We start from the raw sequence: 56,197 nt of genomic DNA, 5'->3' as shown, positions 1-56,197 counted from the left end.
CCACGACGGCGTCCGCACCATGATCACGCGCCTGGAGGCGCAGCTCGATCCCGACGGCGTCGCCCCTCGTGAAGACGAGTTGCGCGCCAGGGCCTCGCTGTCGATGTTCGAGCGCGACGGGATGCTCCACATCAACGCGACTCTCGACCCCGCGCGGGGCGCCCCGGTCAAGGCCGCGATCCAGGGCTTCGTCTCGGCCGAGTTCGCCGCCAAGCGGGACAGGCGCGACCCATCCGCTCCCGAGGCGGACCGGCGCTCCGTGACCGCCATCCAGGCCGACGCGCTCGTGCACCTCGCCGAGCACACGCTGACCTGCGAGAGCACCGCGTCCCTCAACGGCGCGAGCGTCGTCGTGCGCATCGGGCTCGACGACCTCAGGAACGGCACCGGTCACGGCCTCATCGACGGCATCGAGCAGCCGGTCAGTGCTACGACAGTACGGAGGATGGCCGCGGGCGGTGGCGTCATCCCGTGGGTGTGCGGCGGGAAGGGCGAGGTCCTCGACTGGGGACGGAAGCAGCGCTTCTTCACCTCGGCGCAACGACTCGCGCTCGCCGAACGCGACGGCGGATGCGCGTTCTGCGGATTGCCGCCCGGGATGACGAAAGCCCACCACATCGAGTGGTGGGCCCGAGATCATGGCGGCACCGATCTGGACAACGGGGTGCTGCTCTGCGAGACCTGTCATCACCTCATCCACGACAACGGGTGGGACATCCGCATCGACGGCATCGGAGTGAGGGCGAAGGTCTGGTTCCTGCCGCCTCCGTCGACGGATCCGCTCCGCACGCCCCGGCTCGGCGGAAGAGCCCGCACCGAAGTGCTCGTCTGACGCACGACCGGCACGAGGATGGCGGGCGCCCGTGGGGAGCGCCCGCCATCCTCGTGCGTGCAGGGATCGGCCCTTCGTCTCGCTGCGCTCGCTCAGGCACCGACCCATCGTCTGCGCTCGCTCAGGGACCGACCCGTCGTCCGCGCTCGCTCAGGGAGCGGATCCGGATCAGCCGTCGGATCCGGCCGGGGTCGTCGTCACCTTGGTGCCGGCGTCCTTGTTGGCCTTCTGCGCGTAGTCGTTCGTGAAGGTCTTGGAAAGGTCGACCTTCGAGGTGTCCAGGCCCAGCTGCTTCTCCATGTCGAGCACGGTCTTGGGCCCGCCGGCGGGCATGATGCCGTCGGGCAGGAACTGGCCCTTGTCCGTGGTGAGACCGGCGATGTACTGGTCCTTCGTGATCGTGGAGTTGTTCACGTACTCGGCAGGCAGCTTGTTCGCGATGTCGGCGGCGGAGTGCTCGTCGATCCAGTGCATGGTCGCGACCAGCGCGTTCACGACGCGCTGCGTGGCGTCCTTGTGCTTACTGACGTACGAGGCGTTGCCGATCAGGCCGGCCGCCGGCCATGCCCCGCCGAGCGCCTTCTGCGCGCCCTCGGTGGTGGCGAGGTCGACGACGGTGTCAGCGACCTTCTGCGAGGTGAGCGCGGTCACGGTCGGCTGCGTCGTCATGGCGCAGTCCGCGGAGCCCTGCTTGAGCGCGGCGATCGCGGTCGCGCCGGCGTGCACGGCGACGGTCTGGTAGTCGCTCGTGGACAGCCCGCCCTTGTGCGCGATGAACTGGGTGAGCTTGTCGGTGCCGGAACCCAGGTCGGTGACGCCCATGTTCTTGCCCTTGATGTCGGACGGGCTCTTCACGCCGCTCTTATCGGTGCACATCAGGCGCTCACCGGGGGCGCCGGACAGCTGCACGACATCGATGACCTCCTTGCCCTTGGGCTGCAGCTCGATCGTGTGGTTGTACCAGGCGCCGGCGAAGTCGACCTGGCCGGAGATCATCGCGTCCTCGGCGCCGACGCCGCCGTTCTGCTCCGTGGAGAGCTCGACGTTCACGCCGAACTTCTTGTAGAAGCCGAGCTGATCGGCGAGCTTGTACGGCAGGTAGATCTGCTTGTCGATGCCGCCGACCATGATCTTCACAGTCTCTGGGGTGGAGCCGCTCGCTCCGGCGGTGCTGGATCCGGAGGATCCGGATGCTCCGGAGCTGCAGGCTGCGAGGCCGAGCATCAGTGCTCCGGCCGTCGCGACGGCGACGATGCCGCGCTTGTTCATGTGGGTTTCCTTTCGTTGCGCCGATCGGGTCGGCGTTCCTGGTGAGGAGGGATTTCGAGGGAGGGAGAGCTCAGATCGACGACGCCTCTGACCGCGTCGGCGGGCGCCAGCGCAGCACCTGCTTCTCGAGCATCGAGATGAGGTATTCCGCGACGAGGGTGAACACGGCGATGATGACCATGCACGCGAACACCGTGTTCGGGTCGAAGGATCCCTGCGCCTGGCTGATGATGAGGCCGATGCCGCGCTGCGCACCGAGCACCTCGGCGACCAGCGCGCCGATGATGGCGAAGCCGAACGCCGTGTGCAGGCTCGCGATGATCCACGTCATCGCGGACGGGATCGTGACGTGACGGGCGACCTGCAGGGGCGATGCGCCCAGCACCCGCACGTTCGAGACGAGGTTCGGATCCACCTCCCGCACGCCCTGGAAGGCGTTGAAGAAGACGGCGAAGAACACCAGCACCGCGGCGAGGAGCACCTTGGCCGGCATCCCGAGACCGAACGCGACGATGAAGATCGAGCCGAGCACGATGCGCGGGATCGCGTTGATGATCTTGATATACGGACCGCACACCTCTGCGAGATACCGGTTGCTGCCGAGCAGGATGCCGACGACCATGCCCGCGAGCGTGCCGACCGCGAAGCCGAGCAGCGCTTCCTGCACCGTGACCCAGAGGTTCTCCCAGATGGATCCGAAGGCCGTGCCCACGGTGAACAGGTGCACGAGGCTGTCCCACACCGCGGTGGGCTGGCCGAAGAAGAACTTGTCCACCCAGCCCATGGCGGTGAACAGCTGCCAGCCGCCGAAGACGACCACGGCGACGCCGATGCGGCCGACCCACACCCAGACGGTGTGACGGCGGCGGGCGCGGCGGCCGGCTGCCTGAAGCTCAGCCTCGCTCTGCTCCGGCCCGTTCAGCGTGCTCACGTAAGGGCGTCCCGTGGCGTCCGCGGCCGACAGGCGGACGGTCGCGGCGGTCATGCTGCCACCGCCGCGGTCTGCGCGTAGGCCCGGTCGACCTCTTCGCGCAACGATTCCCAGATCTGACCCTGCAGCTCGAGGAAGCGCCCCTCGTGCCGGATCTGCTGCACGTCGCCGCGCGGACGGGGCAGGTCGATCTCGAACACGTCCTTCACGGTTCCGGGGCTCGAGGTCATGATGACCACCCGGTCGGCGAGGGCGACCGCCTCGTCGAGATCGTGCGTGATGAAGAGCACGGAGGGCCGCAGCTCCTCCCAGAGGTGCAGCAGCTCGGTCTGCATGATCGCCTTGGTCTGCACGTCGAGAGCGCCGAAGGGCTCGTCCATGAGCAGGATCCGCGGCCGGTTGATGAGCGCTGCCGCCATCGCGACGCGCTTGCGCATGCCGCCGGAGAGCTGGTGCGGGTACCGGTCCTCGAAGCCGGCAAGGCCCACACGGCGCAGCCAGTCCAGCGCCAGCACCGTGGCCTGCTTCTTCGGCGTGCCGGTGAGGACGGGGCCGACCATGACGTTGCTCAGCACGGTCTTCCAGGGGAACAACGAGTCCGCCTGGAACATGTAGCTGACGCCCTGCGTGATGCCGTCGACGATGCGTCCTCCGACGCTCACGGATCCGGCGCTCGGGCGCTCCAGCCCCGAGACCTGCGCGAGCGTGGTCGACTTGCCGCAGCCCGTCGGTCCGACGATCGCGCAGAACTGTCCCGGCTCGACGCTCAGCGTCACGTCGCGGATCGCGGTGAAGGTCTGCCCCTTCGGCGTCAGGAAGCGCTTCGTCAGCCCGACGATGTCGATGCGGGCGGCTTCGCCCGTCGTGTCGGCGACGGATCCTGCCGTCACTCGTGAGTCACCCATGTCGAGACCTCTCTGTCCTGCGGTGGTGTGGGATCGATGTTCCCGGTCGGCGGGATCGCTGTCTCGCTTGCGCGCATTGCCCGTCGTTGTGGGCGTTCCCGCACCTTTTGGGCGTTCTGCGCAGGGCCGCCGCACGGCTCGCAGTGAGAGAATCCGGTGTGATGCGACGACGGATCCGAAGACTGTCGTGCCTGATCCTGCTGGCTCAGGTCGCGATCCTCAGCGCCTCCCTGCTGATCGGGTTCGTGCTGTTCGCGGTCACCGCGCGCGCCAACCTCACCAGCGACTACCAGGACCGGGCGGCCGACATCGCGCAGACCTTCGCCGAGATGCCGGCCGTGCAGAGCTGCCTCTCCTCAGGCGGGTCCGCCTGCGACGGCGACGTGCAGCAGCTCGCCTCGGCGACCGAGAAGCGCACCGGCGCCGCCTACGTCGTGGTCATCGACATGAACCGGGTGCGGCATTCGCATCCGAACCCCGCCCTGATCGGGAAGAAGGTCTCGGAGGACGTCGTCGCACGCGACGGCAGGGTGCATCGGGCCACCGACACCGGATCGACCGGCACGACCGCGAACGCCCGCGTGCCGGTGTTCGAGGGCACCTCGGACACGGTCATCGGCGAGGTGTCGGTCGGAATCAGGGAGTCGAGCGTCGCCGCCGAGCTGCTCGGCCAGCTGCCCATCTACGCGACCTGGATCGTGCTGGCGTTCGCGATCGGCACCGCGGTCTCCTTCGGGCTGGCGGCCGTGCTCAAGCGCCGCACGTTCGGGCTCGAGCTCGACGAGATCGCCCGCCTCCTGCAGGAGCGCGAGGCGACCCTGCACGGGATCCGCGAGGGCGTCATCGCGATCGACCCCGCAGGCCGGATCACGGTCGTGAACGACGAGGCCCAGCGACTGCTGAACCTGCCGGAGGGCGCCCGCGGACGGCGCCTCGACGACGTGCTCGTCGCGAGCCCGATCCGCGACGCCCTCACCGGAACGACCGAGGTGAAGGACGCGATCGCCGTGACCGACGGGGGCGTGCTCGTGCTCAACCGCATGCCGGTCACGCTCGCCGGGCGACCGCACGGTGCGGTGCTCACCCTGCAGGACCGCACGGAGGTGACCGGGCTCACCCAGGAGCTCGACGGCGAGCGCAGCTTCGCCGAATCGATCCGCGCCCAGCAGCACGAGTTCTCCAACCGGATGCACGCGGTCGCGGGGCTGCTCGAACTGGGCCGCACGGACGAGGCGCTGCAGTATCTGAACGAGATCCGCGGCACCTCGGCCGACCTCGACCGCACCCTGCGCACGCACGTGGGGGCGCCCATGATCGTCGGCCTACTGCTCGGCAAGGCCGCGGAGGCGAACGAGCGCGGCATCGACCTCGTGATCGCACCGGAGACGGACCTCGGATCCGCGCCCGACCGATTGCAGGCACTCGTCACGATCCTCGGCAACCTCATCGACAACGCTTTCGACGCGCTGTCCGACTCCCCCGCCCTGCGCCGGGTGACCGTCGCGATCGTCGAGGCCCCGGAATCCGTGACGGTGCGCGTCGCCGACAACGGACCCGGCGTGCCCGACGACTCGGTGCCGCGCATCTTCGAGAGCGGCTACACGACCAAGCGCGGGTCGCGATTCCTGAGCGCGCGCAGCGGGACGAAGGGCGCCCGGCACAGCGGGCTCGGACTGTCGCTCGTGCACACGACCGCGAGCAGGCTCGGCGGCACGGTCACCGTCGCGAGCGATGGCGGGGCCGCGTTCACCGTGGTGATCCCGCGCTCCGGCGGCGCCGCGGCTGCTTCAGCCCCTGTGCTCGTCGAAGGGTCCGGTGGCGCCACGGCCAGTCCGGTCCCTGAGTTCGTCGAAGGGTCCGACCCCGCGCGCATCGCCCCGAGGCAGGGAGGCTCCCGATGACCGATCCGGACTTCAAGGTGCTCGTCGTCGACGACGACTTCCGTGTGGCGAGCGTGCATGTCGGCTTCGTCGAGGCCGTGCCCGGCTTCCGCGTGGTCGGTCAGGCCGGATCCGCCGCCGAGGCGCTGCGGCAGGCCAGGGACCTGCGGCCGGATCTGGTGCTCATGGATGTGTACCTGCCCGACGGCGATGGGCTCGAAGTGGTGCGCCAGCTGCTCGCGGATCCGGATCCTTCGTCGGGCTCCGGCGCGGCCCCCGCGGTGATCGTGATCTCGGCCGCGAACGACCTGGCCACGGTGCGCCGGGCGGTGCAGCTCGGCGCGCTGCACTACCTGGTGAAGCCGTTCGGCTTCGCGGAGCTCGCCGAGCGGCTCACGGCGTACCGGCACGCGCAGGAGCGGATCGCCGCGCTCGGCGACGCGGCCACGCAGGACGACGTGAACCGCCTGTTCGATCTGCTCCGCCCGACCTCGGCTCCCCCGACCGAGGCGGGGCGCCGGCTCGCGCCGACCCTGCAGGCCGTGCTCGACGCCGTGACGGCCCAGCGCGCGGATGTGTCGGCGCAGGAGATCGCATCGACCATCGGGATCAGCCGCACCACCGCGCAGCGCGCGCTCACCCAGCTGGAGCAGTCAGGCCTGGTCCGCCTCGAACTGCGCTACGGCAGCACCGGACGCCCCGAGCACCGCTACGCGGCCCGGCGGCGCTGAGCCGGCTGGCCTTGGAGCGCCCTTCGTCTCGCTTCGCTCGCTCAGGGACCGGGCCCGCTTCGCTCGTTCAGGGACCGGAGCTGGCCGGTCCCTGAGCGAGGAGCGCAGCGACGAGACGAAGGGCGCCCCGCCCCCAGCGGCTACTGCACCCAGGCGGCGCGGGCGCTGCCCCAGCCGGTCTCGGTGTCCCAGCCCGTTGCGACGGACTGCGTCGTCGTGGCGCCGTTGAACGTGCGCACCGAGTAGGCATAGCCGCCCGAGGCGTCGAGGCCGTTCGCGAAGTCGACGCGGATCGCGCCCTTGTCGATACCCGCGCCCGTCACGTCGTGGAAGCCCTGGCCGTGGGTGCCGTAGATCGTCGGGTTCAGCAGGCCGAAGCCACCGCCGTTCGCCTGGATCTTCAGCGCCGTGATGCCGGCGAACAGCGGAGACGCGAGGCTCGTGCCGCCGATGCGGTACGTGTCGTACGCGGCTGTGCCGGTGAACGTCTGGGTCTGGCCCACGAGCATGCCCGTGGTGGGATCCCCGTCCATCGAGACATCCGGAACCGCGCGGCCGCCGTTGGGGCTGACGATCCCCGCATCCTTCTGGTACTGCGGTTCGGCGATGTTCGACGAGTAGCCGCCGCCTCCGCCGTACAGGAATGCGTCGCTCTGGGTCCACGCGCCGTTCTTGAGCACGTACTTGGACGTCTGCCACCCGGTCTCGCCCGTGAGGCCCTGATCGGTGATCGCGGTCGAGGTGCCGCCGACGGCCGTGACGTACGGGTCGGACGCGGGGTAGTCGGTCTGCGCCGTGCCGAGGCGAGCCGCCTCATCGCCGTCGTCGCCGCTGGAGAAGACGTAGCTGATGCCCTGAGCGGCGCCCTGCAGGAACGCCGTCTGGTACGCGAGCAGCAGCGACGGCTTCACGACGTCGCCCGCCCCGCCCCAGGAGTTCGTGACGATGTTCGCGACGTTCTCGTCGTTGATGCGCGTGAACGTGTCGAGCAGGTCCGGATCCATGCAGCTCTTGCCCGCGTAATAGCGGATGTTCGCACCGGGGGCCATGGCGTGCACGGCCTCCACGTCCAGCGTCTCCTCGCCGTACCACCCGGCCATGCCGCACTGGTGGTTCGACTTATTGCTGTTGACGTTGGTGTACGCGTTCGGCACGTTCTGCGAGAACTGCCCCGCGGCGAACGGCTTGTCGCCCGTATCGGTCGCGTACCTGTTCGCGTCGGCCTCGACGGTCGGCGAGGCGTAGGCGTCGGTGATCGCGACCGTCACGCCGGTGCCGTCCAACCCGCCGGTGAGCCCGGCCTCGTAAGCGTTCCGCAGCTGCGGCCCGGTGTACCCGCAGGGCGAGTACGGAAGCGCCGTGCCGTCGAACGCCGGGAGCGTCGTGCCGTCGGGCGTCGCGAGGTTCGCCGGCGTCGCGGATCCGTAGGTCTTGCCGCAGATCGGCGAGTTGCGGAATCCACCGTCCGGCGGGGCCGGCTTCTGCGTCTTCGGCTCCACGAACGCCGGAGTGGTGTCGAGCCCGTCGACCGCGATGACAGCGCCGGCGAGCGCTCCGGGGGAGGTCGCGGCGCCGTCCGGCGCCTGCACGGTGAGTCCGTCGTGCGTGTAGTTCGAGATCGTGACGCCGAACGCCTTGTTCGCGTTGCCCACGCCGCCCTTGACATCCACGTAGCGGTGGTTCGGATCGACCGTGGTCTTCAGCCCCGCGCCCTGCAGCCACGACGTGACCGCATCGACGGTCGACGGTGAGGCGTCGAAGGTCGCATGGTACTGATCAGCCGAGAGAAAGTGCCGGTACTGCGTGGATCCGGGTGTCGAGACCGCGGTCGCGAGCGCCGCCAGGGCATCCATGCCGCCGGCAGGCGCAAGGTACACGCGGGCGCTCACCGCCCCGTTCGCCGCTCCACCCTTGGTCGCGTGGCCGAGCCAGCCCGGTGTCGAGTTCGGGATCGGGCTCTTGGGCGGCGGGGCCGCGCTCGCGGCACCTGCTCCGGCGAAGGTGGTGGCTGCGACGGTGGCGACGACCGCGAGGGTGACGCCGAGGACTTTTCTACGCATCCGGGATCTCCAGACATCAGGTTCGGTCGTCGGCGGTCGCCGGTGACCGAGGCGATGCTATTCCCGTGCGCGGGGGCGACGCGAGAGCCTCAGACCTCCTGGACGTCGGCTCACAGCGCACGCATCGGGTTCTCCCAGCCCACGCATTCCCGCCGTTCGAGACTCGGGTCAGGGGCAGATGAGGCGCACGTAGCCTGGGCCTCCGTCGATGTTCGCGGTGGGGCTTCCTGCGGGACCGCCGTTGCCGGCGGAAAGGACGCTGCTCACCGCGACTCCGGGGCCGCCGACGAAGTTCGATCCGGCCCCGCCGTTGCCACCGACGTTCGCGTAGTCGCCGAGGCGCTCTGTGGCTCCGCCGGATCCACCGCCCGCGTATCCGCCACCGCCGGCCCCCTGGTAGTTGGTCCCAGGTCTCGAGTCTGCGCCGTTCCCGCCACCGTTCGAGCCGGTCCCGAATCCGCCTCCGGTTGTGCCGGAGGCGGTGGCTGTGAAGTTTCCCGTCGTGCTGGCAGGTCCCGCCGCGCCCCCGGTGGGGCCGTTCGCCGCGCCTCCGCCGTTGACGGTGAATACGTTTCCCGCACTGGTCGTGACCGAGACCAATGCCCCATCGGTCGGGTTGGGCCCCGCGGAGCCGGCACCGGTTGATGACCCAGCAAGATATGGCACTGTTCCTTCGCCGAAGCCCGCGCCACCACCCCCGCCCGCGACCACGAGCGGAGTCGCCCCGAGAAGGATCGCTGATCCCGCACCGCCACCCGAAGCGGGCCCGTGCCAGACGCCGCCCACGTTGGTGGCGTTTCCACCATTACCGAAGCCCTTGCCGCCCAGTCCTTGCTTGTCCACTCCTTGCCCGCCGCCACCGACGATCAGCGTGAGGATCTGGCCGGGAGTGACGGCCAGCGCGCCGGAGATAAGAGCGCCAGACCCGCCCGGGCCGGCAGTTCCCTGCGCGTTCAGGAAGTCGGCACCTCCTCCGCCGCCGGCGATCTCGAAGTTGAGCGTCGTGCGACCGGCGGGGACCGTGTAGGTGTACGTGCCGACGGACGTGTATGTCGCCCCGACGCAGGGGGTCCCGGACGCGGCGTGCGCCGGCACCGCGGCGGCGGCAGCCAGCACGGGGAGGGACCACACCGCCCCTTTCACGATCGTCCGGCGCTGGACGGACCGACTCGGCGATCCTCCCGGATGGCTTGCCGACTTCTCCTGCAGCTTGCTCGTCTTCGACTCGTCCATGGACTCCCCTTCGCTCACAGCGTCGTCTCCGTCCCGCCGGCTTCGGCCGCGGGGCGAGAGAGCGCGTCAAGGGCCATGAAATCGGTCGGAACGTCGCCATCACGTGGTGAAACCGAAATCAGAGAGCTATCCGTCGTGACTGAGAGAGAAAGCCGTCGCCGCGACCGCACGGGGGGGGCATCGAGACGCAGCACGAGCCAGGGCCAAGGGGCATTGATCGGATTCGGAGTCGGCCCGCGGGCGGATCCCCCCGCCGACGCATTCCCGCCGTTCGAGACTCGGGTCAGGGGGCGGCGACGTCGATCGTGAGATCGCTGCGGATCGCGCCGACGGCGACCCTGATCGTGACCCGGCCCGCCCCCTCCGTGTGCAGCCCGAGCGAGCTCGCCACGCCGTCGGCATCGGTCGCGGAAGTCTCGAATCCCCCCGGATACGTCGCCGGCCCCGAGACCACCTCGAACGTCGCGTCGCGAGTCGCGAGGGGTGCGCCGTCGTCGGTGGCCCGGATGACGAGCCGCACCTCGTCGCCGAGGGGCACGGCGCCCTCCGGGGAGACGACGCGGATCGCCGGGCCGCGCTGTGCGGCGTCGGCGGACGACGAGGCGGAGGGCTTCGCCCCTCCTGGAGCGCTCGCCGTGCATCCGGTGAGCATGGCCGGCAGGAGCACCGCCAACAGCGCGACGGCGCTTGTCGCCGCGCGGCGGCCACCCGCCCCCGGCCGCGTCACGCCTGCACCAGGGTGATCACGAAGGTCCGGCTCACCGGCCCCACATGCACCAGCACCGGGAACGTGCCCGCGGCGAGCGCCACGATCGGCAGGATCAGGGTCCCGTCCGTGTCGATCGAGGCGGAGGCTAAGGCGCCCTGCAGCAGGACGGACTCGTCCCACGACGCGATCCCGCCGGCGTTCACCAGCTCCGCCGTGCCGTCGGCGGGGATCGGGCCGGAGCCTGCGACCTGGAAGATCAGCGGCGCGGTGTCCCCCGCCGCCGAGAACGGGTAGGTCTGCGCGTCGTCGACCGCGCCGAGGAGGTCGACCGTGATCGCGGCCGAGGCCGAGGCCCGCGGCAGCGCGACCGCTGCCGCGATCACCGGAACCGACCAGGCGCCGGCGACGAGAGCCCGCCGCCGGGTCCATCCGCGGTCGCTCCGAGGCGCTCCTTCGTCGTCCATCGCCGTGCGGTGGGTTGTCATGGTGCTGCCTCCTGCGTGGGTGTCTCCGCGGCGTCGGGTGCGCGGCGGGCGGGATCCGGAGTCCGCGTTCATCGCGCGGCCGGGTAGGACGTCGGGATCGTGGCCATGCCGGATCCGCTCGTCAGGGTGACCGTCGCGGTACCCGCCGGGATCGCGGCCAGCATCGTGCTGAATCCGTAGGACACGGTCGCCCCCGGCGCGACCGCCGGATACGTCCTGGTGCCGTACTTGGTGGCGATCTTCACGTCGGTCGCGGCGGATCCGGTGTTCGTCACCGCGACCGTGAGCACGACCTTGCCCGAGACCACCGACGGGGTGACCTTCACATCGGCGGTCAGGGTCGACACGGGGTCGACCACCGTGATCAGGGGCAGCGTCGCGGTGCGATCGCGGAACGCCGCGGTGATCGTGACCGTTCCCGCTGTCGCGGCGGTGGCGCTCGGTGCGACCGCGATACCGGCGGCGTTGCTGGAGACGGTCGCCGTGGTCGCTCCCCCGGCGAACGCGCCGCCCGAGATCGTGAACACCACGTCGGCCCCGGAGACCCCATTGCCGGACGCGTCGACCACCTTCGCGCCGAGGCCGGTGATGGCCTCGCCGCGCAGCACAGTCTTCGCGGTGCCGAGCGGCTGCACGTCCTGCCCCGCATCGGCGCCGGTCGCGGCGAGCGTCAGGCCCGAGATCGGTCCGCTCACCCCCTGATCCGTGGCGCGGTACTCGACGAGCGCGGCCGCTGTGCCCGGCACCGCGAACGGTGCGGAATAGGCCTGCCAGGCGCCGCCGTCGACGCGGTACTCGATGCCTGACGATGCCGCCGGGACCGTGTGCAGCGTGACCGTGCGGGCATCGGCGCTCGCGACCACCGCGGGCAGCGACGACGGATCCGGAGCCGCTTTGCCGAGCGCGAACGAGGCGACCACGGCGCGGTGATTGCTCGCCCAGGCGTTGCGGAGTACGGCGGTCGGCGACGGCCAGCCGGCGACGACCGTGTTCGCCCCGAGCACGGTCAGCGCCGAGCCGGCGTAGTGCACGGTGTCGATCCGGTCCTGCGGCTCATCGGCGCCGGACGGCGTCTCCACGACGAGCGGCGACCAGGTGTCGCCGGGGTCGGCGGCCGCATCAGGGTTCGCGGTGCGATAGGCGTCCGCCAGGCCGGCCTGCTGCAGGCGGGCGGGCACGGGCCAGTCCACCGCGCCCACGCCGCAGTGCGCGTCGGCCGTGGCGGCGGTCCAGTCCGCACCCGAGGGCGACTCCAGATCCGAGAGGACGACGACCGGGGTGGCCGCAGAGGTCTCCGTCGCGATGGCCGACGCGAGCGCGTCGACCTGGGCGTAGCGGGTGCTGCCGCGCTCCGCGGCGACGAGCGCCGCCGGGTCGGTCACCCTGTCCAGGCACGCCGCCTCTGGACCGTAGCCGGTGCGATCCAGACCCATGGTCCACACCCGCACCTTGCGCCCCAGCACATCCACGGTGGCGCCGAAGCCGGGCTGCTCTCCGACGACGGTGCGCGCGCTGAGCGGGTGGGGCGAGAGCAGCCCGACGCCGCCGGGCCCCTCGAGCGCGTTCCAGCCGAGCGCCTTCGCGAGCGCGGTCGCTGCGGTGCCGCCGTCCTGCTGCACGCCGATCACGTCGAAGCCGTTCTCGGCGATCACGGCGAGGTTCTTCAGCGCGGCGTCGTTGACGTGCCCGCCGGCGTCCCAGAGGTTCCAGGTGACCGCGTCGAAGGGCGCGGCGGCATCGGCCGCGATCACGGGGACCTCGACCTCGATGCGGGCCGTGGTCGTGCCGTCCGTGGCCTCGATCGTGAGGTAGCCCGGATCGGCCGGCGCCGTCGTCGGCGCCGTGCCGGTCACGACGCCCTGCGCGTCGACGCTCAGCCAGCTGTCCCCCTCGACCTTCGTGTACGAGGTCACGGATCCGCCGTTCCAGAGGCCGGCGACGGTCTGCGAGACCGCACCGCCGGCACGCACGGAGGGGGCGCGCAGCACGCCGGACACGAAGCCGCGCGCGAGTGTGGATCCGTCCGTCACGACGTCGCCGGAGTGCGTGGCCATGTAGTCGTTCTGGATCTGCGCGGCGGAGATCGCCTGGTCGTAGAAGTCGAACGTGTCGATCGCCGCGTTCACGAAGCCGTCTCCGTCGTCGAGCAGCGAGCCCTCCGCCCCGACGCGGAACGGATAGCCGCTGACCAGGGAGAAGCCGGAGCCGAGGCTCGTGCTCTGCGCGGTCTGCTCGCCGTCCACGAACGTGGTCATCGTGCTCGCGGAGCGGTCGACCACCACGGCGACGTGGTGCCAGGATCCGATGACGGACGTGCGGCTCGCGTCCGCGAGGTAGTTCTGCGTCGTCGAGGTGCCGTTCTGCCCGAAGCATCCGCGCAGGACGCCGGGGCTGCCCGCCGTGTTGTAGAGCGTCGCACCCCGGTTGTAGCAGTGCCGGAAGTCCTGGTTCGAGACGATCGGCGAGTCGGAGCTCGACGAGGCCTCCTTGAGCCAGAACGCGTAGGAGAAGCTGCCGGAGCCGTCGGTGTGGCCCGGCACGAGCGGCAGCGAGAAGAAGTTCACGCCGCGCGTGCTGCCGTCCGGCGCGTTGACGTACGCCGCCTTGCCGGTGGTGCCGGCGACGTAGGACGGGGATCCTGACCAGCTCGCGTCGTTGCCGCGTCCCGAGGAGTCGGGGATCGCGGCGCCGTCACCCGTCTCGAAGTCGTAGGAGGCGAATGGGGCGACGGCGTCGCCCGGCGCCCGCAGTCGGCTCCAGATCGCGGAGAGGGTGACGGTCGTGTTCGCACGCACGGTGAGGTCGGCGACCGACTGCCCATCGGCGTAGACGACCTGGCCCTTCGCGCTCAGCGCCCATCCCTGGAACTGGTAGCCGGGGCGGATGAACGCGTTGGCCGGGAGTGCCGCCGACTTCCCGATCGTGAAGGTCTGCGCCGCCAGGTCTCCCGAGGTCGCACCGTTGCCGTCGAAGGCGACCGTGTAGCTGCCGGTGTCTGGCTTGAGCGTCGAGTAGTCGTCGGCGACCTGCGCGGACGGAAGCACCGCGTTGTAGAACCGCAGGTCGTCGATCGCGGCGTTCACGTAGCCGTCGCTGACGTCCTTCTCGCTGCCGCTGAAGCCGCCGATGTTGAACGCGAATCCGCTCTTCAGGTTCGTGGACGCGGTCACTTCACCGGCGGCCGAACGCTTGGTCTCGACCCCGTCGGTGTAGACGATGATGACGTTCGCGGTGCGGTCGACCGTGACGGCCACGTGGTGCCAGGATCCGGCGATGTTCGGCGACGCCCCGTTGAGGTAGCGCTTCGTTCCGCCCGCCGTGGTGCCCCAGCACGCCTGCAGCACGCCCTGCGTGGTCTGGTTGTAGAGCGTGAGACCCGCGTTGTTGCACGAGTCGAAGTCCTGGTTGCTCATGAGCGTGCCGTAGGACGTGCGGCTCTGCTCGGACATCCAGAACTCGTAGGAGAAGCTCCCGGATCCGTCGGTCTTCCCGGCGACCAGCGGCAGCTTCACGTAGTTCGTGCCGAGGCCGATCGTCGCCGCGGATCCCGAGATGCCGGGGCGGTAGCCCGGGGATCCGACCCAGGTCGCGTCGTTGCCGTTGCCCGAGACGTCCTTCACCGCCGACCCGCTGTCGGCGTCGAAGGTGTATGCCGCGACCGGCGAGATCGCTCCCGGAACGGCGATCCGAGGGGCCGGTGCGGCGGGCGCGGGCGTCGTGGGTGCCGGCGTCGACGTCGGCTCCGGCGCGGGATCCGCGCGGGGCGACGACGACGGCTCCGGGGACGGAGCGGGCGTCGGCGCGGACGTGGACGACGGCGCGGGGGTCGGATCCGCAACCGCCGCGGGCGTCGCCGCGAACGTCGAGACGACGACGGCGGCGCCCGCGAGGGCGGCGAGGGCGAGGCGGCTCAGACGCCGGCGCGGGTGGGGCATGCGGGACTCCATCGGATCGGGTGCGAGCGTTCGTCGGGTTCGGGAGGGCCGGCGGTCAGGCCGGCAGCTGAGCCACACGCCCGGCGTAGCGGTGGCGCCAGCCGGTGTTCGTGTCGGCGGTGACGACCACGTCGTAATAGCCCTCGGCCGTGGGCCAGGTCACCTTCTGGGTCGCGCCGGGCTTGACCCAGATGCGCTGCGCGGTGCCGGCGTGATCGTTCGGCGTGAGCGCGTAGTGCACGCTCTGACGGCCGTCGTTGTGCAGCGCGATCTCGACGGTCGGCGTCTCGCCGGAGACGAGATCGACGTCGATGCGGGGAACCGCTCCGCCGTTCTGGCCCGCGGGCAGGATCGTGCCGGCGTGCGCGCGGACGAACCCGTCCGGTCCGTACACCGAGAACGCGTACCGTCCGTCCTGCGCGGTGGCGTCCCAGACGTGGGTCGCGGGCTTCGTTCCCGAGACCGTGTACGGGGTGTTCGCGAAGGGCAAGTACTTGTCCGGGAACGCCTGCAGGCTCAGCGCCTTGCCCGCAGGACCCCCGACGACGCTGAGCTGCACGCTGACCTTGCCCGTCTTGCGGTCCTCCACGAAGACGCCGTGCGGGTGGTACGACAGCGGCCGGTGCTTGAGCGGCGTGCTCGACCACTTGTCCGCGGGCGGCACCTGGGTGCCGATCGTGCCGCCCGCCCGCGCGATCTGCACCAGGGCGTCGGTGTCGGGAAGAGACGGGATGTCGATCACGGGGTGCGCGAAGTCCATCGCGCTCGTGAGGTCGCCGCTGATCCCGCGGCGCCATGCGGTGATCGTGGTCGACACCGCGGGAGTGCCGATCGCGGTGGTCCACGTCTCGAGGAAACGGATCAGCGAGGTGTGGTCGAAGGTCTCGGTGCCGACCCAGCCGCCGCGCGTCCACGGCGAGACGAGGATGGTCGGGATGCGGGCGCCGTACCCGATCGGGGTGGATCCGTTGTACTCGCCCGGGGTGCCCGGCTCGGCGAACGGCGGCAGCACGTGGTCGAAGTAGCCGTCGTTCTCGTCGAACGTCATGATGAGCAGGGTGCTCTTCCAGATGTCGGGGTTGCTCTGCAGCGTCTGGATCACCCGGTTCGAGAAGTGCGCGCCGTGCTCGGGGTTCGCCGAGGGGTGCTCCGACCAGCTGTACGGCGCGACGATCCAGGACACCTGCGGGAGCGGGTACTGCGCGCCGGGCTTGCAGGCCGCGATGAAGTCCTTCAACACGCCGTTCAGGTTGGCGTCGCTGTCGTTGTTGGTCACGCCGGTCGAGGCGTAGGGCGCGGAACCCGCCCGCCACACCAGCCCCGTGCCGGCCGCGTTCTTGGTCGCGTCGGCACGGTTCGCGGCGTCCTGCGCGGACGAGCCGGACGTCGTGAAGGTGTTGAAGCCGCGGATCGGGTTGTCCGTGTAGTCGCCGACCCAGCTGGATCCGTTGTTCGTGTTGTCCACGTAGATCCGCCACGAGACTCCCGCGGCCTGCAACGCCTCGGGATAGGTCTGCCAGGTGCGGTTGCCGTTGGACTCGCCGCCGTTGTCGACGACGCCGCCCGAGGTGCCGGTCCACGCGTAGAGCCGGTTCGGCGTGGTCGGCCCCATGACCGAGCAGTGCCAGTTGTCGCAGATCGTGTAGGCGCTCGCGAGCGAGTACTGCCAGGGGATCTCCTCGCCGGAGACGTAGTGCATGGTGTTGGCGCCCTTGGCGCCGATCCAGTTGTTGTAGCGTCCGCCGGCCCACGCGGACGTGCCGCCGGAGTACGAGTGGTCAAGGCCCGTGGTCGTGCCGGCGACGGTGGTCACCCGGCTGGGCTTGACGAAGGAGGATCCCTGCGGCTGGGAGAAGACGTCGGTGCCGTTCTGGAACCGGAGGGCCTGCTTGTCGTCGAAGCCGCGCACTCCGGGCAGCGCGCCGTAGTAGTGGTCGAAGGAGCGGTTCTCCTGCATGAGGACCACGACGTGCTTGATGTCGGTGATGTCGCCCGAGAAGCCCTCCGGCAGGGCGTAGACCCTGGGCGCACCGGCGGCGGCCGCTCCCGTGCCCGCTCCGCCGGCGGCCGAGGCGGAGGAGGCCGCCGCCCCCGCGCCGAAGCCGGCGCCCACGGCGGCGGCGCCGCCCAGCAGGCCGAGGGCGCGCAGCATGCCGCGACGGCTCATGCCGCTGCGCAGCACCTCGTCGGGGACCGTTCGCGTGCGCTCGTAGGGATCCGGGCTGAACGGGACGGGCTCGCTGGACATGGACGCTCCTCGGGACGACGGGGCACCCGGAGGCGGGCGCCGACATCGAGGAGAGCAAGCCGAGGGGAACGGCGGGTGAACGCGGGAGGACGAGCCGGTGGCATCGGCCCTGTGCACCCCGGATCCGGCCGCCGAGCGTGCACACTGGGCTGTTTCCCGCGGTTCCCGCCGGTCGTTGAGCGAGCGGAGCGAGACGAAACGCGGCGCCCGCTCTGCGTCCGCCCCGTCACAGCGCGGTGCGGACCGTCTGCCCCGCCTCGATCTCGAACGCGATCGCGCCGGCGCGGTAGCGGTCGACGCCGAGCTCCACGAGCCTGCCCTCGCGGGTCGTCGTGGTGCGGCCGACCTGCAGCAACGGGCTGGAGCGGCGCACGCCGAGCAGCGCCGCATCCTCGGTGGTCGCGGCCGCCGCCTCGATCCGGTGGTTCGTCGACGCAACGCGGATCCCGGCCTCGGCGAGCGCGACCGTGGTCGAGCGCACGTCGTCCGGCACCAGCGTGATGACCTCTGCCACCCAGGGCGCCCAGACCGAGCGCTCGATCATGACCGGCAGCCCGTCCAGCGTGCGCAGCCGCACGAACCGGAGCAGCGGCTCGCCGAGCCGGATCCGGAACTGCTGCGCCTCGCGTGCATCCGCGGGTCCCACGCTGCGGGAGGTGATCGCGCCGCCCGGGACGCGCCCTCCCTCGCTCGCCCACTCCGTGAACGACTGCATCCGCGCGAAGCCCTGGGTCTGGTGCGCGGCCTGAACGATCCATCCGCCCCGCGGCCGCGACACGACGAGCGAGAGGCGGGCGAGGCGGGCGAGCGCGCCGCGGATCACGCTGCGCGTCGTGCCGTACTCGGCGCTCAGCATCGCCTCGCTCGGCAGGCGGGTGCCGGCCGCGAACCCGCCCTCGGAGATCCGCCGGCGCAGATCCGCGGAGATCTGCGCCGTGCGCGAGCTCTCGCGGGATCCTTCGGTCATCTCCCGGCCCCGCGTGACGGAGAGGGGATCGACGGCCGGAGCATGCCCCCCATTCTCGCGCACGTGCGCCGACGGCCCGCCATGCCGAGGCATGGCGGGCCGAGCGAGGCAGCCGGGGCGGTAGGGCCGAGCGGGCTGGCCGGGGCCGAGCGGGGCCGGCCGGGGCCGAGCGGGGCCGGCCGGGCCGACGAGTCGGTGAGGTCAGCCCCCAGCTGGCGGGATCACGCCTCCGTCGTCGGGATCAGGCCTCCGGGCGGTTCGCGCGGAGCACTTCGAGCCGGGCGCGGTACTCGGTCTCGTCCACGTCTCCCTTGGCGAAGCGGTCGGCGAGAATCTGCTCCGCGGTGCGGCTCTGGGCCGCGCCGCCCTGCGCCATCCCTGCCCAGGGCGCCTGCGCTCCGGGGGCTCCCGGGGCGCCGTGCCAGGCCCACGGGCCAGGACCGCCCCAGCGACGACGCCGCACGAGGAGAGCGATGAGCAGCCCCACGATGACGAGGAACATCAGCGGGCCGATGATGAAGAAGGGCCAGAACGGGGCCACGCCCATGCCCCAGTGCCCGGGATGCGCGGCGACGGCCGCGACGGTTGCGATCATGAGTGACCATCCTTGGATCGGTTCGGTCGCATCTCGACCGATGGATCCAGCCTCGCGATCCGAGCCCCCCACCGAATCCGGCCTCGGGAGTGATTCCCCCTGCTCCCCCGGGAGTACGTCCCTCGCTTCCCCCGGTTCCCCACTTCCGAGTCGTCCCCGTCAGCGGACCCCATGGCGTGCGCTGGTGGGGACGACCCCACAAGAGTGGACTCTCCCCGCAGAGTCGTCCCCGTGAGCGGAGCCCCTGGCGTGCGCTGGTGGGGACGACCCGAGCCCCAGAGGCTGCAGCCCCCACTTCCGAGTCGTCCCTGTCAGCGGATCCCCTGGCGTGCACTGACAGGGACGACCCCACAAGAGTGGACTCTCCCCGCAGAGTCGTCCCCATGAGCGGAGCCCATGGCTTGCGCTGGTGGGGACGACTCGAGCCCCAGAGGCGGCAGCCCCCACTTCCGAGTCGTCCCCGTCAGCGGACCCCATGGCGTGCGCTGGTGGGGACGACCCCACAAGAGTGGACTCTCCCCGCAGAGTCGTCCCCGTGAGCGGAGCCCCTGGCGTGCGCTGGTGGGGACGACTCGAAATGGGGGGGTAGGACGCGAGAGGGCAGGACGCGCCGGGGGGGGAACTGCGGCGGGGGCGCTGCGCGAAGCGGGGGCACGGCGCGAGGGGGGCTACTGCCAGCCGGGGGCGACGAGACCGGTCTCGTAGGCGATGACCACGAGATGCACGCGATCCCGGGCGTGCAGCTTGGCCATGATCCGCGACACGTGCGTCTTCGCGGTGAGCGGGCTCAGGAACAGCCGCTCCGCGATCTCGTCGTTGGTCAGGCCCAGACCGACGAGGCGCAGCACCTCGCGCTCGCGTTCGGTGATGCCGTCCAGCACCGCAGGATCCGGCGCATCGCGCAGCCCCACGGTCAGCCGCTCCAGGAGGCGCTTGGTGACGCCGGGCGAGAGCAGTGCGTCGCCGGCCGCGACGACCCGCACCGCGCGCACCAGATCCGCGGGCTCGGTGTCCTTCACGAGGAACCCGGCCGCCCCGGCGCGCACGGCCCGCACCACGTACTCGTCGAGCTCGAACGTCGTCACGATCACGACGTGCACCTCCGCGAGGGCGCCCTCCGCGGCGATCTGCTCGGTGGCCCACAGTCCGTCGCCGTCGGGCATGCGGATGTCCATGAGCACCACGTCCACGGGCGTCTCGCGGATCCGCTCCAGCAGTTCGCGACCGCCCGACGCCTCCACCACGACCTCGATGCCGTCCTCCGCGTCGAGCAGAGCACGGAACCCCGCCCGCACGAGCAGCTGGTCGTCGGCCAGCGCGACCCTGATCACGACGCCCTCCCCCACGGCAGCCTCACCACGACGCGCGCACCGCCGGCCTCGGCGTCGCCGATCGCGATCGTGCCGCCGAGCAGCGCCGCCCGCTCCCGCATGCCGAGGACGCCGCCGTGTCCTGAGACCTCCGGATCCGTGCCGCCGAAGCCGCGACCGTCGTCGGACACCGTCACGACGAGAACCGGATCCGGTTCGTCCCGACGCTCCAGCACGACTCGCACGTGGTGCGCCTGCGCATGCCGCACGGCGTTCGTGAGCGCCTCCTGCACGATGCGGTACGCGGCGAATTGCACGGCCCGACTGGGCGCGCGCCCGGCGAGCTCGTCGTCGAGCACGATGTCCAGGCCGGGTGCGGTGAGGCCCGCGATGAGCCGGGGGAGTTCGGCCAGCTCGGCCTGAGGCACGAGCGGCACCTCCCCTTCACGGAGCACGCCGAGCACGCCGCGCACCTCCTCCAGCGCCAGCTTCGAGGTGTCCTTCACGTTCTGCAGCGCGGTGCGCGCCTGCTCCGGATCACGATCGAACAGGTGCAGCCCGACACTCGCCTGCACGTTCATCTGCGACAGCGCATGCCCCAGCACGTCGTGCAGTTCGCGGGCGATGCGCACGCGCTCGCGCTCCTCCGCACTGCGACGGTGCCGCTGCGCATCCGCGCGCATCGCGGCCAGCCTGGCGCCGCGCGTGCGCACGAAGGCCCCGACCGCGAAGCTGGCGGCCAGGGCGAGAGTGGCCGCCACGATGAGACCCGGGTGCCAGATCCGGCCGACGGTGACCCCGATGAGGATCGCGGAGACCCAGCCGGTCGCCACGGAGGCGGCCGCCCAGACCGCGGCTCCGCGGGCCACGGCGATCGCGATCGCGAAAGCCAGGGCGAGATACGGCGGCCCGTAGACGGGGGTGGTGAGCACGTCGAGCAGCGCGAGTCCGCAGGCGACGGCGACGGTCGGGCCCGGGAACCGCCGGGCCGCGAGCAGGGCCAGCGGACCCGCGACGGCGAGTGCGAGATGCAGCGCCATCCGCTCGTGCAGACCGTGGCCCGTGTGTGCGGCGACCCAGATCGAGGCGGGCACCTGCACGAGCAGGCACAGCACGACCGGCGCGATCAGGCGGACGCGCGGTGGCGGTCCGGCCGGGATCCGTCCGGTGTCGGGCCCGAACGCCGCCGCCCTGCCCCATAGTGCATGTTCGAGCGGCTGATCCGGCATCCTCCGATGCTAATCGCGCCGCACGGGTGGCGGATCCTCCGACGGCGTGCCCTCCGCGTACTCCCTGCGGAGTACGCGGATCCGCTGATCCGCTGATCCGCGGATCCGCCGATCCGTGCACGGCCCTGGGCCTGCTAGACAGGGAGCATGACCGCTCCCGGGATCATCTGGCCGCGTGCCGCCGGCTCTCTGGAACTGCGCCTGCCGACCGCGGAGGCGCTCGACCGCGTGCTCGCCTGGCGCAACCGCCCCGAGGTCACGAACTGGCTGATCCGCACCGAAGTGGATCCGGAAGCCTTCCGACGCACGTGGCTCGACGGCATCGCGGATCCGGACGACCACTCCGCGATCGCCTTCCTCGGCGATGAGGTGGTCGGCACGGTGTCGCTGTGGCGCACGGATGCGATGGGGCAGAGCCACGTCGCCGACGGGCCCTGGCGGAACGCGCAGGCCGGGATCGGTTACACGATCGACCCCGCGCAGGCGGGTCGCGGGTACGCGACCGCCATGGGCAAGGCGATGCTCGCCGACGAGTGGCGTGCGCAGCAGCCCTGACGAACCGCGCTGCRGCGAGGGTCAGTTCTCCCAGGAGCGGGAGCGCTTGGTGGCGCCGCCGGGCTCGCGCATCATGTACGCGAGGGCGAGGCTGATCGCCAGGATGCCCGCGACGAAGACGGGACCCTGCCACGCCGGCAGACCGGGGGCGATGCCCAGCAGCACGAATCCGCCGAGGAACAGAATTCCGAACACGATGTCTGCACGACCGTGCGACGGTTGCACGACCATTCGCACGGATCCGTCGTGCATCCGTCGCCGGATCGTGCAGCCGTCGCCCCGATCCCGACCCCGATCCCGGACCCGCCCGCGCAGTCGCCCCGATCCCCGAACCCGAACCCCGATCCGCCGCCTGCCAGAGGCGATGTCGGTCGCCCTCGCTACGCTCCGACCATGAGCATCCTCTATCCGCACGTACCGGGGCTCGTGAACAGCCCCGCCTTCAGCCATGTCGCCGTCATCCCGCCCGGATCCACGATGATCCACGTGGGCGGTCAGAACGGCATCGACGAGACCGGCACGGTGGTCTCGGACGACGTCGCGGTGCAGGCCGCCCGCGCCCTCGACAATGCCGCGGCCGCACTGGCTGCCGCCGGCGCCACTCTCGCCGACGTCGTCGGCTGGACCGTGCTGCTCCACCAGGACGCGGATCTGCGCGCGGCCTACGGCGCGGTGGGCCCGAAGCTCGCACGCGAGGGCGCGCCGCCGCTCGTCACCGCGGCGCTCGTCGCCGGGCTCGGCGTGCCGGGGGCGCTCGTCGAGATCGGCGCCGTCGCCGCCCTCACTCCCTGACCCTCGAGAACCTCAGGGACCGCCCCTCGAGCGTCTCGCGGAGCACGGATCCATCCGCACGGGCGTGCAGACCACGTCCTCCCGGACACCTGTGACGGATGTCATGGCGGATCCATGACAACGTTCATCGTGTGCCACGCGCCGCGCGGAGCAGACTGGATGACATGAACGAGGCGACATCATGAGCGAAACCCAGACGGCGCAGACCGTCATCCAGGCCCCCGCCGCGCCGCATCCCGCGATCACCGCGACCGGACTCACCAAGCACTTCCGCGGCTTCACCGCCGTCGACGGCGTGGACATCTCGGTGCGACAGGGCGAGGTCGTCGCCTTCCTCGGGCCGAACGGCGCGGGCAAGACCACCACGATCGACATGCTGCTCGGCCTCTCCCAGCCCGATGCGGGTCAGATCTCGCTATTCGGCCTGACCCCGCGCCAGGCGATCGGCCGCGGCCTGGTCTCCGCGGTCATGCAGACCGGAGGGCTGCTCAGCGATGTCACGGTGCGCGACACCATGAAGCTCACCGCGTCGCTGTTCACGCACACCACGAGCATCGACGCCGCACTCGAGCGCGCCGGCATCGCCGACATCGCCGACCGCAAGGTGCAGAAGTGCTCGGGCGGCCAGCAGCAACGGCTCCGTTTCGCGATGGCGCTGGTGTCGGATCCCGGCCTCATCGTGCTCGACGAGCCGACGACCGGCATGGATGTGGAGGGCCGGCACTCGTTCTGGCAGGCGATCCACGCCGACGCCCAGCGCGGACGCACCGTGCTCTTCGCCACGCACTACCTCGAAGAGGCCGACCAGTACGCCGACCGGATCGTGCTGATCCGCAAGGGCCGCATCGTCGCCGACGGCACCACCGCCGAGATCAAGGCGATGGCCTCCGGCCGCACGGTCGAGGCGGAATGGGACGACGCGAATGGATCCGGCCAGGCCGAGATCGCCGCACTGGACGGCGTCGAGTCCGTCGAGGTGCGCGGCCCGCGCATCATCATCCGTGCGAACGACTCCGACGCGGTCGCCCGCCACCTGCTCATGCGCACGTCCGCGCACGACATCACGATCACCAGCCAGAACCTGGAGCAGGCGTTCCTGCAGCTCACAGGCGACGACACGGAAGGGGAATGACATGACCACCGCCACCGAGCGCCTGGACCGGATCGATCCGTCCTCCCGCCGAGTACCGCCGATGGGCGGCTTCAGCCTCACGTTCCTCGGCGTCGAGCTGAAGCGCCTGTTCCGCAACTCGAGCGTGGTCGTGTTCACCCTGATCTTCCCGATCGCGATGCTGGTCATGATCGGACTGCCGAACAAGAACACGTCGATCTCGAACGTCCCGGTCAGTCAGGGAGGCCTGTCGGCCGCCGTGCCCATCATGATCTCGATGGCCGTGTACGGCGCGATGGTCGCCAGCACGATGACCGGCGTCTCCGTCGCCGCCGAACGCGCCCAGGGCTGGAGCCGACAGCTGCGCCTCACGCCGCTGAACCCGGTCGTGTACATCCTGGTCAAGGTCATCTGCGGCCTCGTCCTGGGCGGCATCGCGGTGCTCGTCACGCTGATCGTCGGCGCTGCGCTCGGCATCACCGCCCCGCTCGGCAACCTGATCCCGGCCGGCGTCCTCGCCTGGCTGAGCTCGCTCATGCTGACCAGCCTCGGCCTCGCGGTCGGCTACGCCTTCCCTGCGCAGAACGCGATGCGCTACCTCGGCCCGATCCTCCCGATCCTGAGCTTCATGGGCGGGCTGTTCGTCCCGCTCGCGATCATGCCGGAGGCCGTGCAGGTCGGAGCCAGGTTCACGCCGCTCTGGGGCATCGCCGAGCTCTCGCAGTCGGCCGTCATCGGGGTGACCCCGAACGGATGGGCCGTACCCAACCTCCTCGCCTGGCTCATCATCTTCACGGCACTGGCGGTGCTGATGTTCCGCCGCGACACCAAGCGCGTCTGACGTGACGGACGAGGTCTGCGACGAGCAGGGCGTGCCGGCTTCGGCCGCACGCCCTGCTCGTGGTGCGGGCCGGTTCGGTTTCGTGACGCGCTTCGGCATCCGCGAGGGCGGCTTCCACGATGCGCCGCCGCTGGACGGCGTCACCGGCTGGGCCCGGCTGCGGCTCACGCTCGGCGCCCCCGGCGCGAAACGCTGGTATCCGGGTGCCCTCATCAGCCAGGTGTTCATCATCGGGTTCATCCTGGTGCCGCTCCTCACCCAGCTCCCCGCTCCGGGCTCCTGGTTCTGGGCGCTCGCCGTGATCGTCTACGGCGCGCTCTTCACCGTCTCGTTCCCCGTGGCGATGTCCCTGCCCGATCGCTGGCGGTGGATGCCTCCGGTGGGGCTCCTGCTGCTGTCGCTGCCGTTCCTCGTCGTTCTCGGCCCCGACCTGTCCGGGCTCTGGACGTACGTCGCGGTCTCCGCAGCGCTCTGCTTCGGCGGCGACTTCCGCGCCATGATCGCGGTGTTCGCGCTGTCGGCGGTGTCGTTCGTGATGAACCTCGTCGACGGCGCCTTCCAGCCGACGAACACCCCGCCGTGGACGATGCCCCTGATCATCCTGTCCATCGGCACCCTGATGGCGGCCTTCACCCGTAACCTGCAGACCCTGGCGCAGCTGCGCCGCACGCAGAAGGAGCTCGCCGTCGTCGCCGTCGAGGAGGAGCGCAACCGCGTTGCCCGCGACATGCACGACATCCTCGGGCACTCCCTGTCCGCCATCTCGCTCAAGGCCGATCTGGCGGCGAAGCTCGCCGATCGGGATCCTGCCGCCGCCGTGACGGAGATCCGCGAGGTGCAGACCCTCGCCCGCGCCACGCTCGGCGACATGCGCGCGGTCGTCTCCGGCTACCGTCAGGTGCGGATCGCGAGCGAGCTCGCCTCGCTGCGCACGCTGCTGCCCGCCGCGGGCATCACGGCGCACCTGCCGATGACGACGGACGACGTGCCGGAGCGCAACAGGGAGTTGTTCGGCTGGGCGCTGCGCGAGGCCGTCACGAACGTGATCCGGCACGCCGGGGCGACCAACTGCTGGGTGGTGCTGAGCCCGGGGCGCATCACGATCGAGGACGACGGCGTCGGACCGGCTCCCCGCCCCGCTGACGGATCGGCCGGCACCGGCCTGCACGGACTCGCCGAACGCGCGGCCGATGCAGGCGGTTCCCTGAGGATCGGCCGCTCCCGCCATGGCGGATTCCTGCTGGAGGTCATCGCATGACGGCGAACGCGCCGATCCGGATCCTGCTCGCCGACGATCAGGCGCTCGTGCGCGGTGCGCTCGCGACGCTGCTCGGTCTCGAGGACGATCTCGTGGTGACCGCGCAGGTCGGACGCGGCGACGAGGTGCTCCCCGCCGCGCAGGAGCACCTCCCCGATATCGCCCTGCTGGATGTCGAGATGCCCGGCATCGACGGACTCACCGCCGCGGCGCAGCTGCGCCAGGCCATGCCAGGGCTGCGGATCGTGATCGTGACCACGTTCGGCCGCGCCGGATACCTGTCCCGCGCACTGTCCGCGGGGGTCGCCGGCTACGTGGTCAAGGACACCCCGGCGTCTGAGCTTGCCGACGTGGTGCGGCGCGTGATGAGGGGCGAGACCGTGATCGACGCGGCCCTCGCCACCAACGCGCTCACGGCCGGCCCGTCGCCCCTGACCCCGCGGGAGGCCGAGGTGCTGGCCGCCGCCCGCGATGGCGGCACCATCTCCGACGTGGCCCGCGCCCTGCACCTCTCCGAAGGGACCACGCGCAACCACCTGTCCTCGGCGATGCAGAAGCTGGAGGCCCGCACGAGAGCGGACGCCGCCCGGATCGCCCAGGAGCGCGGCTGGCTGCTCTGAGCGCCGCGCTCATGGTCACGTCAGGATCCGGCCCCGTCGATCCCCTACACTCAGCACCATGACCGGAGGATCACCTGCTTCGTCGCGCCCCTCACGTGCGGTGATCCGCCGTCGCCGCCTCATCGTGGGACTGATCTCCGTCCTCGCCGTCGCGCTGCTCGCTGTCGTGGCCACCATCGCGGTGCACGCCCTGCTCGGCGGCGGTCAGGACAAGGCGACCGCGGCGGGCGCCACCCGCACGCCGACCCCGAAGCCCACACCGCTCACGCCCGTTCAGGAGCTGTTGAAGACCGCAAGCGACCCCGCCACCGCGTGCGCGGTGTCGTTCGCCGGCGACGGCATCGAGCACGCCCCGATGCTTCAGACCGTGGGCGTGCTGTTCGCGGGTCTGCCGATCCCCGAGCGGGCCGGATCCGTGTTCGCCGGCTGGTATCCGACCCCGGAGGCGGCGCAGGCCCAGGTGCAGACGGACCGCGTGAACGGGTCGCAGCTGACCACGTGCACGGATCACGAGCGCACGCTCCACGCCGCCTGGACCACGCCGGAGCAGAACACCGCGACCGCGTCGAAGATCCCGATCCTGATGTACCACCAGTTCACGACCAAGCCCGAGGGCGAGGACAACTGGCTGCGCAACAACTACGTGTACATCGAGGACTTCAAGGCGCAGATGGACTACGTCGCCTCTCAGAAGTTCTACCTGCCCACCTGGGATGAGCTGAACGCCTTCATCGACGGCAAGCTGTTCCTGCCCCAGYACTCGCTGATCATCACCGACGACGACGCGGATCCCACCTGGCTCCAGCTCGCCGTGCCGGTCGTGACGGAGCGGAAGCTGCTGACCACGTCGTTCGTGATCACGGGCGAACGCAAGGACGGATCGCCCTCGCCCTACGTCCTGCAGCGTTCGCACACCAACGACATGCACCGCGCCGGCGACAACGGCAAGGGCCGCATGGTGAACCTGTCGGCCGACGAGGTCGCCGCCGACCTCGAGGAGTCGGCGAAGGTGCTGGGGGCGAAAGAGGTCATCGCCTACCCCTACGGTCACTACAACGCGACCGCCGAGGAGGGCGTGACCAAGGCCGGGTTCCTGCTCGCGCGCACGATCGACTTCGGCTACGTGAAGATCGGCACGAACAAGCTCGAGCTGCCGGTCGTCCGGATCAACTACGGCGACACGGTCAACGGCCTCAAGAACAACATCGGCTGACCGTTCCCGCCGGTTCCTGAGCGAGCGCAGCAAGCCGGTTCCTGAGCGAGCGCAGCAAGCCGGTTCCTGAGCGAGCGCAGCAAACCGGTTCCCGAGCAGCGCAGCAAGCCGGTTCCTGAGCGAGCGCAGCGAGACGAAGGACGCCCCGACCTGCTACGGGAATCCCTCGAGCGCCGCAGCGTTCACTCCGCGGCGGCGATCTCCGCTTCGAGGCGCACGCGGCGCTCCTCGGCCCTGCGCACCTGGCGCACGGACCGGCGCGGGGCGTAGACGACGAGCGAGTGGAACAGGAAACGCACGAAGAACGCGGCGACCAGCGAGATCGCCGCGGCCAGGATGCTCGAGATGTGCCAGCTCTCGACCATCAGCGCGAGGATCGGGATCCGCACCGCGGCCTCGACGTTGTTGAATGTGAACGACTGCGCGAAGCGCACGGCGAGCGCCGAGGCATCGCTGCGCATGTCGTTGAAGACGTAGCGCTCCTGCAGGATGAAGTTGCCGACGATCGTCACCTCGGCGGCGATGATGGCCGCCCAGACGTACTCCATGCCGAGGTGCGTGAGCGCCCACATGATGACGAGGTTCGCAAGGGCTCCGACGGCACCGATGATCGCGAACAGCGACATCTTGCCGAAGCGCAGCCGGGCGAGGTGCTTGAGGAACTGCATCCCCTGCACGAACGACGCCTTGGACTGCCCGTGCAGACGCTCGCCGAACTCCATCGGAACCTCGGCGATGCGCACGTCGGAGCGAACCAGGATCTCCAGCAGGATCTTGAAGCCGTTGGGCCGCAGGGCGTCCGGATCCACGCGGGTCCGGTCGACGAGGAAATAGCCGGTCATCGGATCTGAGGCTCCGGAGAGCCGGATCGGGAACATCGCCTTGGTGAGGAGGGTCGCGCCCCGCGAGACGCCCACCCGCATGGCGCCGGCCAGGCCGCCGTTGTCGCCGCCGCCGACGTAGCGCGAGGCGACGACGACGTCGGCGTCACCGTCCTCGTAGCGGTCGATCATCTCGGGGAGCAGCTCCGGCGGATGCTGCAGGTCGCCGTCCATCACGATGCAGACGTCGTAGGACGCGGAGCGGATCCCCTCGACCACGGCACCGCCGAGTCCGCCCTCTGGCTCGTCGCGGTGCAGGAGGCGCACGGGCATCGGCGCGGAGGCGGCGAGCGCGCGGATCACTTCGGGGGTGTCGTCCGTGCTGTCGTCGACGAAGAGGATCTCGCCGGCGCGATCGCTCAGCGCAGCGGAGACGCGCGAGATGAGGGCGGCGATGTTATCCCGCTCGTTGAAGGTCGGAATGATGACCGTGGCACCGGGGATCCTCTCCCCTGCCGACAAGCCTTCCATGCCCCCTCCTCCGTTCGCGTGACTCGACATGGTCCCACGCGAAACCATGCGGAACCTGCGCGTTTCCCGTCAGACACCATGCCGCACCCAGGCTAACGGGCGGTGAACACCGGGCAAGGCCCTTGCCTTCTCGCCGATCCCGCCCCCTCGGATCCGCCGTACCCTGGAGTCATGACCACCCCCGCCTCTGACACGATCACCATGTTCGGCGCCGACTGGTGCCGGGACTGCATCCGCACCAAGAAGCAGCTCGACGAGCTCGGCATCGCCTACACCTACGTCGATCTGGTCGAGGATCCGTCGGCCGCCGACGTCGCCAAGGAGATCTCCGGCCGGATGAACATCCCCGTGGTGGTCTACCCGGACTCCTCGCACCACGTCGAGCCGTCCAACGCCGACGTCGAGGCCAAGCTGCGCGAGCTGTCCCTGATCTGACGATCTCGTGAGGCTTCTGCGCGCCGATACACTGGCGCGCATGAGCACCGCCGCTCGCGCTGAACGAGCTCCCACGCGCCTTCCCGCCCGCACGGTCGCCCGCTACGCCACGGGATCCCTCGGCACCGGGGGCTTCGCCACGCTGCCCGGCCTGGTGCTCGCGTACTTCCTCACCGACAACCTCGGCGTCGCCGCGATCCTGGCCGGAACGATCGTCACCCTCGCGAAGGTGTGGGACGTCGTGATCGACCCGGTGATCGGCGCCTGGTCCGATCGCAGCCTCATCCGCACGGGCAGCCGCAAGCGCTTCATGCTCATCGGGGCATTCACGCTTCCGGTGTTCTTCGCCCTCACCTTCGCGGTGCCGCCGGCGTTCGGCCCGGTCGCGGGAGTGATCTGCGTGCTGCTGGCATTCCTCGCCACCGCCACCTCGTTCAGCCTGTTCCAGGTCCCCTACATCGCACTGCCGGCCGAGCTCACCTCGAGCTACGACGAGCGCACCCGTCTGCTCAGCTGGCGGGTGATCGCGCTCACCGTCACGATCCTGCTGTTCGGCGGCGGCGGCCCCGAGCTGCGCCGCATCACCGGCGACCCGGTCATCGGCTACCTCGTGATGGGCGTGGTCGCCGGCATCGTGATCGGCGTGGGCATGCTCATCGCCGCGCGCACGGCCGACGACGCCGTGGCAGCCCCGGCAACGGTCGAGCACGTCGGGATCCGCGCGCAGTACGCTGCGGGCTTCGCCGCCGTGCGCCGATCCCAGCCGTTCCGCGCGCTGCTGGGCACCTACCTGCTGCAGGCGCTCGCCACCGGCACGATGCTGGCGGGCGCGCAGTACGTCGCGACCTGGGTCATGCGGTCTGAAAGCGCCGTCACGCTGCTCTTCGTCGCCCTGGTCGCCCCGGCCGTGATCGCGACCCCGGGGTGGGAGCGGCTGTCGCGCCGGATCGGCAAGGAGCGCGCCTTCCGGATCGCCTCGACGATCTTCCTGATCGCATCCGCCTCGATCGTGCTGGCGCTGTGGATGCCAGGATCCTGGATCTACGGCTCGGTCGCGATCGCCGGCGTCGCCTATGCGGGCATGCAGGCGCTGCCGCTGGCGATGCTGCCGGACGTGATCTCGCACGACGAGCGCGACAGCGGACCGGGCAACGCCGGCACGTTCACCGGCATGTGGACGGCGTCGGAGACCGTCGGCTTCGCGCTCGGCACCACGATCGTCGCGGTCGTGCTGGCTGTCACCGGCTACGTCTCGCGCACGGCGGGTGATACGAGCGCCGTCGCGCAGCCGGGCAGCGCCGTGACCGGGATCGTCCTGATCTTCAGCGTCGTGCCCGCCCTGCTCATGCTGCTGAGCATCGCCGCCCTGGCCCGCTATCGGCTGCGCCGCAGCGACATCGACAGCATGTCCGGATCCTGATGCCGGCCCGCCGGTGAGAAACCAGATCCTGCATGAGACCCACCCTCTGCAGGCAGGTCTCATGCAGGATCTGGTTTCTCGCGGTTCCGCCGGTTGACATCGACGACCTCGATCGTTGAGACTCCGTCCCACGCCGAGCGCGTACGCTGAACCCAGACCGCGCCGAAGGAGATCCCGATGCCAGACACCCTCGCCGACGACGTCCGCGCTCCGATCGAGAGTGCGATCGCAGAGCTGCAGAAGGGATCCGCGGCCTGGTCGGCCCTCACCGTCGGCCAGCGCGTGACGCTGCTGCGCGGCGTGCGGCGCACGGTCGCCGCGAACGCGCGGGCATGGGCGCGCGCCGCTGTGCGCTCGAAGCAGCTGAGCGACGACCACCCCCTCCGCGGCGAGGAGTGGCTGAGCGGCCCCTACGCGACGCTCGGCGCGCTGGACGCCTACATCGAGACGCTCGACCGCATCGCGCACGGCCGCAACCCGCTCGACGGCCTCACGGTCGACCGCACCGCGAGCGGGCAGACCCGCGTGCGCACCTTCCCGCTCGAGGGCATCGACAAGCTGCTGCTCTCCGGCTTCACGGGCGAGGTGTGGCTCACCCCCGGCGTCACGCCGGGGGATGCCAGGGCGCGCGCGGGTCTCGCGCAGCGCTCCCCCGCCGCCACGGACGGCGGCATCGGCCTCGTGCTCGGCGCCGGCAACATCACCTCGATCCCCGTGCTCGACGTGCTCTACGAACTGCTCGCGCACGACCGCGTGGTGCTGCTCAAGGTCAACCCGACCCAGGACGCGCTCGTGCCGGTGTTCGAGAAGGCCCTCGCACCGCTCATCGCCCCCGGATTCCTGCGGATCGTGCGCGGGGCGGGCGACGTCGGCGCGTTCCTCACCGCCCACGACGCCTTCGCACATGTGCACATCACCGGATCCGCCCCGACCTTCGACGCGATCGTGTGGGGCACGGGGCCGCAGGCCAAGCGACGCAAGCGCGAGAATCGGCCGCAGCTGAAGAAGCCGATCACGGCCGAGCTCGGCGGCGTCTCGCCGATCATCGTCGTGCCCGGCCATTGGAGCGACGAGGATCTGCGGTTCCAGGCCGAGCACATCGCCACGATGCGTCTGCAGAACGGCGGACACAACTGCATCGCTGGTCAAGTCGTGCTCCTCTCCCGCGACTGGTCGCAGAAGGATCAGTTCCTGATCGAGCTGCGCCGCGCCTACGCGCTCGCCCCTGAGCGGCCGATCTGGTATCCCCGTTCGGACGAGCGGATGGCGCAGGCCGCCGACACCTATCCCGACGCACTCGTGCTGGCGGACCGGCTGCTCGTCGAGATCGGCGAGGGCGATGACGCGACCGCCCTGGAGCAGACCGAGTACTTCGCGCCCGTGCTGGGCGTGGAGCAGCTGCCCGGCACCGGCCAGGCGTTCCTGGATGCTGCCGTCGCGCACGCGAACGAGAATTTGCAGGGCACACTCGGCGCGAACGTGCTGATCGACCCCGCCACAGAGGTGTCGCTCGGCGCGGGCTTCGAGCGGGCCATCACCGCGCTGCACTACGGATCCATCGCGATCAACACCTGGACCGCGTTCGGCTTCATCACCCCCACCGTGACCTGGGGTGCGTTCCCCGGCAACACGCTCGCCGATGTGGGCAGCGGGCTCGGCGTCGTGCACAACGCACTCCTGCTGGCCGACGTGGAGCGCTCCGTGGTGCGCGGACCGTTCCGGCCATTCCCGCGATCGGCGTCGATCGTGCGCGATGGCGGACGATTCACGATCCTGCCGAAGCCGCCGTGGTTCGCGTCGTCGCGCACGGCCGCCGAGGTCAGTGAGGGCCTGACCCGGTTCCGCGCCCAGGGCGGCGTGCTCGCGCTGGTGCGCACGCTCGTCCAGGCGATGCGGGCCTAGCTCCGCCTAAGGCGTGGCCGGGGCGAACGTGTCGCACTGGCCGAGCCCGTTCTTGTACCCGGTTGCGAACCACTTCTCCCGCTGGGCGCTGGATCCGTGCGTCCAGCTCTCCGGGTTCGTGTAGCCCGCCGACTCCTGCTGGATGTGGTCATCGCCGACGGCGGCCGCAGCGTTCAGCGCATCCGTGATCTGCGCCTCGGTCGGCTTCTTGAAATAGGCGACGCCGTTCTTGTCCTTCTGATCCGTCAGGTCGGCGATGAAGGCGCCGGCATAGCAGTCGGCCTGCAGTTCGGTGCGGACGCCGTTGCTCGCGGGGCCCGTGCCGTTGTTCGGGTACTTCGACATCGTGCCCGTGATGTTCTGGATGTGGTGCCCGTACTCGTGCGCCACCACGTAGACCTGCGCGAGGTCGCCCGCCTCCGCGCCGAACTGCTGCTTGAGCACCTGGAAGAACGTGGGGTCGATGTAGACCGTCTGGTCCGAAGGGCAGTAGAACGGGCCCACGTCGTTCGAGGCTGTGCCGCACGGAGTCGAGGTCGCGACGTCGACACTGACCTGGCCCGGCTCGACGTACCCCTTCACATGCTTGGTCCAGTACTGGTTCAGCGCGAGCTTGGTCGAGGCGACGCGGCAGTCCACGTCGTTGTTCGCATCGGCGCCGGTGTTGCAGTTCTTCACGTACCCCTCCGAGGAGGTGGTCGCCTGCGGCTGCCCCTGCGGGTCGGTGCCCCCGCCGAGGAGCCCGGAGAGGTCGACTCCGGTGAAGGCACTGATCAGCAGCACCACGACCGCACCGAGTCCCACCACACCGCCGCCGGCGATCGCGGCGGTGCGACCGCCACCGCGCCGCTGGACCTTGTTGTCTGAGACATCGGCATCCGGGTTGAACGTCATGAGCACAGTTTTCCACGGTCCGTGCCCAACGGGGAGGCATAGGCTCGCATTGTGCGTCGCATCCGCGACCGGAAGGAGCCGAAGTGACCACCACGGTGACACTGACGGGTGCGGGCGGGCAGATCGGCTACGCGCTGCTGTTCCGGATCGCGGCCGGCGACATGCTCGGGCCCCGGGAGAAGGTGCGGCTGCGGCTGCTCGAGATCCCGGCCGGGATCGCGGCCGCGGAGGGCGCTGCTCTCGAGCTGCAGGACGGCGCATTCGGGCTGCTCGAGCACGTGGAGGTGACCGACGACCCCGCGGTGGGCTTCGACGGCGCCGATCACGCGCTGCTCGTCGGGGCGCGTCCGCGCGGCCCCGGCATGGAGCGCGGCGACCTGCTCGCCGCGAACGGCTCGATCTTCGGACCGCAGGGATCCGCGATCGCCGCGCATGCCGCCTCGGGCGTGCGCGTGACGGTGGTCGGCAACCCCGCGAACACGAACGCGCTCATCGCCGCGGCATCCGCCGACGGCGTCCCCGCGGAGCGGTTCAGCGCGCTCACCCGGCTCGACGAGAACCGCGCCCGCGGTCAGCTCTCGGCGGCGCTCGACGCTGCGGTGGCCGACATCGCCGGGGTGACGATCTGGGGCAACCACTCCGCGACGCAGTTCCCCGACGTCGCCTACGCGACCGTCGCCGGGCGTCCGGTGCCGGAAGCTCTCGCCGAGCAGACCGGCGATGTGCGCGCGTGGCTCGAGAGCACCTTCATCCCCAGGGTCGCCAAGCGCGGCGCCGAGATCATCCAGGTGCGCGGATCCTCCTCTGTGGCATCCGCGGCGAGTGCGGCGATCGATCACGTGCGTGACTGGGCGCTCGGCACCGGCGAGCGGCGCACCAGCGCCGCCGTCGTCTCGCACGGCGAGTACGGCGTGCCGGAGGGCCTGATCAGCTCGTTCCCCGTGCGCGCGATCGACGGCGAGTGGCAGATCGTCGAAGGGCTCACTCCGGACGCATGGGCGCGCGCGCACATCGACCGCTCGGTCGCCGAGCTCGTCGAGGAGCGCGACGCCGTCCGCGCACTCGGCTTGGTCTGACGGCCCCCGAGCCAGGAGCGTCCAGCGGTCCCTGAGCGAGGAGCGCAGCGACGAGACGAAGGGCGCGCCGGGGCCCGGGACCGAAGAGCGCACAGGCGTCCTTCGTCTCGCGTAGCGGTCTCTGAGCGAGGAGCGCAGCGACGAGACGAAGGGCGCTCAGGAACCGGAGACAAACGGTCCCTGAGCGAGGAGCGCAGCGACGAGACGAAGGGCGCTCAGGAACCGGAGACAAACGGTCCCTGAGCGAGGAGCGCAGCGACGAGACGAAGGGCGCTCGGGAACCGGGGGGGGCTTCGGTCCCTGAGCGAGGAGCGTCCTTCGTCTCGCATAGCGGTCCCTGAGCGAGGAGCGCAGCGACGAGACGAAGGGCGCGCCGGGACCCGGGACCGAGGGGTGCACAGGCGTCCTTCGTCTCGCGTAGCGGTCCCTGAGCGAGGAGCGCAGCGACGAGACGAAGGGCGGCGCCGGGACCCGGGGCCGAAGGGTGCACGGGCGTCCTTCGTCTCGCTGCGCTCGCTCAGGAACCGGGGGGGCTTCGGTCCCTGAGCGAGGAGCGTCCTTCGTCTCGCTGCGCTCGCTCAGGAACCGGGAGACGAAGGGCGCTCAGGAACCGGGAGACGAAGGGCGCGCCGGGACTGCGGTCAGCGTCCGCGAGAACGCCTGCTCCAGCCCTGCAGGTCGTCGTACCGGCCTTCGATCAGCGCACGCTTCTTGGCCCGGTTCCAGCGATGGATCCGACGTTCCCACGCGAACGCCTCATCGACGCGCTCGAACTCCGCGGTCCACACGAGCTGCACGGGGAGCCTTCGGCGCGTGTAGTCGCCGCCGAAACCCTGCTGATGCTGTTCGAGTCGCCAGGAGAGATCCCTCGTGCTCCCAGTGTAGAAGCTGTCATCGGCGCAGCGGAGGATGTAGACGTGCGGCATGCAGGACACCGTACTGATCCCGCCACCGTGGGACCCGCCGTTATCCACAGGCGTCCTTCGTCTCGCTGCGCTCGCTCAGGAACCGGAGACGAAGGGCGCTCAGGAACCGGGAGACGAAGGGCGCTCAGGAACCGGGGTGGCGAGCCGGGTCAGATCGTGGCGACGTCGATCACGAAGCGGAACCGCACGTCACTGGCGAGCACGCGTGCGTACGCGTCGTTGATGCCCGCCGCGTCGATGAGCTCGATCTCGGCGGCGATGCCGTGCTCTGCACAGAAGTCGAGCATCTCCTGGGTCTCCCTGATCCCGCCGATCGACGACCCGGCGAGCGAGCGTCGACCGCCCAGCAGCAGGCCCGCGCGGAACGACATGGGCTCCGGAGGCGCACCGACGCTGACCATGGTGCCGTTCGTGTCGAGCAGGTTCAGATACGCGTCCAGCGGCAGCGGGGCGCTGACGGTGTTCAGGATCACGTCGAACGAGCGCTTGCCGGCCGTGAACGTCTCCGGATCCGACGTGGCCAGGTAGTGGTCGGCGCCGAGCCGGATCCCCTCGTCCTTCTTGCGCAGCGACTGCGAGAGCACGGTGACCTCCGCGCCCAAAGCGTGCGCGATCTGCACGGCCATGTGCCCGAGCCCGCCGAGCCCGACGACGGCGACCCGGGTGCCCGGACCGACGTTCCAGTGCCGCAGCGGCGAGTAGGTGGTGATGCCGGCGCAGAGCAGGGGAGCTGCGCGGTCGAGCGGGATCGCATCGGGAATACGCAGCACGAACGCCTCGGTGACGACGACCTGGCGCGAGTAGCCGCCCTGGGTGATCGTGCCGTCGCGGTCGGTGGCGCCGTAGGTGCCGATCGCGCCGCGCCTGCAGTACTGCTCCTCGCCGCGCAGGCACGCGTCGCACTCGCCGCAGGAGTTCACCAGGCAGCCGACGCCCACCCGGTCGCCGACGGCGAAGCGCGTGACGTCGGATCCCACGGCGGCGACGGTTCCGGCGATCTCGTGACCCGGGGCGAGCGGATAGTGCTGGGGGCCCCAGTCGCCCTGCACCGTGTGGATGTCGGAGTGGCAGATGCCCGCGAAGGCGATGTCGATCACGACGTCGAGCGGGCCGGGCTCGCGGCGATCGATCGTGGTCGGGGCGAGGGGGGCGCCCTCGCTCGGTGCGGCGTAGGCGGCGACGACGGGCATGGCGCTCCTCAGGGCTCCGGGGGTGGGACAGTGCGAGCGTACTCCGCCCAATGATGGAGCAGCTCCATCCGGATCGGCTGCGGACCCCGATGTCCGTGGGAGAAGGCACAATAGAGGCGGAGGCGGATGACATGGAAGCGACCACGCACGCGCATGACGACGCGGACGGCACCACGGGTGCGCCGCTCGACGCCGCCCTCACCAGTCCGCTGCATCTCCCGCACGCGGCCGCGGAATGCCCCAAGTGCTTCACCGAGCTGCAGCAGAATCGGGACTGGTGGTCGGCCAAGCCCGACGGATCCCGCCTGGTCGGCCTGGTCGTGGCTCGTGACGGCATGCCGACGGTGGTGCAGCAGCGTGACGACCTGACCCGGTTCGGCGTGCCCATCGAGGGCTTCCGCCATCCCGCGCCCGACATCCTGGAGAGCTGGACCGACCGCATCGGCCGCCTCATCGACACCCTTCGCCCGGGTGACGTGCTGGTCGTCGCCAACATCCATGCCCTGGGGCGCGACATCGACGAGGAGACCCGTACGGTCGCGGCGCTGCGCCGTCTCGGTGTGATGGTGAAGGTGCTCAGCCACGACGCGCGCCACCTCGCCGACGCCGGGCGCTGAACCCGGGCGCTGAACCCGGCGCTAACGGCGGGCGCCGGATCAGGCCGTGGCGGCGCTCCCCGCGGGAAGCCAGGCCAGGGTCGACACGCACAGGTCGAACAGCGTGCGCATCGCCACCATCGGCGGATCGTCCGCGGGCACGTCGACCGGGCGCATGATCACGAGCACGAGGCGCAGCGCCCTGCGCCTCTGTGACCCGGGGATGGGCGTCAGGTACATCACGGTCGTGACCGCGACTCGCTCCCCCTCCAGGTTCTGCACCTCGTCTGTCTCCATGCGCAGGAAGCGCTTGTCCTCGAGCAGCGCCGTCGCGCCGCGCTCCGTGATCGCCTCTCGCACCAGGTCGTCGAGGTTCTCACCTGCCGGAGCGCGCTGGATGCTGGCGGTCAACGAGGCCGGCAGATAGAGGGCCTCTGCGGCGTCCGCCGAAGGCACGAACATCGCCACGGCCTCGACCCGGCGCATCTGCGTGAAGGCCTCGCGCAGCAGCCGGTCCATCTGCGCATACAGATCGGGCCGGTGCGCCTGCATCAGGCGGCCGCGCATCGCGCCGAGCATGTCCTTCTCGACGGCGCCGTCGACGCTCCTGCGGATCCACCCCGGAGGCAGCACGAGGGTGAAGTCCGGGTCGGGGGTGCCGCCCAGCTCCGCTCGCAGGCTGATCCGCTCCGTCGGTCCCTCGGGGGCGTTCATACGGTCTCCTTCCCGGCCCGCGCCGGCATCGGTCATGACGACATCCTCTGCACGAGGAAGCCGGGTTCCGCCTCCAGCGCGCGCTGCGCATCTGCGGGAGAGATGATCCCGCGCCGGCGCAGGGTCCCGATCGCCTCGGTGAGCTCAGCGCGGATCTGCTCCCGCTCCCCCGCCGGCACCGCCGCGATCGCGGCGCGGCGTCGCGCCACGGCGTCGGTATCGGTCGGCGCCTCGGCCGCAGAGCCGCCGCGACGCCCGCCCGCGTGCGTGCCGTGCGTGCCGCGCCGGGCCAGCGTCGCGACGGCCGCTCCGAGCAGGGCCGYGAGCACGGCGACGACCGCCCACACCGGCCAGCCCGGCACCTGATCGGCCGCTCCCCGCGCCCCGATCATCACGGCCGCGACGACGCCGGCGACCGCAGCGATCCAGCCGCTGACTTCGGACTCCACGATGCTGCCGCCGAGCAGCCCGCGAACGAGAGTCACCGCCTGCCACCCGGCGGAGACGACCATCAACCAGCCGGCCACGGAAATCGCGACGGCCGAGTCCGCGAGGACGAGGCCGAAATCGCTTCCGCCGAGGGCCGTGAAGGCGAACACCGGCAGCAGGACGAGGGCCAGCACGGGCAGGACGGCGAGAATCATCGCCAGAAGGAACCACGGGCTGCGCGCCTGTTCGCTGCGCCTCTCGAACGCCCCGGCGCCACCGAGCTCGGCGAGCACCCTGGAGCGCCCGCGGAACACTCTCGCTTCGAGCTCCGCCCACGACACCCTGGCACCGGTCGGCAGCCCGTTCGCCCACGCGGTCGCGCTGCGGTCGTGCTTCATCGGCCCTCCCCCGGCCACTCCTCATCGGCCATCACGAGGCCGCGGTTCAGGTCGCCGCCCCGCCACGGCTCGCCGTCCACGAGGATCCGCAGATCGTCCACGAGAGCCGCGACATGCGGTGTCGCGAGCAGGAAGGCGTCGGCGAGCACCGGTTCGAGCGTCACCGCCGCCATGACGTTGTCATCCGCGAAGACCGCCTGCCACCCTCGGGTCGCGATCTGCTCCGATCCGGGCACCTCGCCGTCGAAGATCCACTGGCATCCGCTGCCGAGATGCTCCGAGACCGAGACCGCACGCCAGGGTCCGGCTCCCTCGCGGATGCTGCGACGGACCTCCTCCAGCCCGGGCGACTCGTGCACGGAGACCCGGACGACGAACGGGAAACCGTCCTGCGGCCAGAGCTGCAGCGCGAGCACATCGTCTGCCGTCACGGCCGTGGCGGCATGCGCGATGAACTCGGTGCGCAGCTCCACCGGCATCGGTGCGACGCCCTCCGCCGCACCGAGACGCTCGGCCGCTGCAGCCGCCCAGTCCGTGCCACTGCGCCCGGTGAGCACCACGACGCGCTCCTCGTCGATCCCGACCTCGGCAACCGCTCTCATCCGCACCCCTCCGCCACCAGCATGTCATCCCCGCCGCAGCCCGGCGCGCGAGCGCCCGGCACACGTCACTTGTCGCCGGAGAGGGCGTGCACGATCGTGGAGTTGATCGATCCGCCGGATCCGGGGATGTTCCCGACGATCGTGTTGGCGCGGGAGTACATGGTCCACCCGACGCTGATCAGGATGTCGGGGGCACTGGACATGTTGTTCAGGGCTCCCGCCCCCTTGCCGGTGAAGAAGCGCGCGATCGAGTCGACGGCTCGCCCGTCCACTCCGTGGTTCTGCAGCAGCGTACCGAAGAAGTTGCGGGCTCCCGCACCGAAGGATCCCGTGAACTTGAAGGCGGAGGTGCCACTGCCGAAGACCCGGGCGAGCTCCTGACGGATGGGCGCGCGACCGGCGCCGGTGAGCAGTCCGCCGAGCGCGCTGTCGGCGAAGCTCCGCAGCCCCTTCATCCCCCCGAACAGCTTGCCCATACTGCCGAACGGTATGACGCCGATCGCGGCGATGAGGACGTCCGTGAGCCCGGCGTCGCCCCGCGTGGCCTGATAGATCGTGAGCGCCAGGGTCGCGATCGCGGCGATCGCTGCGAGGGCGCCGATGATCGGACCGCCGATGATGATCGCGGCGACGGTGAGGATCAGACCGACGACCTTCAGCACCTCCAGCGCCACCGCGACGTATCCGTCGACGTTGTCCCAGAAGCCGTCCTTGATCTTGCCGCTCGTGGCCTTGCTGATGCCGTCGACAGCCGTGTCGAAAGCGGTCTCCCAGGTGTCGTACTCGGAATCGAAGACACGCGCCTCGGCGACGAACTCCTCGTGCTTCTGCTTCTTCGATGCGTCTTCCTGCGCGTTCTCGGTCGCCTCGTCCGAGCCCTCCTTGGGCGGCACGACCCACGTCGGCCGGTCGCCCTGCAGATACCCCGGCAGCCCGGAGAAGGTCGTCCACAGCTCCTCGCAGCTCTTCACGGCCGCGTTGAGCCGGGGCTGGACCTCCGAGAGCGTCGTCGCGTAGGACACCAGCACCGGGCCGGTCGGCCGATAAAGCTCGCCGGCGAGCTTGAGCTGCTCGTGGGTGTCGCCCACAATCTCCTGCAGCTTCTCGATCGCCTCGCCCTTCTGCCCCGAGCTCTTGTCGTGCAGCGCCTTCAGGAACGAAGCGCTCTCGCCCATCGCGTCGCCGAGCGACGTGATCTCCGCCCCGCGCTTCGAGATCGTGTCCGCATTGCCTTTGAGGCGCTCGATCTGACGCCCCTTGGGCGAACGTTCCATGTACATCAGGGCGTTCCGATCTTTCGCGGCGGGTTCTGTCCTGTGGCGTCGACTTCCATGCTCTTCGCCGTGTCCTCGTCCCACTTCTTGCAACCGTCGAGCACGCCCTGGACGTGCTCCTGGACCTTCCCGATGTCACGGGCCAGATCACGGCGCTTGTCGTCCCAGCGCGACTCGAAGTCGCCGACCTCGTCCTTGAGCTTCGATTTCCCGAAGGGCGAGTCGATCGCGTCCTGCACCGCGTCGGTCCGAGAGGACGCCCCCTCCAGCTCCGTCACGATGTCCTTGAGCTTGAGGCTCACCGCGCTCAGCTCCTCGTACTTGATCCAGATGGCCTCGGCCATGCGATCATCCCCCTCCGGTCCGACAACACCAACCTATGGAACCTCGCCGCGCGCGTCGATGGGGAGGACTCCCCATCGGATCCGCGACGTGCGCGCTCACGACGGAGGGACCGGCGGCCGAAGCCACCGGTCCCTCGAGATCGTGCGGTGCGGTGTCAGCCGCCGGCGAGCTGCGTGTCCAGATCCTGGATCGCACGCATCATGCCCAACAGCGACTCCGACATGTCATTGATACCGTCCACGGCCTGCTTCAGACCCGTGGTCAGCTCCCCATAACCCTCACCGAACTTGCCCGACGCATGCTGCGTCTTGAAATCCTCACCCAGCAGGTTGTCCACCTGCCCCTTCAGAGTGTCCAACTGACCCTGAATATCATCACGAGCCTGCGACAACGACGACGCCACCTGCTCCATCTCCGCATAAGACGCACCGAAATCGGCCATCGTCAACACCTCCGGTAATCACCTGAACCGGACCACCCCGGCCCGACAACAACAAACTAACAACCCCCCACTGAAACCGTCGATGGGGACAACTACCCATCGAAGGGCGCGGCCCTGCTGGGATAGGTTCTCTCGCGGAGGGAAAGACTCATGGACGTACTGCTGGACCTTGCTCGGCTGCGCGACGCACGCGACACGCTGGCGACCGCGAAGAAGGATTTCGACGGCGCCGCGAAGATCAACGACACGCTCGAGGACGCCATCGGCGATCCCCAGGGCAAGTCGAAGCTGCGGGACCGTGTCGGCTGGTTCGAGTCCAACTGGTCGGGCAATCGCGAGGACCTGGCGAAGTCCGTCGAGAACGTGTACAAGCGGATCTCCGGCATCGTCGACGGCTGGGACGAATGGGAGAAGAAGGCCTCGGCCGAGTTGGAGTCGAAGGAGGGCCACAAGTGAGCTCCTCCCCGTTCACCGGCCACGAGCTGCGCCAGTTCGCCGGCGTCCCCGAGACGATCGCCGATACCGCGGAGCAGTACAAGACGCTCGGCGACGCGATGAAGCGCACCGCGGACACGCTGCGCGACATCGCCGCCTCGCAGATCAGCCAAGGCACCGACAAGCTGAAAGAGGATTCGGAGAAGATCGAATCCGATCTGCGCCAGGCCGGGGTGCGCTACTCGGGCACCGGCTCGGCGCTCTCGCCGTATGCGACGGCCCTGGAGACCGCGCGTGCGTGGTACGCCAACCATCACGAGGCGCTGACCTCCGCGGAGACCGCGTACAACCACGCGATCTCAGAACAGCAGAAGGCCGCCTGGGCCCCCTCGACCGATGGCGACCAGCACGACAAGGACGTGACAGCCGCCAACAAGGCCGTCGAGGCTGCTTCCGGCGACCGCGATTCGCTGTGGCGCGCCTACGACAGCGCGTACTCCGCGTGGGAGGAGGCCTTCGACAAGGCCGCCGACGGTGTGGCGGATGCCATCGACAAGGCCGACAACGACGACAGCTTCTGGGGATGGATCGCCAAGGCCATCGAGATCATCGGCTATGCCCTGATCGTGATCGCGATCGCCGCGCTGTTCGTCGTGTCGAGCCCCTGGTCGACCATCCTGCTCGTCGGCACTCTGGCGCTCTCCGCGATCCACCTCGCGGGAACGATCTACCTCTATGCGAACGGCAAGGCGTCTTTGTCGGACGTGCTCTGGAGCGCCTTCGGGCTCGTCACCGCCGGCGTCGGCGGCCTGGCCGCGCGTTCGATCAAGCTCGCGACCGTCGCGAACGGCGGAGAAGGCCTTCTCAGCGCCTCCCAGACCGCCTCGAAACTGCCAGTCTTCGCCCGGGGCGTACGCACCCAGTCCATGCCGGGATTGGGAGGTTTCGTCAATCCGTTCTCGACCCTCGCGCGCGGCCCGGAGTGGTCCGCCCTCAGCAAGTGGGGCACCGCGCTGTCCGACTGGACTGCCCGCACCGGCCCGCGCAGCGCGACGATCGCCGACGCCTGGGCGAACATCGTGGTCGACACCGTGCCGAAGATCGGGGGCGCAGGGATCACCGCCGTCGGCAGCTGGATCGCCGGGGTGGCCGGAGGCGTCTACAGCGCCCCGACGAACCCGCTCTATTACTCCTTCGGGCGTCCGTAGACTCGGACCATGCCGTTCTCGACGTTCTCGAACTTCCGACTCAACCGAGGAGGGCTGTCGGATCGTCTCGGGCTACTGCGGTTCATCGGCGCCATGGCGTCACTCGCCATGGCGCTGCAGTGGATCGTTCCCGTCGGCGCCCGGTATATCTTCAACGGCGGACGGATCTACTACTCGAACGCGCCGGAGCGGATGTGGCCGGAGCTGCTGCCCTGGCCTGTCTTCAGCATCCCCGCCTGGCTCACGATCCTGACCGGCGCGCTGGCGATCGCCTGCGCGTCCGCGTACCTGTTCTCCGGCGGACTCGAGATCGCGAACGACATCCCGTTCATGGGGCTCGTCCCCCTGCTGTTCTGCGCGTTCTTCCCCTGGCAGATCGCCGCCTTGGACATGGACCCGACCGGCGTCATCCGCACACCGGGGCCGGAGGGATATCCGATGGGCTGGCACTGGGTGATCAGCCCGTTCAGCCTCATCATGGTCGTCGCGATGATCGCGGCGTATCGCCGGATGGGACGGATCCGCGCGGAGCGGCGTCGCAGGAGGGCGGCCCATGTCGCTGAAGGATGAGCTGCTGGGGGTGCGCCCCGCGGAGCCGAACGGCTACACGCTGCTGGTGCCCCCGGACTGGGGGCGGTTCGTGACGGACGACACAGGACGGGACGAGCTCATCGCCCTGCTCCGCTCCCGCTTCGCCGAGGTGTCCCGACCCGATCTGTTCGCACAGGTGCGGGCGGCCGTGCAGCGCCAATGGTCGCAGCTGCGGAACCAGAGCGCCATCGAGATCTACATGCCGGTCGTGCCGCCCGTCGAAGGCGGCACCCCCATGAGCATCGTGACGACGCCCTGGATCGCACAGGGTCCCTTTCATGAGGACGTGAAGCAGCGCGCCGGCGCGGGGCACGAGGTGCTCGATGCCGGCGACGGCACGCTCGTGCACCGCTGGGAATCGGACCGGAGGAGCCAGGGGGACCTGGAAGGGCTCTGGTCCCGCGAGATCACCTACGTCCGCCCCTTCCCCGGAGAGGCCCCCTCGCGGGGGATCATGATCATGGCATCGATTGTCCACCCCGGCGTGGCGGAGGCCGGTCCCGCGCTCGACGGATTCGCCGCGCTCGCCGATGCCATCGCGTCCACCTTCACCTGGAGGTTCGCATGAGCGACGATCTCCCCGAGGGCTGGCTGCCGACGCCGTACGGCGTGGACGAGGCCGAGGCCCCGCAGCTCGCGGCGACGCTCACCCGGATCGCCGTCGAGACGCTCCAGGGCTTCGAAGCCTCGGATGAGGCCACCGCAGCCATGACGGCGACCATCGCGCGTCTCCCCGTCACCTCCCGGGTCATCGGGAGGGTGTGGCACGCCCTCGGCCCCTCGGCCACGGGTGCGATCGCCGACCTCAGCATCATCGAAGGCGTCGCTGAGGTGCCGGACTCCCCCTTTGCGCACACCATCCCGCAGAAGACCGTCCTCTTCGAGGGAGGCAGAGCGGTGCTGTCCTTCGTCGCCCCGGCGGAGCACGTCCGCGTCGGGATGCTGCTGCGCGCCCAGCGCCGTGAGGGCGGGCGCGTCCTGGTCGCCGACGTCGTCGGCGCAGATGCGGCTGTCCTCGGGATGATCCTGAACGACGTGATCGCCCTCGTCGGCGGCTCGTCGCACGCCGAGGCCGCCGGGGCCGGCGCACTCGCCGGCTGACGCGCCGTTCAGGCCAGCGTCTCCCCCTCCACGAGCGGCAGCTGCATGATCACCTGGCGCCCCGCCTGCACGAAGATGCCCCGCCCTTCGGGGAAATCGGTGCGCTTGACCTTGGGGAACGGCACCTTGAACACGGCGTCGCCGTCGAAGGCATCGGGCTTGAGCACGATGCCCTTGCGGCCCGCCTTGAAGTCGCCGATGTAGCCGAACCCGCTCGTGGCCTGGGTCACGTCGAGATCGCCGATCAGCAGGTGGTCGCTGCGGTTGATCGCCTGGAACAGCGCCTTCATGTCGCGCTCGGCGGGGGTGTCCGCGAACTGCGGCACATCCTCGACGACGACGAGCAGGCGCACGGGCATCGACTCGTCGCCGGCGAGCTCCGCGAGCTCCGCCGCGAGCTCCTTGGCGGCTTCGGGCGTGGTGGCGCTGCGCGTCCAGTCGGCATAGTCCTTGAGGACGGACCGGCGCCCGCCGAAGTGGAACAGCTTGACCCCCGGATCGAAGCGGCGCATCGACGTGATGATCCCCTTGAGCGCCGTGGTCTTGCCCGACAGCGGCGGGCCCGCCACGAGGAACGTGCCGATCGGGTCGAACTCGCGCGCGGCGAGCGTGTCCTCCGCGACGCCCAGCACCGGATACTCTCCGATCCGGTCGGGGAGCGTCGAGGCCGCGAGCCGCGTCGGCAGCGATCCGATCTCGGCGACCTCGCGGGCTCCCGCGGAGCGCAGCTCCGCGGCCATCGCCTCGAGCAGCTTCGTCTGCTCGGCCACGTTCGGGGTGCCGCCGAGCGTCGCGATCTGCGTCTCCAGCCCGTCCACGATGGCGCGGCCCGGCGCGGAGCGCTCGTCGAGCACGTCCTTCGGGGCGTTCAGCATGGCGTAGCCCGATTCGTCGCTCAGACGCAGCACGACCTTGCGCGACACGTTCGCGCTGACCGCGGTGGGTACGGATCCGGAGCGGTCGGCGGTCGCGATCACGTGCACGCCGAGCGGACGCCCCTCGCCGAGGATGCGCATGAAGGTCTGGTAGAACGGCATCCGCGCCGTGGTGGACTCCCACTCGCCGCGGAACTGCGGGAACCCGTCGAGCAGGAACAGGATCCGCGGCTCGTCGATGCCGGTGAGATCGCGGTACTCGGTGAGGCTCGCGGCGTTCGCGGCACTGAACCGCTTGCCGCGGTCGTCGAGCACGCGCGCGAGCGAGCGCAGGATGCGCTGCACGCGTTCCGCGTCGTCGCCGGAGATCACGGATCCGACCTGAGGCAGGACCTCGAGGCTCTTCAGCGCCCCGGATCCGAAGTCCAGCGCGTACACCTCGACATTCGTGGCCGCATCCGATCCCGCCGCGATCGCGAGGGTCCGTAGCACGGTCGACTTACCCGCGCCGCTCGTGCCGTAGACGAGCAGGGAGCCGTCGCGATCGGGCACGAAATACGTGGGCTCCTGCAGCTGACGAGCCGGCACGTCGGTCTTGCCGAGCAGGATCTGCCCGTCGCCGAGCGTGGGGAGATCGCGGATGTCGACCGCATGCTCGAGGTCATCGAGCCATGGTCGGCGCGGCGCGGGGATGCCGGCGTGCGTCGCCGCGGCGACGAGCGTCGCGACGATCCGCTTCTGGTCGTTGGGCCCGAGGTCTCCGTCGTGGCTGTCGGACTCGGGCTCCTGGTCCGGCTCCCAGAGCTGGGTGGATCCGAACCGCAGCTCGGCCACGCGCACGTCGGCCACCTGCTCCTCGTCCGTGCTCCAGCCGCCGGCGTAGGCGGACTGGAACGGCACGAGGCGTCCCGGGCCGGTCTTCGCGATCCCTCGGCCGGGGATCGACGGCGGGAAGGACGCCGCGACCGCGTCGTCCACGACGTCCTTGGAGTCCGACTCGTCCGCCATGCGCAACGCCACGCGCAGGTTGGTGTTGGCGCGGAGATTGTCCTTGATCACGCCGGCGGGACGCTGCGTGGCCATGATCAGGTGGATGCCGAGCGAGCGACCGCGCTGTGCGATGTCGACCACACCGTCGACGAACTCCGGCACTTCGCCGGCGAGGGCGGCGAACTCGTCGATCACGAGCACGAGCGCGGGAGGGGTGTCGGGGTCGCGGCGCTTCTCGAGCTCGAGAAGGTCCTTCGCCTTCTTGCGGTTGAAGAGGTGCTCGCGGTGATGCAGCTCGGCACGGAGGCTTGTCAGTGCACGGCGCACGAGGTGCGGGCTGAGGTCGGTGACGAGCCCGACGGTGTGCGGGAGGTCGACGCAGTCGGCGAACGCGGATCCGCCCTTGTAGTCGACGAAGAGGAATGTGACCCTGTCGGGGCTGTGCGCGGCGGCCATGCCGAGCACCCACGCCTGCAGGAACTCGCTCTTGCCCGCACCGGTGGTGCCGCCGACCAGGGCGTGCGGGCCCTGGGTGCGCAGGTCGAGGGTCATCGCGTCCGTCTGCGACTGGCCGATGATGGCGCGCAGGTTGCCCGCCTTCTTGAGCCGCGACTGGGGTGCGCCGGAGCGGTCGATGATCGTGTTGTTCTGCCGCCAGCGGTCGATCACGCTGGTCGGATCGGATGCGGTCTCGGATCCGACGAGCGAGAGGAACATGACCGAGTTCGGGATGTCGGAGGAGTCCTCCACGACGGTCGAAGCGTCCACGACCGGCGCGAGACGCTTGGCGAACATGGTCATGTAGGCGTGCGAGACGCCCTCGACCTTCACGTCGGGGTAGACGACGCCGTTGCGGACCGTGCCGACCCTGGCGTGCTCGAGACCCGCCGAGACGTCGATGAAGCTGCGGCAGGCGGCCGGCAGCGCCTCCACCACGGGCGCGACGAACAGGGCGTAGACGCCGACGTCGGCGCCGCGCTCGAGGATCTGAGTGAGCCGGGCTCGATCGACGGGGGCGTCGTTGGTGACGATGACGAGCACCGCCGCCTGCCCCTCGAACGCGGACTCCTCGGCGGCGCGCTTGACGTCGGTGCCGTAGCGCATCGGATCCCAGTCGTCGCCGTACGGCAGGCGCTGAGCCGCGGTCGCCGTCGACCGGCGCATCACGATCTCCTCGAGTCCGTTCAGCAGCGCGGTGCCCGTGGATGCCGAGTCGGCCAGCGCCATCTCCTTGAACGGGTTGCGCTCGCTCGAGGTGTGCGGCAGCCACGTCAGCCAGTCGAGCTCGTTCGCCCAGCCCGGCTCGGTGAGCGCCACCGCGACGAGCTCGTTCGACGAGTGCATCCCGAACAGCTGCACGGCGAGGCCCCGCAGCGCATCCCCGGCGACCGAGGTGGGGCCTGCGACGCCGATGGATCCCGCGCTCAGCAGCGACTCGAGGATCGGCACGTCGTCGATCACGCGGTAGCGCTCCTCGAGGCGATCGACCCGCTCCACGAACTCGGGCAGCGCCTCGGCGGCCTCGGTGCGGGTGATCGTCGTGCGGGACAGGTCGGAGCAGGTGCCGAGCCGCACCGCGAGGAAGTTCCAATGCTCCGGACGACGGGTCCACAGCAGCGGCCCGAGCCGCATCGCCTCATCGAACACGACCGCGACCGCAGGGACCTCACTGTTGCGCACCGCGTGCTCGCGCGGACGCGCGTGGTAGAGCTTCTCCTCGAGGCGCTCGAACTGGTCCTCGAACAGCTCGGCCTCCTTGCGCAGGCGCTGACCGAGGTTGGTCTTCTGCGAGATGAAGTTGCCGAACATCATCATCGGGCTCGCCGCCGCCATGAGCAGCGACAGCGGTCGCTGGGTGAAGACGAACATGGTGACTGCGAGCAGGATCGGGGCGACGAGCATGGGCCAGGGGAACAGCCGCTGCACCTGGTCCCTCGGGTAGCGCGGTTCGTCCACCTCCTCGCCGGCGAAGCGCTCCTCGACCCGCGGACTGCGGTTGAACAGCAGCGCACCCCCGCGCTCGAGCACCGGATCCTGATCCGCCGCACTGCCGTCGAAGTCGCCGACGAGGCGCACCACGATCTCGCTGTCGCCGAGGGTGAACGGCTGACCAGGGATGACCCGCAGGCGCTGCACGAGGCCGCCGTCGACGAGGATCCCGTTCGCCGAGTTCAGGTCGACAAGCTCGACGAACGTTCCGGCGACCTCGATGCGGGAGTGCTTCTTCGAGACGAGCGGGTCGGCGAGATGCACGTCGGCGGTGGCCTCACGGCCGATCACGAAGTGACCGATCGGCAAGGAGAACTCCTGACCGGCGGCGGGACCGGAGAGCACCCGCAGGTGCGCGGCGGGACGGGCGCCCGCCGTGCCGGTCGCGATCCGGTCGGCGCCGAGGTTCACGATCTCGGCGAGGAAGCCGGATCCGACCGGGGCGTCGCCGATCGCGAGGTCGGGATTCAGGGTCACCAGGCGCTCGCTCGTGGGCGGCGCGACCGAGAGCGTGAGCGTCTCCCCGTGCGCGACCCGGATCGAGCGCAGCGGATCCGTCGTGGCGATGTGGTGTGCGACGTCGGCGACCGTCGCCGTGGAGTCGGCGGTGACGACGATGTCGGTGAGCGGTGCGCCGGGGCGGCGCAGGGTGAGCTTGACCTTCATCGGTGATCCTCCGGGCGGCGCTCGCGCGCTGTCGTTTCTGCGGCGGCCGCGCGGGCGCCGGGGGTCATGCCTGCTCCACGCGCAGGCTGCGGTCGCCGAAGCGCAGCACGTCCCCGGCGCGCAGCTCGGCGGGGTGCCCCGGCGTCAGCGGGTGCTCCGCGCCGTCGCGCACGATCGAGCTGCCGTTGGTGGAACCGCGGTCGACGGCGACCACGCCGCGGCGCGAGAGCAGGATCGCGACGTGGGTCTTGGAGACCGAGCGCGTCTCGTCCGCAACCCGCACGAGCTGTGCGTCGCCGTCGCCGTCGCCGGTCGCGGGCGCGCGCCCGATGAGCGTGGCGGTGCGCACCTCGACCCGCTCGCCGTTGTCGATCACGAGGACCGCGCGGGGAGCGTCGGACGCGGGTGCGGACGCGGGTGCAGGCGCATCTGCGGGTGCGGGTGCCGGTGCGGGTGCGGGTGCCGGTGCGGGGGGAGTCTCCGCCGGCGCGATCGTCGGCGGCTGCCAGGCAGCAGCAGCAGCAGGCGCGGAGGGAGGGGCGAAACCGCCCACGGGGGCGTCCGTCGGCGCAGGCACGGGCCCCGGTACCGGGGCCGGACCGGCGGGCGGTGTGGCCAGCGAGGGAACCCCGACGACCGGGGCTCCGGCCGCGGCGGGCGCCGTGGCCGCGGCCGCACCCGCTGCCGCGGGAGCCGCGGCGCGGTGCGCGCCCACGACCCCGCCGGAGAAGCGGCCGGTCGGCACATACACGGCCGGGGCGTCGCGGTCGACCGGAGTGGCCAGCGAGGGCAGCTCCGGGGCGGCCTCGTGCACCTCGGTGGTGATCTGCTTGCGGGCGATGCGCATGCGCTTGCCGTCGTAGGGGTTCAGGCCCCGGCGCACGTCGACGAGCCAGGTGGCCGCCACGCGGTCGGGCCAGCCCCGTCCGCGCCGCTCGGCATCGAACAGCGGCGACAGCGCGATCACGAGCAGAGGGCCGATCAGCGGCACCAGGAAGGACGCGGCGAGGATCAGGTAGCGCACCACGGCGCCGCGCCAGAAGCCGGGCTTCTCGAGCGTGCGCACGTTGACGGTGCGGATCCCGCACGCGGCCTTGCCGAGCGTCACTCCCTTGAGGCCGTGCAGGATGAGCTGCACGAGCGTGTAGGCGAACATGAGCGCGTAGGAGACGATCAGCGGGAGCAGGATCCAGATCAGGTCCTTGCGGGCCAGCAGCCCGGCGGGATCACCCGCGCTCAGCAGCACGAGGTTGGTACCGGCGATCGCTCCGGGCGTGGCGATGACGAGCGCGACGACCAGTTCGAGGAGGGTCGACAGCACCCGCGTGCCGGCGCGGGCCGGGACGAGCCCGATGGCCTGGGCATACGTCGGATCCGGACGCCCCTGCGCATCCAGACCCTCGATGTCGGTGGTCTGGGCCGGAATCTCCCAGATGTCGTTCGACAGGCTCATATCCCCTCACGTTATCAAGGCCGCGCGCCGGATCCCGGTACGCCGCCACCAGCCGCAGAGCACGGAACGGGGGCCGGTGGACGTGCCACCGGCCCCCGCAGCACCGGTGGTTCAGCCGCCGGCGAGCTGCGTGTCCAGATCCTGGATCGCACGCATCATCCCCAGAAGCGACTCCGACATGTCATTGATGCCATCCACCGCCTGCTTCAGACCCGTGGTCAGCTCCCCATAACCCTCACCGAACTTCCCCGACGCATGCTGCGTCTTGAAATCCTCACCCAACAGGTTGTCCACCTGCCCCTTCAGAGTGTCCAACTGACCCTGAATATCATCACGAGCCTGCGACAACGACGACGCCACCTGCTCCATCTCCGCATAAGACGCACCGAAATCGGCCATCGTCAACACCTCCGGTAAATCGTTTGGACCGGACCCCACCGGCCCGACATAACGAACCTAACAACCCCACGACACCCCGTCGATGGGGAGGACTGCCCATGCCTGCTGGCAGGCGCCGAACCGCCGAAAGGACGGATCAGTCGGCGGGGGCTGCGCTGACCTGGGTCGACGCTGCACCGTCCGGCATCTCGGGCAGCGCCGGCTCCTCGAGCTCGCTCTCCCAAGTGAACGTGGAGATCATCGCGTCACTGAGCAGCTCGAGGGAGTCGACGACCTCACCAGGCACGACGTCGCCGTCCGGGATCACGATCGTGGTGGTGAACACGAGCGCCTTGCGGCGCTGCGTTCCCGGCGCGGGGATCACGTAGGTGAGGGTGCGTCCGCTGACCCCTTCGATCCGACGCGCGTTCGCCGGTCGCTGCGGTTCCGACCTCCACCGCACGATGTGCGGCGCATCCTCATCGAGGAACTGCGCGCCCTTGGTGCGGAACGCGTCCGACACCCAGCCGTCGAGGTTCTCGCCGTCCGCCGCGCTGAGCGCGGACGCCGTGATCGACATCGGCAGCAGCTCGTCCATCTCGACCTGCTCCTGGCGGTAGATCGCGAACACCTTGGTGCGCGCCATCGCCTGGTTGGTCTGCGCCATCAGTCCACGGAACTCGGCATCCAGATCCGGGCGGTTCGCCTGCCGGAAGATCGCACTGGCGCGTTTCACATCGTCTTCCTGCGCGGCGTTCGTCGGCACGTGCTGCACCCAGCCGGGCGGCAGCACGAACCGGAAGGCGGGGATGCCGAACCGCAGTTCGACCCCGAGATCGTTCATCGTTCCCATGTCACATCCCCCGTCGTCGATCCATTGTCCTGATCAGGCATTGCGCTTCCCCCGCCCGATCCGCACCGGAGCCAACCAGGCGAGGCGCGTCAGTTGTGCTGCGCCCAGTCCGATGTCGGCATAGCGACGCACGCTCTTCGCCTTCGCCAGGCGCGGGTCGTGCTGCGCGGCACGGGCGAGGGCGTCCCCATGCATCAAGGCGCCGATCAGCACGTGGCCTGCGTGTGCCTTGCGGATTCCGCCGAGGTTCTCGGCTGCATTGTCACGCGCGAGTTGAGCGAGAACCACCGGCTCGTCGACGCTCTTCGAGACGAGCGCTCGTTCCTGCACTGCTGTCGCCCCGGTGATCACCACGGCCGCGGCGTCACGATAGTCCGGACACTGTTCGAGCAGCCGGCGCTCCTCGCGCACCCACGCGGAGAGCAGCCGGTCTCCGCAATCGGAGCAGACGTGCRCAGGGATCACGCCGCTCGCTGCGAAACCACAGGAGCGCGACCCCCTCCGCACCGCGCGATCGGTGATCAACGACCCTTCCTCGCATTCACCCGGCTGTTCGCGGACTTCCAGATCTCTTCGTTCCCGCGCACTCCCAACTCGGCGAGCCCCGCCGCCCCCAAGCCGCGGCGGCCGGCTTTCTTGGCGTCAAGCCGGACCGCCGTCGTCATCGACCGCGCGCTGAGGTCGGCGAGCTCGCGCCATCGGTCTGAGGGCTCGAGCTCGTGGCGGTGTCGACGCGCAAGTCGACGTGTCGCGCGACCCGCCGCGCGTCGGACGCCTTGCGCGTCGGAGAAGGCGCTCTCGCCCGGGGCCTCGATGACAGCCGACTGCCGAGCCGCAGCACGAGTGAGCACCGCGGTCACCTCCTCCGCGTACACGGGCGACGACCGCAGGATCCTCCGCTCCTCTGCGACCCACTGCCCCAGGAGCTCCTCGTCACAGTCATCGCAGAAGCGATCGGGCACCGTGCCGTCCCTGGCGTAACCGCAGTCGCAGACGGCTCGACGCACGCCGTCGGACAGCCGGCCGAACTCCAGGTACAACGACACTGCACCGACGGTGCTCTGTCGCAGCGCGTTGAACAGAAGTCCGTCACCGCGCCGGCGGCGCTCCTCCGAGAGCAACGACGTCCACCGTTCGAGGTCCGCATGGCGCACATGCGGCGACACCACCCGCGCATATTCGATGAGCAGCGCGGCCAGCTCAGCGTGTTCCGCCGCTCGTCGTCGTACTGACGCCGACGTCGCCCCCGGCCATGAGGGCATCGAACCGTTCTTCGCGAGGGCCCTCATCCGCACGCGGCCCTCTTCGGAAGACTGGAGCCAAGCCGCGTCGATCGCGTGATCCGCGACTCGCGCCCGTCGCTCGAGTTCAACGATCGGCAGTTCGGGTTCTTCCGTCACGCTGGATCCCCCGGTGGAAGCGTGATACCGGAGAGAAGGCGGGGAAGGTGCTCCTCCATCAGTGCGAACGACTCCAAGGTGGCCCCGAACGCCTCTGCCCTGATCAGCCACGGTCCCGACTTGAGCAGCACCGTCCAATTTGCGATCGGAAGACCCGCCCCCTCCACGTCGACGGCGGAGGTGCGTCGCAGCAGAACCCCGCGACCGTGCGTGTCCGTGTCGATGGCGATCAGCTCGGAGGCCGCCGAGTCCGGCAGCACTCCGATCTCGAACAAGAGGTCCTCGACACTCGCGCTTTCAGCCGGACCGACGGTGAGCTGCACAAGGACGTCGCTGTACACCGCGGGCGGAGTGAACCACAGTTGTGTGATGCCGGGGTCGGCCATCAACAGCAGACCACGGGCGGTCACCCGAAGAGCTTCCAGATCGCCCGTGGTGAGTGCTGCGCCGGCCGCCCAATGCGCGACAGCATCGCGGACCCAGTTCTCACCCGCTTCGGCGTCCGTCAGCTCTTCCGCCGCCGGGAGCGGCAGGAACCATGCGTCGTCGAAGGCAAGATCCCACTCGGCCCGTACCGTCGCATTCGTGTGGTGTTCGCTCATCCGGCCCATCCGTTGATCATCTTGGCCGGTGAGAGGCCCCCGGAGGGCTTGCCCTGCGTCACCGCGACAGCCTTGTCCGCCCATTTGTAAACGTTCCAGGCCTGCTCGAACTTCGACGGGGAGGACGTCACCATGTCCGCAAGCGCGGGTGGCAACTTCGACGCAAGCTGCTTGCCGAAGGCCGTGCTGCCCTGAAGCCCTTCCTGAAACGCTACCGTGAACGACCTGTTCGCACCGCCGAGGAACCGTTGGCCGAGGCCCGCGAGTGAGAACGGTCCAGTCATGCGCGTCTTGGAGATGTTCGTGACGAACTCGCCGAACTTCGCCTTGGTGCCCGCCTTCCAGCCGCCCTTTGCGACAGCAGTGATGCCGCGGATGTTGCGGATCTGGCCGAGCGGGCCGGTGAGCTGCTTGGGGATCGCCTTGAAGAATTTTCCGAAGCCCTGTCCGAGCTTGCCTATCGGCAGGACGCCGACGATCGCCCAGGCGAGATCGCCCCATCCCTTCCTGCCGTCGAACATCAGCGCCACCGTGAGCGCGAGGGCGATGACGCCGACGACCAGGGCGGCGATCGCGAAGAACGGTCCGCCGATGATGAGGCCCAGCACCGCGATCGCGAGACCGATCCAGGAGACCCACTCCGAGATCACCGCGAGCACGCCCGCGATGTTCTCCCAGGTGCTGTCCTTGCCGATCTTGTTGGCGTCGCCGAGCCCGTTCACGGCGTGCTCGTACGCCTCGTCCCAGGTGTCATATGCGGTGTCGAAGCGACCGAGGTTGTGGTCGTGCGTCTCGTTCGCCGTCGTCAGCATGGAGTGCGCGGACGACGCAGCCCCGCTGAGCTTCTCGCCCGCCGACTTCGACGCATCGGCCTGGTCGGGCGCCGGCGGGTGGTCGGAGACGGACGTGTTGTGCTGGGTGAGCGCGCTGTCCGCTGCGGTGGCGTCGGACTGCGCCGTGGCGAGAGCCTTCTCGCTCGTCTCGCAGTCGCCGACGATGGTCTTCATCTGCGCCTGCACCGTGGCGAGCACCCCTGCGTAGTCGGTGAGTGTCTTGCCCGCGGGCTTGTAGCGCCGACCTGCCTCGTCGAGGTCTCCGTGGACGTCGCCGATGACGTCCTTGATCTTGTCCATCGCGTAGCCCTTGCCGACGAGCTTGCCGCTCTTGATGTCCTGCAGGGTGGACGCGGCGGTCGTCATCTGCGTCGCGAGCGTCGTGATGGCCGTGCCGCGATCGCTGATCGCCGCGGAGTCGCCCTCGATGACGGCGACCTCATGCCCCTTGTGGGTCTTCATCCCGCTCCCCCTCAGTTCGCCACAGCGCGGCCGCGACCGCCGCCGGCGCCCTGGCCGGACTGCTGCATCGAGCCGGCCATGTCGGTGTCGGTCTTGGTGACCTCGTCGACGGTGCCCTTCACCCGGTCGGAGATCTCCTTGAGCTTGGACAGTAGCTTGTCGCGGCTGTCGTCCCAACTTCCCTCGAAGTCGTGCACGCGTGACTTCAGACGGTCATCGCCGTCCGGGCGGCCCACCGCCTGCTCGAGATCGTCACGCCGTTTCGACGCCGCCTCGAACTCATCGACGATCGCGATCAGCTGCGCGCTGGTCGTCTTCAGATCGTCGATCGGGTAAAGAACCCCGTCCCCCGCCATGTCATGCCCTCCGTGTCATCGCCCCTGCGGGCGCCTGCTGCTGCGGATGCATCGGGGCGCCGTGCGGACGGATCCGGCACGACGCCTCCGATACGTGCGGCTGGTGGTTCAGCCGCCGGCGAGCTGCGTGTCCAGATCCTGGATGGCACGCATCATCCCCAGAAGCGACTCCGACATGTCATTGATACCGTCCACCGCCTGCTTCAGACCCGTGGTCAGCTCCCCATAACCCTCACCGAACTTCCCCGACGCATGCTGCGTCTTGAAATCCTCACCCAACAGGTTGTCCACCTGCCCCTTC

General features: G+C 70.2%; 54 protein-coding genes (1 of these 54 cut by a window edge). 20 read left to right on the top strand and 34 right to left on the bottom strand.

All coding sequences use genetic code 11. The features are described 5' to 3' along the window. Positions 1-832 carry the 3' portion of an HNH endonuclease gene (locus AC1DG4_RS11170; protein ID WP_477378160.1) on the top strand. Its footprint begins 512 nt before the window's first position, so the window shows 832 of its 1,344 coding nt (coding positions 513-1,344); its start codon lies beyond the left edge, outside the window; its stop codon occupies positions 830-832. 168 nt (positions 833-1,000) lie between these two features. On the opposite strand, the gene AC1DG4_RS11165 is transcribed toward AC1DG4_RS11170, so the two are convergent. From AC1DG4_RS11165 to AC1DG4_RS11155, 3 genes are all read right to left on the bottom strand, one after another. Continuing rightward, on the bottom strand, positions 1,001-2,101 hold the full coding sequence (locus tag AC1DG4_RS11165) for an ABC transporter substrate-binding protein (RefSeq protein ID WP_477378158.1): 1,101 nt from the start codon (positions 2,099-2,101) through the stop codon (positions 1,001-1,003). 70 nt (positions 2,102-2,171) lie between these two features. Then, a complete protein-coding gene (locus AC1DG4_RS11160; RefSeq protein ID WP_477378157.1) occupies positions 2,172-3,086 on the bottom strand; it encodes an ABC transporter permease in 915 nt (304 codons plus the stop codon). Continuing rightward, entirely contained in the window at positions 3,083-3,937 is an 855-nt protein-coding gene (locus AC1DG4_RS11155; protein ID WP_477378155.1) for an ABC transporter ATP-binding protein, read from the bottom strand. Before AC1DG4_RS11155 ends, AC1DG4_RS11160 begins: the two co-directional genes overlap by 4 nt. 161 nt (positions 3,938-4,098) lie before the next feature. Between AC1DG4_RS11155 and AC1DG4_RS11150 the strand changes: the two genes are divergently transcribed. Then, entirely contained in the window at positions 4,099-5,838 is a 1,740-nt protein-coding gene (locus tag AC1DG4_RS11150; protein ID WP_477421239.1) for an ATP-binding protein, read from the top strand. Then, positions 5,835-6,548, top strand: a complete 714-nt coding sequence (locus AC1DG4_RS11145; RefSeq protein ID WP_477378151.1) for a response regulator — start codon at positions 5,835-5,837, stop codon at positions 6,546-6,548. The genes AC1DG4_RS11150 and AC1DG4_RS11145 overlap by 4 nt, the downstream gene beginning before the upstream one ends. Before the next feature lie 140 nt (positions 6,549-6,688). Here the strand turns inward: AC1DG4_RS11145 and AC1DG4_RS11140 are convergent, their stop codons facing one another. The 10 genes from AC1DG4_RS11140 to AC1DG4_RS11095 form a co-directional block, all read right to left on the bottom strand. Continuing rightward, positions 6,689-8,608 carry a S53 family peptidase gene (locus AC1DG4_RS11140; RefSeq protein ID WP_477378149.1) on the bottom strand — a complete coding sequence of 640 codons (1,920 nt, stop codon included), beginning with the start codon at positions 8,606-8,608 and terminating at the stop codon, positions 6,689-6,691. 168 nt (positions 8,609-8,776) lie between these two features. Beyond that, positions 8,777-9,841 (bottom strand): hypothetical protein, encoded by a 1,065-nt coding sequence (locus AC1DG4_RS11135; RefSeq protein ID WP_477378147.1) that lies wholly within the window; start codon positions 9,839-9,841, stop codon positions 8,777-8,779. 283 nt (positions 9,842-10,124) lie between these two features. Next, entirely contained in the window at positions 10,125-10,568 is a 444-nt protein-coding gene (locus AC1DG4_RS11130; RefSeq protein ID WP_477378145.1) for a hypothetical protein, read from the bottom strand. After that, positions 10,565-11,035, bottom strand: a complete 471-nt coding sequence (locus AC1DG4_RS11125; RefSeq protein ID WP_477378143.1) for a hypothetical protein — start codon at positions 11,033-11,035, stop codon at positions 10,565-10,567. Before AC1DG4_RS11125 ends, AC1DG4_RS11130 begins: the two co-directional genes overlap by 4 nt. Before the next feature lie 68 nt (positions 11,036-11,103). Beyond that, positions 11,104-14,970 (bottom strand): LamG-like jellyroll fold domain-containing protein, encoded by a 3,867-nt coding sequence (locus AC1DG4_RS11120; RefSeq protein WP_477378141.1) that lies wholly within the window; start codon positions 14,968-14,970, stop codon positions 11,104-11,106. A 55-nt stretch (positions 14,971-15,025) separates the two neighbouring features. Continuing rightward, complete coding sequence (locus tag AC1DG4_RS11115; RefSeq protein ID WP_477378139.1) at positions 15,026-17,218, bottom strand: alkaline phosphatase family protein; 2,193 nt, start codon at positions 17,216-17,218, stop codon at positions 15,026-15,028. Positions 17,219-17,444: 226 nt separating this feature from the next. After that, positions 17,445-18,185, bottom strand: a complete 741-nt coding sequence (locus tag AC1DG4_RS11110; protein WP_477378137.1) for a GntR family transcriptional regulator — start codon at positions 18,183-18,185, stop codon at positions 17,445-17,447. Positions 18,186-18,426: 241 nt separating this feature from the next. Then, on the bottom strand, positions 18,427-18,780 hold the full coding sequence (locus tag AC1DG4_RS11105) for an SHOCT domain-containing protein (protein WP_477378135.1): 354 nt from the start codon (positions 18,778-18,780) through the stop codon (positions 18,427-18,429). A gap of 668 nt (positions 18,781-19,448) precedes the next feature. Further along, the gene (locus tag AC1DG4_RS11100) at positions 19,449-20,111 is read right to left on the bottom strand and encodes a response regulator (RefSeq protein WP_477378133.1); all 663 of its coding nucleotides are present in this window, start codon (positions 20,109-20,111) and stop codon (positions 19,449-19,451) included. Next, entirely contained in the window at positions 20,108-21,319 is a 1,212-nt protein-coding gene (locus AC1DG4_RS11095) for a sensor histidine kinase (protein ID WP_477378131.1), read from the bottom strand. The genes AC1DG4_RS11100 and AC1DG4_RS11095 overlap by 4 nt, the downstream gene beginning before the upstream one ends. 147 nt (positions 21,320-21,466) lie before the next feature. Here AC1DG4_RS11095 and AC1DG4_RS11090 point away from each other — a divergent pair, with 147 nt between their 5' ends. Continuing rightward, positions 21,467-21,874, top strand: a complete 408-nt coding sequence (locus AC1DG4_RS11090) for a GNAT family N-acetyltransferase (protein ID WP_477378129.1) — start codon at positions 21,467-21,469, stop codon at positions 21,872-21,874. A gap of 21 nt (positions 21,875-21,895) precedes the next feature. On the opposite strand, the gene AC1DG4_RS11085 is transcribed toward AC1DG4_RS11090, so the two are convergent. Beyond that, complete coding sequence (locus AC1DG4_RS11085; RefSeq protein WP_477421238.1) at positions 21,896-22,105, bottom strand: hypothetical protein; 210 nt, start codon at positions 22,103-22,105, stop codon at positions 21,896-21,898. 162 nt (positions 22,106-22,267) lie between these two features. Here AC1DG4_RS11085 and AC1DG4_RS11080 point away from each other — a divergent pair, with 162 nt between their 5' ends. From AC1DG4_RS11080 to AC1DG4_RS11055, 6 genes are all read left to right on the top strand, one after another. Then, positions 22,268-22,666, top strand: a complete 399-nt coding sequence (locus AC1DG4_RS11080) for a RidA family protein (RefSeq protein ID WP_477378127.1) — start codon at positions 22,268-22,270, stop codon at positions 22,664-22,666. 181 nt (positions 22,667-22,847) lie between these two features. Continuing rightward, on the top strand, positions 22,848-23,798 hold the full coding sequence (locus AC1DG4_RS11075; protein ID WP_477378125.1) for an ABC transporter ATP-binding protein: 951 nt from the start codon (positions 22,848-22,850) through the stop codon (positions 23,796-23,798). 1 nt (position 23,799) lies between these two features. After that, on the top strand, positions 23,800-24,618 hold the full coding sequence (locus AC1DG4_RS11070; RefSeq protein WP_477378123.1) for an ABC transporter permease: 819 nt from the start codon (positions 23,800-23,802) through the stop codon (positions 24,616-24,618). Between the two features lies 1 nt (position 24,619). Further along, positions 24,620-25,876, top strand: coding sequence for a sensor histidine kinase (locus tag AC1DG4_RS11065; RefSeq protein ID WP_477378121.1), 1,257 nt, complete (start codon positions 24,620-24,622; stop codon positions 25,874-25,876). Further along, positions 25,873-26,496: a response regulator transcription factor gene (locus AC1DG4_RS11060; RefSeq protein ID WP_477378119.1), complete on the top strand. Its 624-nt coding sequence runs from the start codon at positions 25,873-25,875 to the stop codon at positions 26,494-26,496. Before AC1DG4_RS11065 ends, AC1DG4_RS11060 begins: the two co-directional genes overlap by 4 nt. Before the next feature lie 58 nt (positions 26,497-26,554). Beyond that, on the top strand, positions 26,555-27,709 hold the full coding sequence (locus AC1DG4_RS11055) for a polysaccharide deacetylase family protein (RefSeq protein ID WP_477421237.1): 1,155 nt from the start codon (positions 26,555-26,557) through the stop codon (positions 27,707-27,709). Positions 27,710-27,891: 182 nt separating this feature from the next. On the opposite strand, the gene AC1DG4_RS11050 is transcribed toward AC1DG4_RS11055, so the two are convergent. Then, complete coding sequence (locus tag AC1DG4_RS11050) at positions 27,892-29,061, bottom strand: glycosyltransferase (RefSeq protein WP_477378115.1); 1,170 nt, start codon at positions 29,059-29,061, stop codon at positions 27,892-27,894. A gap of 171 nt (positions 29,062-29,232) precedes the next feature. Here AC1DG4_RS11050 and AC1DG4_RS11045 point away from each other — a divergent pair, with 171 nt between their 5' ends. From AC1DG4_RS11045 to AC1DG4_RS11035, 3 genes are all read left to right on the top strand, one after another. After that, on the top strand, positions 29,233-29,496 hold the full coding sequence (locus tag AC1DG4_RS11045; protein ID WP_477378114.1) for a glutaredoxin domain-containing protein: 264 nt from the start codon (positions 29,233-29,235) through the stop codon (positions 29,494-29,496). A gap of 40 nt (positions 29,497-29,536) precedes the next feature. Next, entirely contained in the window at positions 29,537-30,916 is a 1,380-nt protein-coding gene (locus AC1DG4_RS11040) for an MFS transporter (RefSeq protein ID WP_477378113.1), read from the top strand. Positions 30,917-31,093: 177 nt separating this feature from the next. Next, a complete protein-coding gene (locus AC1DG4_RS11035; RefSeq protein ID WP_477378111.1) occupies positions 31,094-32,818 on the top strand; it encodes an aldehyde dehydrogenase family protein in 1,725 nt (574 codons plus the stop codon). A 6-nt stretch (positions 32,819-32,824) separates the two neighbouring features. Here AC1DG4_RS11035 and ypfJ read toward each other — a convergent pair whose 3' ends face one another. Further along, on the bottom strand, positions 32,825-33,712 hold the full coding sequence (gene ypfJ, locus AC1DG4_RS11030) for a KPN_02809 family neutral zinc metallopeptidase (RefSeq protein WP_477378109.1): 888 nt from the start codon (positions 33,710-33,712) through the stop codon (positions 32,825-32,827). Between the two features lie 83 nt (positions 33,713-33,795). Here ypfJ and AC1DG4_RS11025 point away from each other — a divergent pair, with 83 nt between their 5' ends. Beyond that, positions 33,796-34,788 (top strand): malate dehydrogenase, encoded by a 993-nt coding sequence (locus AC1DG4_RS11025; protein ID WP_477378107.1) that lies wholly within the window; start codon positions 33,796-33,798, stop codon positions 34,786-34,788. Between the two features lie 641 nt (positions 34,789-35,429). Here AC1DG4_RS11025 and AC1DG4_RS11020 read toward each other — a convergent pair. Then, entirely contained in the window at positions 35,430-35,714 is a 285-nt protein-coding gene (locus AC1DG4_RS11020; protein WP_477378105.1) for a GIY-YIG nuclease family protein, read from the bottom strand. Between the two features lie 149 nt (positions 35,715-35,863). Further along, positions 35,864-36,904, bottom strand: coding sequence for an NAD(P)-dependent alcohol dehydrogenase (locus tag AC1DG4_RS11015; RefSeq protein WP_477378103.1), 1,041 nt, complete (start codon positions 36,902-36,904; stop codon positions 35,864-35,866). A 131-nt stretch (positions 36,905-37,035) separates the two neighbouring features. On the opposite strand from AC1DG4_RS11015, the gene AC1DG4_RS11010 reads away from it, so the two are divergent. Next, a complete protein-coding gene (locus AC1DG4_RS11010) occupies positions 37,036-37,521 on the top strand; it encodes a recombinase family protein (RefSeq protein ID WP_477378101.1) in 486 nt (161 codons plus the stop codon). A gap of 39 nt (positions 37,522-37,560) precedes the next feature. Here AC1DG4_RS11010 and AC1DG4_RS11005 read toward each other — a convergent pair whose 3' ends face one another. The 6 genes from AC1DG4_RS11005 to AC1DG4_RS10980 all read right to left on the bottom strand — a co-directional run bounded on the left by AC1DG4_RS11005 (position 37,561) and on the right by AC1DG4_RS10980 (position 41,704). Next, positions 37,561-38,250: a hypothetical protein gene (locus AC1DG4_RS11005; RefSeq protein WP_477378099.1), complete on the bottom strand. Its 690-nt coding sequence runs from the start codon at positions 38,248-38,250 to the stop codon at positions 37,561-37,563. After that, complete coding sequence (locus tag AC1DG4_RS11000) at positions 38,247-39,041, bottom strand: hypothetical protein (RefSeq protein WP_477421236.1); 795 nt, start codon at positions 39,039-39,041, stop codon at positions 38,247-38,249. The genes AC1DG4_RS11005 and AC1DG4_RS11000 overlap by 4 nt, the downstream gene beginning before the upstream one ends. Further along, positions 39,038-39,643 (bottom strand): hypothetical protein, encoded by a 606-nt coding sequence (locus AC1DG4_RS10995; protein ID WP_477378095.1) that lies wholly within the window; start codon positions 39,641-39,643, stop codon positions 39,038-39,040. The genes AC1DG4_RS11000 and AC1DG4_RS10995 overlap by 4 nt, the downstream gene beginning before the upstream one ends. Before the next feature lie 65 nt (positions 39,644-39,708). Continuing rightward, a complete protein-coding gene (locus AC1DG4_RS10990; protein ID WP_477378093.1) occupies positions 39,709-40,923 on the bottom strand; it encodes a hypothetical protein in 1,215 nt (404 codons plus the stop codon). Further along, entirely contained in the window at positions 40,923-41,261 is a 339-nt protein-coding gene (locus tag AC1DG4_RS10985) for a hypothetical protein (protein WP_477378091.1), read from the bottom strand. The genes AC1DG4_RS10990 and AC1DG4_RS10985 overlap by 1 nt, the downstream gene beginning before the upstream one ends. A gap of 155 nt (positions 41,262-41,416) precedes the next feature. Further along, the gene (locus tag AC1DG4_RS10980; RefSeq protein WP_052674178.1) at positions 41,417-41,704 is read right to left on the bottom strand and encodes a WXG100 family type VII secretion target; all 288 of its coding nucleotides are present in this window, start codon (positions 41,702-41,704) and stop codon (positions 41,417-41,419) included. A 150-nt stretch (positions 41,705-41,854) separates the two neighbouring features. Here AC1DG4_RS10980 and AC1DG4_RS10975 point away from each other — a divergent pair, with 150 nt between their 5' ends. From AC1DG4_RS10975 to AC1DG4_RS10955, 5 genes are read left to right on the top strand one after another with little or no spacing between them, the layout of a single operon-like run. Further along, positions 41,855-42,160 (top strand): hypothetical protein, encoded by a 306-nt coding sequence (locus tag AC1DG4_RS10975; protein WP_477378089.1) that lies wholly within the window; start codon positions 41,855-41,857, stop codon positions 42,158-42,160. Further along, complete coding sequence (locus tag AC1DG4_RS10970) at positions 42,157-43,347, top strand: hypothetical protein (protein ID WP_477378087.1); 1,191 nt, start codon at positions 42,157-42,159, stop codon at positions 43,345-43,347. Before AC1DG4_RS10975 ends, AC1DG4_RS10970 begins: the two co-directional genes overlap by 4 nt. 9 nt (positions 43,348-43,356) lie before the next feature. Next, positions 43,357-43,917, top strand: a complete 561-nt coding sequence (locus tag AC1DG4_RS10965) for a hypothetical protein (protein ID WP_477378086.1) — start codon at positions 43,357-43,359, stop codon at positions 43,915-43,917. Next, positions 43,901-44,506: a hypothetical protein gene (locus tag AC1DG4_RS10960; protein WP_477378084.1), complete on the top strand. Its 606-nt coding sequence runs from the start codon at positions 43,901-43,903 to the stop codon at positions 44,504-44,506. The genes AC1DG4_RS10965 and AC1DG4_RS10960 overlap by 17 nt, the downstream gene beginning before the upstream one ends. Further along, the gene (locus AC1DG4_RS10955; protein ID WP_477378082.1) at positions 44,503-45,039 is read left to right on the top strand and encodes a hypothetical protein; all 537 of its coding nucleotides are present in this window, start codon (positions 44,503-44,505) and stop codon (positions 45,037-45,039) included. The genes AC1DG4_RS10960 and AC1DG4_RS10955 overlap by 4 nt, the downstream gene beginning before the upstream one ends. Before the next feature lie 8 nt (positions 45,040-45,047). Here AC1DG4_RS10955 and AC1DG4_RS10950 read toward each other — a convergent pair whose 3' ends face one another. From AC1DG4_RS10950 to AC1DG4_RS10905, 10 genes are all read right to left on the bottom strand, one after another. Next, positions 45,048-49,559, bottom strand: a complete 4,512-nt coding sequence (locus AC1DG4_RS10950) for an FtsK/SpoIIIE domain-containing protein (protein WP_477378080.1) — start codon at positions 49,557-49,559, stop codon at positions 45,048-45,050. Positions 49,560-49,623: 64 nt separating this feature from the next. Next, positions 49,624-51,012: an RDD family protein gene (locus AC1DG4_RS10945; RefSeq protein ID WP_477378078.1), complete on the bottom strand. Its 1,389-nt coding sequence runs from the start codon at positions 51,010-51,012 to the stop codon at positions 49,624-49,626. A gap of 111 nt (positions 51,013-51,123) precedes the next feature. After that, on the bottom strand, positions 51,124-51,411 hold the full coding sequence (locus AC1DG4_RS10940) for a WXG100 family type VII secretion target (RefSeq protein ID WP_052674178.1): 288 nt from the start codon (positions 51,409-51,411) through the stop codon (positions 51,124-51,126). Between the two features lie 136 nt (positions 51,412-51,547). Beyond that, positions 51,548-52,243 (bottom strand): hypothetical protein, encoded by a 696-nt coding sequence (locus AC1DG4_RS10935; RefSeq protein WP_477382127.1) that lies wholly within the window; start codon positions 52,241-52,243, stop codon positions 51,548-51,550. Between the two features lie 33 nt (positions 52,244-52,276). Then, on the bottom strand, positions 52,277-52,768 hold the full coding sequence (locus AC1DG4_RS10930; RefSeq protein ID WP_477421235.1) for a hypothetical protein: 492 nt from the start codon (positions 52,766-52,768) through the stop codon (positions 52,277-52,279). Next, the gene (locus AC1DG4_RS10925; protein WP_477382129.1) at positions 52,765-53,643 is read right to left on the bottom strand and encodes a hypothetical protein; all 879 of its coding nucleotides are present in this window, start codon (positions 53,641-53,643) and stop codon (positions 52,765-52,767) included. Before AC1DG4_RS10925 ends, AC1DG4_RS10930 begins: the two co-directional genes overlap by 4 nt. After that, complete coding sequence (locus tag AC1DG4_RS10920; protein ID WP_477382130.1) at positions 53,640-54,245, bottom strand: hypothetical protein; 606 nt, start codon at positions 54,243-54,245, stop codon at positions 53,640-53,642. Before AC1DG4_RS10920 ends, AC1DG4_RS10925 begins: the two co-directional genes overlap by 4 nt. Continuing rightward, positions 54,242-55,540, bottom strand: a complete 1,299-nt coding sequence (locus AC1DG4_RS10915) for a hypothetical protein (protein ID WP_477382131.1) — start codon at positions 55,538-55,540, stop codon at positions 54,242-54,244. The genes AC1DG4_RS10920 and AC1DG4_RS10915 overlap by 4 nt, the downstream gene beginning before the upstream one ends. A gap of 11 nt (positions 55,541-55,551) precedes the next feature. Beyond that, positions 55,552-55,896, bottom strand: coding sequence for a hypothetical protein (locus tag AC1DG4_RS10910; RefSeq protein ID WP_477382132.1), 345 nt, complete (start codon positions 55,894-55,896; stop codon positions 55,552-55,554). A gap of 108 nt (positions 55,897-56,004) precedes the next feature. Beyond that, positions 56,005-56,197: WXG100 family type VII secretion target (locus AC1DG4_RS10905; RefSeq protein WP_477421234.1), on the bottom strand; the 193-nt coding region annotated here is incomplete at its 5' end.

The organism is Microbacterium sp. 05N427 (genome assembly GCF_056397105.1).
This window is presented reverse-complemented; position numbering and strand designations above follow the sequence as displayed.

Bases quoted from the DNA above. Each gene is read 5' to 3' on its own strand.
- AC1DG4_RS11165 (WP_477378158.1), bottom strand. From the start codon at position 2,101: ATGAACAAGCGCGGCATCGTCGCCGTCGCGACGGCCGGAGCACTGATG.
- AC1DG4_RS11160 (WP_477378157.1), bottom strand. From the start codon at position 3,086: ATGACCGCCGCGACCGTCCGCCTGTCGGCCGCGGACGCCACGGGACGC.
- AC1DG4_RS11155 (WP_477378155.1), bottom strand. From the start codon at position 3,937: ATGGGTGACTCACGAGTGACGGCAGGATCCGTCGCCGACACGACGGGC.
- AC1DG4_RS11150 (WP_477421239.1), top strand. From the start codon at position 4,099: ATGCGACGACGGATCCGAAGACTGTCGTGCCTGATCCTGCTGGCTCAG.
- AC1DG4_RS11145 (WP_477378151.1), top strand. From the start codon at position 5,835: ATGACCGATCCGGACTTCAAGGTGCTCGTCGTCGACGACGACTTCCGT.
- AC1DG4_RS11140 (WP_477378149.1), bottom strand. From the start codon at position 8,608: ATGCGTAGAAAAGTCCTCGGCGTCACCCTCGCGGTCGTCGCCACCGTC.
- AC1DG4_RS11135 (WP_477378147.1), bottom strand. From the start codon at position 9,841: ATGGACGAGTCGAAGACGAGCAAGCTGCAGGAGAAGTCGGCAAGCCAT.
- AC1DG4_RS11125 (WP_477378143.1), bottom strand. From the start codon at position 11,035: ATGACAACCCACCGCACGGCGATGGACGACGAAGGAGCGCCTCGGAGC.
- AC1DG4_RS11120 (WP_477378141.1), bottom strand. From the start codon at position 14,970: ATGCCCCACCCGCGCCGGCGTCTGAGCCGCCTCGCCCTCGCCGCCCTC.
- AC1DG4_RS11115 (WP_477378139.1), bottom strand. From the start codon at position 17,218: ATGTCCAGCGAGCCCGTCCCGTTCAGCCCGGATCCCTACGAGCGCACG.
- AC1DG4_RS11110 (WP_477378137.1), bottom strand. From the start codon at position 18,185: ATGACCGAAGGATCCCGCGAGAGCTCGCGCACGGCGCAGATCTCCGCG.
- AC1DG4_RS11105 (WP_477378135.1), bottom strand. From the start codon at position 18,780: ATGATCGCAACCGTCGCGGCCGTCGCCGCGCATCCCGGGCACTGGGGC.
- AC1DG4_RS11095 (WP_477378131.1), bottom strand. From the start codon at position 21,319: ATGCCGGATCAGCCGCTCGAACATGCACTATGGGGCAGGGCGGCGGCG.
- AC1DG4_RS11090 (WP_477378129.1), top strand. From the start codon at position 21,467: ATGACCGCTCCCGGGATCATCTGGCCGCGTGCCGCCGGCTCTCTGGAA.
- AC1DG4_RS11085 (WP_477421238.1), bottom strand. From the start codon at position 22,105: ATGGTCGTGCAACCGTCGCACGGTCGTGCAGACATCGTGTTCGGAATT.
- AC1DG4_RS11080 (WP_477378127.1), top strand. From the start codon at position 22,268: ATGAGCATCCTCTATCCGCACGTACCGGGGCTCGTGAACAGCCCCGCC.
- AC1DG4_RS11075 (WP_477378125.1), top strand. From the start codon at position 22,848: ATGAGCGAAACCCAGACGGCGCAGACCGTCATCCAGGCCCCCGCCGCG.
- AC1DG4_RS11070 (WP_477378123.1), top strand. From the start codon at position 23,800: ATGACCACCGCCACCGAGCGCCTGGACCGGATCGATCCGTCCTCCCGC.
- AC1DG4_RS11060 (WP_477378119.1), top strand. From the start codon at position 25,873: ATGACGGCGAACGCGCCGATCCGGATCCTGCTCGCCGACGATCAGGCG.
- AC1DG4_RS11050 (WP_477378115.1), bottom strand. From the start codon at position 29,061: ATGGAAGGCTTGTCGGCAGGGGAGAGGATCCCCGGTGCCACGGTCATC.
- AC1DG4_RS11045 (WP_477378114.1), top strand. From the start codon at position 29,233: ATGACCACCCCCGCCTCTGACACGATCACCATGTTCGGCGCCGACTGG.
- AC1DG4_RS11040 (WP_477378113.1), top strand. From the start codon at position 29,537: ATGAGCACCGCCGCTCGCGCTGAACGAGCTCCCACGCGCCTTCCCGCC.
- AC1DG4_RS11035 (WP_477378111.1), top strand. From the start codon at position 31,094: ATGCCAGACACCCTCGCCGACGACGTCCGCGCTCCGATCGAGAGTGCG.
- ypfJ (WP_477378109.1), bottom strand. From the start codon at position 33,712: ATGACGTTCAACCCGGATGCCGATGTCTCAGACAACAAGGTCCAGCGG.
- AC1DG4_RS11020 (WP_477378105.1), bottom strand. From the start codon at position 35,714: ATGCCGCACGTCTACATCCTCCGCTGCGCCGATGACAGCTTCTACACT.
- AC1DG4_RS11015 (WP_477378103.1), bottom strand. From the start codon at position 36,904: ATGCCCGTCGTCGCCGCCTACGCCGCACCGAGCGAGGGCGCCCCCCTC.
- AC1DG4_RS11010 (WP_477378101.1), top strand. From the start codon at position 37,036: ATGGAAGCGACCACGCACGCGCATGACGACGCGGACGGCACCACGGGT.
- AC1DG4_RS11005 (WP_477378099.1), bottom strand. From the start codon at position 38,250: ATGACCGATGCCGGCGCGGGCCGGGAAGGAGACCGTATGAACGCCCCC.
- AC1DG4_RS10995 (WP_477378095.1), bottom strand. From the start codon at position 39,643: ATGAGAGCGGTTGCCGAGGTCGGGATCGACGAGGAGCGCGTCGTGGTG.
- AC1DG4_RS10990 (WP_477378093.1), bottom strand. From the start codon at position 40,923: ATGTACATGGAACGTTCGCCCAAGGGGCGTCAGATCGAGCGCCTCAAA.
- AC1DG4_RS10985 (WP_477378091.1), bottom strand. From the start codon at position 41,261: ATGGCCGAGGCCATCTGGATCAAGTACGAGGAGCTGAGCGCGGTGAGC.
- AC1DG4_RS10980 (WP_052674178.1), bottom strand. From the start codon at position 41,704: ATGGCCGATTTCGGTGCGTCTTATGCGGAGATGGAGCAGGTGGCGTCG.
- AC1DG4_RS10975 (WP_477378089.1), top strand. From the start codon at position 41,855: ATGGACGTACTGCTGGACCTTGCTCGGCTGCGCGACGCACGCGACACG.
- AC1DG4_RS10965 (WP_477378086.1), top strand. From the start codon at position 43,357: ATGCCGTTCTCGACGTTCTCGAACTTCCGACTCAACCGAGGAGGGCTG.
- AC1DG4_RS10960 (WP_477378084.1), top strand. From the start codon at position 43,901: ATGTCGCTGAAGGATGAGCTGCTGGGGGTGCGCCCCGCGGAGCCGAAC.
- AC1DG4_RS10955 (WP_477378082.1), top strand. From the start codon at position 44,503: ATGAGCGACGATCTCCCCGAGGGCTGGCTGCCGACGCCGTACGGCGTG.
- AC1DG4_RS10950 (WP_477378080.1), bottom strand. From the start codon at position 49,559: ATGAAGGTCAAGCTCACCCTGCGCCGCCCCGGCGCACCGCTCACCGAC.
- AC1DG4_RS10945 (WP_477378078.1), bottom strand. From the start codon at position 51,012: ATGAGCCTGTCGAACGACATCTGGGAGATTCCGGCCCAGACCACCGAC.
- AC1DG4_RS10940 (WP_052674178.1), bottom strand. From the start codon at position 51,411: ATGGCCGATTTCGGTGCGTCTTATGCGGAGATGGAGCAGGTGGCGTCG.
- AC1DG4_RS10935 (WP_477382127.1), bottom strand. From the start codon at position 52,243: ATGGGAACGATGAACGATCTCGGGGTCGAACTGCGGTTCGGCATCCCC.
- AC1DG4_RS10920 (WP_477382130.1), bottom strand. From the start codon at position 54,245: ATGAGCGAACACCACACGAATGCGACGGTACGGGCCGAGTGGGATCTT.
- AC1DG4_RS10915 (WP_477382131.1), bottom strand. From the start codon at position 55,540: ATGAAGACCCACAAGGGGCATGAGGTCGCCGTCATCGAGGGCGACTCC.
- AC1DG4_RS10910 (WP_477382132.1), bottom strand. From the start codon at position 55,896: ATGGCGGGGGACGGGGTTCTTTACCCGATCGACGATCTGAAGACGACC.